We start from the raw sequence: 44915 nt of genomic DNA, 5'->3' as shown, positions 1-44915 counted from the left end.
AAGCTTGTTTTCCTTAATAAATTGTCGTAGCTGTTCCTTGGACCATAATCCCATGTGTTCTCCCAACCCTTCCTAAGTAACTCTATTGTAATAGGTTTGGAGTTTACACAAAGAATTTTACAGCCTCAAGTCTATCAAATTGCCTCAACTAAAAAGCTCTCCACATACGATCAACGATCGTCGGGAGAGCTTTGTTATTGCTTATTTTCTGATTTCCCACTTCTCTTCGGATTCATCTTGTTTGGAATTGCCCTGCCAAATTTCTTGGCATACAGTTCCCGTACCCATACACTGACAGGTTCTTTCCACATTTGAGAGCGTGAAGGGATATTTTTTGTCAGGCTGTGCGGCGTCATGCCAAGCTCTTTGGCCATGCGAATCTCCTCATCGTTTAACCCGCATCGTTTTTTGGCGTCGACCCAGGCCGCTTCTTTTACTGCTTTATTCATATGCTCCCCCTAGTCATAACGCAGTTTTCTAAAAAAATGGAAACAAGTCCCAGACGGAACTTAAAACACCCCCTTAGCCATGCTTCTTTCCTTTGGAAATAATTTGCAAAATCGCCTCGTTAAAGACCTTGACTTGCTCCATGAGTCCGGCCACTTCTTCCCTTCCAAAAGAAACTTCCGCGCTGTAATCAGCTTCCGCTCGATGATCCATCAAACGGTTGTACATTTTGACCAAATCAGTTGAAAGTAAACCCGTGAGCCCAAGATGCTTGTTTACCCAGCCTCTGACGTAGGTATGTTTGTTGCTGATCGTCTCGCCCCTGAGCAGAATAAGCGCTGTAACTGTTTGAAAAGCAGAGTAGTATAATTCACTGACGCAACTATCGTACAACCCTTTCTCGAAGGATAATTCAGCAAGCGCCTGCTTCTGCCGAGCTTTCATCAACATGACTTCGGAAGCTTTATTATATCTCAATCACAATCCCCTCCCGAGAAATATTATCTTTCAGAGGGAGCCAGATGCCTTCATCTTCCGTTTCCCAGTTCCTGCAATTTTCCAGGATACATGTTAACTGGGTGTCGTATTTCATATTTATCTCGAATGTAATATCGGAAAGCTTCTCCTGATTATGCCAGTCCTTCTCTTCTTCAACAAGAACCAATACATCAACGTCAGAGCTATCCTCAAAATCCCCTCTCGCCTTGGAACCAAACAGAATCAGACTTTGAAGATGAAATATTTCCGATACTCTTTCTTTGAGTTTATGGATAGATTTTTGTTCCACATCCGTTAGCGTAGATATTTGCTCCGCAGTTAACTTATTCATTCGCTCGCCCCTTCACGTTTCATTGTTCACTTCTCCAGCTTTGCTTATTATCATTTTATCATATTCCGGCTTTATCAAACGATATTTAAGTGCAGCCAATTCCGTCTCCCCCCCTGCTCCACCCGATCCAAAAAAATAGGGACTTGTCTGCGTCACATATCCCCCCCGTTCGTGAATATATTGGTAACAAGCTATCTTTTTCTTTTGGCTGGCCATCCCATTGTCACCTCATGCTGCAAGGAAGCGTTACGGTTCACGCGGCATTTTTGTGTTTTATCCAATTCACGGGAGGTGTACCGCATGACAGAACCTTTATTTACCGTTTCACGCGAAGACTGGTCGCTTCACCGCAAGGGTTATCAAGATCAAACCCGCCACCAGGAGAAAGTGCGCGACGCGATCAAGCAAAATTTGCCGGACCTCGTATCCGACGAAAGCATCATTTTGTCCGACGGCAAGCAAATTATTAAAGTGCCGATCAAAAGCTTGGATGAATACCGGTTTCGCTACAACTACAACAAAAGCAAGCATGTGGGGCAAGGTGATGGGGACAGCAAGGTAGGCGACGTGTTAGGAGTAGACCCTTCGCCCGCTCAAGGGCCGGGCAAAGGCGAAGGCGCCGGGGATCAGCCGGGAGAAGATTACTACGACGCTGAAGTGAACATGGAGGAGCTCCAGACGATGCTGTTCGAAGAGCTGGAACTGCCCAATCTGCAGCAGAAGGAGAAACACAATCTGACGACAAAGGAGATTCTTTTTAACGATATACGGAAAAAAGGCATCATGTCCAATATCGACAAAAAGCGGACGATTCTCGAAAACCTTCGGCGCAACGCGACCTCGGGAAATCCCGGGATCCACGGCATCAACCCGGAAGACCTGCGCTTCAAAACATGGGACGAAATCATCAAGCCCCACTCCAACGCCTTAATTTTGGCCATGATGGATACGTCGGGATCCATGGGTTCGTTCGAAAAATATATCGCCCGCAGCTTCTTCTTCTGGATGACGCGGTTTCTGCGCACCAAATACGAGCAGGTGGAAATCATTTTCATCGCCCACCATACGGAAGCCAAAATTGTTACGGAAGAGGAATTTTTCACTAAGGGCGAAAGCGGCGGCACCATCTGTTCATCGGCTTACCAGCTCGCCATGGACATCATCGACCGCCAGTACCCTCCGGCTTCCTATAACATTTATCCGTTCCATTTCTCGGACGGAGATAATTTAACAAGCGACAACGAGCGGTGTGTGAAGCTGATAACCGAGCTGACCAAACGCTGCAACATGTTCGGCTATGGCGAAGTGAACCAATACAACCGCAGCAGCACGCTGATGTCCGCGTACCGCAATTTGCACGATCCGAAGTTCGTTTATTACGTGCTGCGCGAAAAAGGCGAAGTCTATAAGGCGCTGAAAACATTCTTTCCGAAGGGCTCCGACGGAGGGAGGGCGGCCGGCGCATGAGGTCTGACGAAATCAAGCAATTGGAATACGCCATTTCCGAGATTACGGAAATTGCCACCGGGTTCGGGCTCGATTTTTACCCGATGCGCTACGAGATATGCCCGGCGGACATCATTTATACATTTGGAGCCTATGGCATGCCCACTCGCTTCAGTCATTGGAGTTTTGGCAAATCATTCCATAAAATGAAAACCCAGTACGATTTTGGACTGAGCAAAATTTATGAGCTGGTCATCAACTCCGATCCATGTTACGCCTTTTTGCTGGACGGCAACTCGCTCATCCAGAACAAGCTGATTGTCGCCCACGTGCTGGCGCACTGCGACTTTTTCAAAAACAACGTCCGTTTCTCCAAAACGAACCGCAATATGGTGGAAAGCATGTCGGCCACGGCCGAGCGCATCCGCCAATACGAGATCGAATACGGTACCGACAGGGTAGAAAAGTTCATTGATGCGGTCCTCGGTATCCAGGAACATGTCGATCCGATAATTACCAAGCCTTACCGCGGCGGACAGCAGCGCCAAGACCGGAAGCCGGCCGTTGAAGAAACCAAGGAACGCAAATTCGGCTATGAGGATTTGTGGGATTTGGACCACAGTAAAGCGGATCAGGCAGAGTCCAAAGACGACCGAAAAAGATTTCCGGCCAAACCTGAAAAAGACCTTCTGTTGTTTATCGAAGAACATGCGCCGTACATGGAGCATTGGCAGCGGGACATTCTGACCATGCTGCGCGATGAGATGCTGTATTTTTGGCCGCAAATCGAAACAAAAATCATGAACGAAGGCTGGGCTTCGTATTGGCATCAACGCATCGTGCGCGAGCTCGACTTGGCCGAAGACGAAACGATCGAATACGCCAAGCTGAACTCTTCGGTCGTCATTCCGTCACGCCACAGCTTGAACCCTTATTATCTCGGGCTTAAAATTTTCGAAGACATCGAGAAGCGCTGGGACAACCCGACTCCGGAGGAGCGGAGCCGCGATCATCGCGAGCCGGGCCACGGCAGAAGCAAAATATTCGAGGTGCGGGAGTTCGACTCCGACATCTCCTTTATCCGCAACTACATGACCAAGCAGCTTGTCGACGAGTTGGATCTGTACGTGTTCGAGAAAAAAGGCCAGGAATGGAAAATCACCGACAAAACATGGGAAAACATCCGCGATCAGCTTGTGTATTCCCGAGTGAACGGCGGCTTTCCGTACATTGTCGTGCAGGACGGCGACTTTTTGCGCAGCGGCGAATTGTATTTAAAGCATATGTACGAGGGCGTCGAGCTGGATTTGAAATACGTGGAGCGGACGATGCCTTACATCCATCAATTATGGGGCAAAAACATACATCTCGAAACGGTCGTGGAGGATAAGCCCGTATTGTTTTCGTATGACGGGAAAAAGCATAACCGGAAGTTTTTATGAATAAGTTTGTAGGAGACTTACGCAGACATCTGAAAAACCTGGCGGCGCCAGGTTTTTTCTTTTGGAACGCCTATCCCCTCGCGTCAATCCTGCTGCAGGGTGAACAACTTTTCCATAGGTATTTGCAAGTCTTCAAAGATGATGGACCGGATCGTGTCCTGCTCCATATATAATTGACGTATCTGGTAGCTGCCATCCTGCAGCGAGTTCTCGCCAAAACATAGCATTAACAATTTAATATGTTTGCTAGGCATAAAAATAGTAAACTCTCAATATGATTTATTATAGGCGAAGTGGCAAGCCCAGCCGGCAAAATCGTAGAATCACTCAAGATATTGTAATATTACCAATCGTAAAATAAACCGCTTCATTTTACAATATAGTTACTAAATGTAAGGGAGAGTGTGGAGCGTGACAGCCGTACAAAAAGTCATCGACACCGATGTGCACAATACGTTTAAAACGCCGTACGACTTGGCCGAATATTTGCCCGAGCCTTGGAAAACGAAGGTTGCCACGAGCGGTATAGGAAACGCGTGGCATGGAATTTGGTCGCCGATCGGCGTTTTCCGCAAAGACTGCCTCCCTCCTGACGGCGGGCCGGCGGCTTCCAATCCCGATTTCATGGTGAAAGACTTAATTGAACCTTATCATATGGAATATGCGATTCTGACCGGCGACGCGATGAACATCTGCACCCACCCCGACCCGGACTACGCTGCAGCCATATGTAAGGCTTACAACGATTATATGATTAAAGAATGGCTGCCGAAGCATGAATCGTTTAAAGGGGCTATTCTTGTAGCCGGCCAGGATCCGCAGCTTGCGGCACGCGAAATTGACCGCCTGGCGGGACATCCCGATATGGTTGAAGTGCTGATGGGCAGCGCTCAACGGGCCGGACTCGGGCAGCGTCAATTCCACCCGATCTATGAAGCGGCGGAACGCAATGGGCTGCCGGTCGCAATCCACCCTGGAGCGGAAGGTTCGGGCGGAACCTACGCCTCAGCGGCGGGCATGCCGACCCGCTATTTGGAGTGGCATACCAATTTGTCGCAGAACTACATGGCGCATACGGTCAGTTTGGTGTGCGAAGGCGTATTCGAGAAATTCCCGAACCTCAAGTTTGTCATGCTGGAAGGCGGGCTGGCTTGGCTGCCGCACCTGATGTGGCGCCTCGATAAAAATTACAAGGCGCTGCGTTCCCAAGTGCCTTGGCTCAAACGGCTGCCTAGTCAATATATACGGGATCATTGCTATTTTTCCACACAACCGATTGAAGAACCGGACAATCCGAAATATTTGGGCGACTTGTTTAATATGATCGATGCCGAAAACATGATTATGTTCTCAAGCGATTATCCGCATTGGGATAATGACAGTCCGATGGAAATTTTAACGAAGCTCGGTCCGGACATGCGCCGGAAAATTTTTTACGACAATGCCAAGAGCTTATATAACCTATGAGAAAAGCGAAGCTGCGTTCTTGCAGATATTATAAAACGGAGGCATCGTATGGCGACTCATTTTGTAGCTGAGGAGAAAGATTTAGCCGACGGGCAGCATATCATCGTAGATGTGGAGGGCCGCTCCATCGGCTTATACCGTCTGGACGGGGAATTTTACGCGCTGCACAATTATTGCCCTCACGAAGGGGCTCCGCTTTGCAAAGGACCCGTTTGTGGAACTACGCTTCCATCCAGCGTATATGAATACCGGTTCGGCCGGGAAGGAGAAATTATCCGCTGTCCTTGGCACGGCTGGGAATTCGAGATCAAGACGGGCAAATCGCTGGTGAATGAGAAGGTAAGGACTCGAAGATATAAAGTCGAAGTCGAGAACGGCAAAGTCGGCATCGTCATCTAACTCCAAAGCATTCCCCGAGATACGCAGGTATCAGGGGGATGCTTGCTTTGCTATTAAAGGAAACCGCGATCTGGATAGGAAAGGGGCCGGTACGATAGGTGAAATGGCTGCTCAAACCCCGTATGTTCAAAACCGCTCTATTCTGGCAGTTTTTCGCCAGCTACTTCATTCTTTTTATCATTCCGGTCATTATGGCAAACATGTTTATTTACGTATACGTCGTCAAAGTGATCGAAAATGAAGTTGAAAATACGAATACCATTTCCATGCGCAATTTTTCCGCCCAAACCGATACGGCATTTTCTTCACTGCAGGTTAATATGATTAATCTTCTTGGCGCCTCCAACCTGAAAAGCGTGATGAAACAATTCGGCGACGCTTCCAAGACTCCCCAATACTTCGAATGGATCCATTCCTTGATGGATCAATTAAACACCCTGGATACGGGGGAAATCGTTTCCAATGCCTATCTGTATTTTGCAGATTATGACCTGGTGATCGGATTTAACTCGGATACGAACAAAGAGACGTTTTTTAAATACTTCTTTCCGGTTGATGAACGTGACAAAGCGGGTTACCTCGCTAATTTTTCCGGCAAAAAAATGATGCAATTTACGAAGACCTACACCTTGCACCAGAAGGTGCCTTTCACCGATGCCATCCTTTCCTCCAGCTCCAATATTTCGGCGGTCATGAGTTACCCGTTTAACAGCAGCCATCCCGATGTATATCTGGTCGTCAGCATGAAGCAAGAGGAGCTTGGCAAACATATCAGCGTTAATCAGAAGTGGACTGCCGGCACGGCCATCGTCGATGAATCCGGCGGCATGATCAGTCAGACCGGCGATATGCGGATTTCCCCGAAGGAATGGCAGGAAATTATGCGGGCCAATACGGAAGGCGCTCTTTTCTCAGACGGCAAAACAAGAGCGTTAACCTACGCAAAATCCCATTTTAACGATGCGTGGTATTATGTCAGTCTGATCGACTTGGAGACGTTGCTTAAACCCGTGCAGCGCATCCGCTCATTCAGCTTTTTGTTTCTCGTGTTTTTCCTCGTGCTCGGCGGGTTCATCTCCTATTATTTGAGCAAAAGACTGTACAGACCGATACTTGAAATCAAAAACGGCTTATCTTCACACAATAACCGCCAAGCAGCATTGCCCGTTCAAGCCGGAGGGAACGATTACGATTTAATCAAGCAGTTCTCCAACCTGCTGATGTCGGAAAACAAACAGCTGAGCCAGCTCGTCAGCGGCATGTTTCCGATTGTGCAGGAGGATTTTATCGCCAAAATTTTATCCGGCGAGTACCGCGACAACTTATCCATTGCGCTGTATGCGAAGGAAATCGACTTTCCATACGACCCGAGTGTCACGCGCACCGTTTTATGCATCGAAATCCAGTATTATTCGCGGGTACAAGGCCACATCTCGGAAACGTCAAAATCGTTTATGATGGCTGAGTTAAAAGAGCAGATTCACAAATCGGCTGCCGGCACCGTCTGGTTGTGCCAATTAAAGCCCGATCTGATGGCATGTGTGGTGCACCATGACCCGTTTTTGCTGTTCGGCCCCAAAGAGGTGTCCGAGTTTGTCGCCTTGATTCTCCAGCAGTTTAACGCTTATTTCAAAGCCACGATCGGTATCGGAAGAAAAGTCCAAGATATCGGCGACCTTCATTTGTCCTATGAATCGGCGATGGAGATGCTGCAGCGCAAAAGCCTCCACTCCCGTGTGGAGGTGTTCGGCCAGGAAGCCGCCGCGGGCGATCAGCCGGATAAACCGCTGCTGGACAGCTTTTTATCGGCCCAAGAGGTCAACCGGATTTTTAATCTGTACAAGTCGCGGAATTATGAGCGGTTGCTGCAATCTGTCTATGATTTGCTCGATATGGCCGTTGAGAACAACGCCAGCGCCTCTCAGGTCAAGGGGCTCTGCTCCGACGTGCTGAACACCTGGATTCGCGCCGTGGAACTGGAACGCAAGGAAATGAACATCCCGTTCTATTCCGGGTTGTTCGTTGAGCTGAACCGCTGTATCACCTGGGAAGAGATCAAGACGTGCTTCGAGCGGATCCACGCCGCGTTATTCAAGCAAGAACAGACAGCCGACCGAAATAAACAAATTGCCGAAATCCTCGATTATATCCACCAGCATTACGGCGAGGAATTGTCCGTGGAACGGTTCGCCCGGCAGTTAAACATGTCGGTCAGCCATTTCAGCCGGACCTTCAAAGATGAGGTCGGCGAAAAATACGTAGAGTATATTACGAAGCATCGCCTCACGATGGCCAAAAAATATTTGCTTGAAACGGATATGAAAATCGATGAAATTTCCGAAAAAGTCGGATACATGGGACGCAATTCGTTTATTCGCATTTTTTGCAAATACGAAGGAATTACCCCCGGGAAATACCGGACGATTCATCATCATACGATGTAAATCGGCTGTCGCGAACCCGTCTCCAGCTACATGCCTGGGGCGGGTTTTGCCGTTCCCCCAGGAAAAATAGGCGACTTCTTCGGAAAGTCGCTTTTTTTGCGCAAGGTGCCGATTTTGCGGACGGATACAGAACGCGGGTTTCATGCAAAAATGGCGACGTAGCGAAAAATGCGCGCTTTACGGTTGGCCAAACAGCCAGTATGTTTAGGCTATCAGATCAAACCTATAAGGAGTGAGAGCGCATTGTCGGTCCAAAGTGGTGCAGGAGCGGAGACGGGTGATCGGTTCAGTCCGCGTATCAAAACTGGAAAGCGCTTTCGTTTCTGGCGTTATGTGAGAAAGCATAAAGCTCTGTATTTATTAATGCTTCCCGGCATCCTCTATTACATTGTGTTTAAATATGTGCCGATGTACGGCATCATCATCGCTTTTCAGAACTATTCGATCGGCAGGGGCATATTGGGCAGCAAATTTGTCGGATTGGATCATTTCGTCGAATTTTTCTACAACACCCCCGATTCGTGGAAGCTGATCCGCAACACTATTTTATTGAACATGTACGACCTGCTGTTTCATTTTCCGGCACCGATTATTTTAGCGGTATTGTTCCATGAAATTAAAAATAAAATGTTCAAAAAAATCGTGCAGAGCATCAGTTATATGCCGCATTTCTTATCTACGGTTGTCATCGCCGGCATTATGGTTATCTTCTTATCCCCAACGACCGGCATCGTCAACATCATACTGCACAAGGTGTTTGGCATAGAACCGATTATGTTTCTCGGCTTGCCCGAGTGGTTCCGGACGATCTATGTCAGTTCGGAAATATGGCAGAAGGTCGGCTGGGGTACCATCTTGTATCTGGCGGCGATCGCCGGCATCGATCCGGCTTTATACGAAGCGGCCAAAATGGATGGGGCGGGGAGGCTGCAGCAAATTCGCCACATTACATTAGTGGGAATGGTTCCCGTCATGATTATCTTGTTTGTGCTGAATTTGGGTCATTTTATGGAAGTCGGTTTTCAGAAAATACTGCTGCTGTACAATCCGATGAACTATGAAACCGCGGACGTCATCAATACGTTTGTGTACCGGCGCGGGGTATTGGACGCCGATTTCAGCTTCGCTTCGGCAGTCGGACTGTTTCAATCGGCGATCGGATTTTTGCTGGTTGTGATCGCCAACCGGATCGTGCGCAAATATTCGCAGACCAGTCTGTGGTAAAGGAGGTCACGCAATGAAAATCAAAAGCGCCAGCTCCTTGCTGTTTGACATTATCAATACGCTGGTTATGATTCTGGTCATCATTGTCATGGTATATCCGATTATATTCGTCTTTTCGGCCTCCATCAGCGATAATGCGATGGTTGCTAGCGGCCAAGTGCTGCTGTGGCCCAAAGGCATTCATTTTGCCGCTTATGAGAAAATCATTGTGGATCAAAATATGTGGATCAGCTATTGGAATACGATCCGTTACACGGTGGTGCAAACCGTGCTGACGTTAATCTTCACTTCTGCCATGGCCTATCCGCTCGCCAAAAGATGGCTGGCCGGGCGAAAATGGATTTTGCTGATGGCCGCTTTTACGCTGGTGTTCAGCGGCGGGCTGATCCCGACGTTCCTGCTCGTCAAGCAGTTGAACATGCTGAATACGATCTGGGCGATCGTGCTGCCTTCGATGATTAACACGTGGTATTTGTTTATTATGCGGACATTTTTCGAAGGGCTTCCGGAAGAAATCGAAGATGCGGCGATCATCGACGGGTGCGGCTCCATGCAGGTGCTGCTGAGAATCGTCATTCCGCTGTCGCTGCCGGTAATGCTGACCATCGGCTTGTTTACAGCCGTGAACCAGTGGAACGCCTTCTTTGAAGCCTTGATTTATTTAAACGACGGCAAGATGCATCCGTTGCAAATTATGCTGCGCACCATCCTGATCGCAGGCAGCAACCCCCAAGGCGAAGGCGATTTAAGTTATATCGAATCGTTGAAATACGCAATGATCGTTATTGCCACACTACCGATTTTGTGCGTGTATCCGTTTATCCAAAAATATTTTGTGCAGGGCAGCATGATTGGCGGCGTCAAAGGTTAGGTAGTCATGGATTCCTTAGGATATCTGCCCTACCATCAAAACTGTGAATATTTATTCGCACAAAACGATTGTCGGGCACATTCCAGGATCCAATCCTATATTTATCCATTGGGAGGGTACAAGGGTGAACAAAAAGACACTCGCAACGACGCTTACAGCCATCATGTGCGGCGGCCTGATCGCAGGCTGCGGCAGCGGAGGACAAAGCGCCGCACCGCAGGCGCCTGCCGCCAAAGACGCAGGAGGTGCTGCAGCGCCTGCGCAAGCACCGGCAGCAGCGGCCCCCGCTCCTGCGGCAAGCCAGCCGCCCAAAGCCGTCACGTTTACGTGGCTGGCCGCTAACCGGGTCGAAGGACCGGTTCGTCAAGACTGGGAAACGTTTAAGGAAATCGAGAAAAAAACGGGAGTGAAAATCGATTTTCAAGTCGTCAGCGAAGAATCGCTGCCGGAAAAAAGAAAAATCATGTACGCCACCAACACAGTCACGGACTTTACACTTGTGCTCAACCAGGACGGAAGGGATTTTGGACCTGAGAAAGTGTTCCTGAATTTAAAAAATTATTTGGACAAAGCGCCCAACATCAAAAAGTTTTTCGACACTTACCCGGAAGCCAGAGCGCAAGCGACCGCCTCAGACGGCGGTTATTACACGATGCCGGTGCTGGAAAGCGATCCAAGCACGAAAGGCTTCAACTATGCGTGGTATGTACGCAAGGATTTGCAGGACAAATACGGACTCAAGCCGCCAACGACAGCCGATGAATTTTACCAATTCCTAAAGGCATTTAAGGAAAAAAATCCCGACTCTTATCCGCTCACGTTCCGGACGCCGGTCAGCGCCCCGAACCTGGCCTCCATCTTCACCGTGTTCCTCAGATCGTTTACAGGAGTGGAGGGTTACATCAACCAGCTTCCCGATAAAGAAGAATATGCCTATGCGGGCTACCAGAAGGGTTTTAAAGATGCGCTGCTGTTTATGAACAAGTTGTACGCAGAGAAGCTGCTTGATCCCGAGTTCGCCCTGCTGACTACAGCCCAATGGGAAGAGCGGATGATTACCGGCAAATCGCTGGTCACCTATTGGTGGAAAGCGGACATGGATCCGCTGGTCGAGAAAGCCCGCAAAGCCAATGCCAACAATAAGGACTACGATTTGAACGTGATCCCGCAATTTGCCGCCGACGGGATTAAAAATTACCAATTCGCGCGGCCAGCGGTCGGCGTAAACGGCCTGGCTATCGCTGCCAACGTAAAAGATAAAGACGCCGCCGTCAAATTTATGGATTTCTTGTTTAGCGAGGAAGGCACGAATTTGATGTCGCTGGGTATTCTGAACAAAACGTACAAATTGGTCGACGGCAAGCCGAGATACATGGAGGAGTTTGGCACAAGCCCGTACGTTCCTCTCCGCCGCGATTGGGGCGTCTGGTTCCCTAACGTTTCGATCAACAACGCCATCGCCCGCGCCGCATGGGAACGTGGTCTGGATAAGAAAAATATGGACATCAACGCGTCGTATGCCCAGTACATTATCGACTCGCCGAAGTCGATCGTCAAAAACCCTGAAGAACAGGAGCTGGAAAAATCGAAGCTGAACAACCTGAACAAATACCTCGACCAGCGGCTGACCGAATTCGTTACAGGGAAAGCGCCGATTAACGACCAGACGGTCAACGAGTTCATGGATCAGTCGAAGAAATTGGGCGTGGACGATTTGCTGAAAATGTACAATGCCGCTTACAAACGTACGTATGGCGCGAAGTAAAAGAAAGATTGTGTATCAATCAGCATAAACATGCATGCTGTGCAATACAGCAGGACTGCTGTTACTCATTTCGCACCGCAAAAAAGGGAAAGGGCTTGCCCTGTTAAAGGGAGCCCTTTTTCTCTTCCACTACTCCCAAGGTGCGTTGTGGCGGTCGGTCGAGCCCCATGAAATGCGGGTTAAGTAGTTACCGATGCTGAAACTTTCTCGCCGCTTTCAAATTCCACCCGATACACACGAAACCCGTCATCGATCTCGGCGCCGGTTTCCTCCTGCACCTTGGCGGCCGCCCGCCGAATACGCTCTTTGCCGATCTCGCATATATTAGCGTAACCCGCCCGGCTGGCCTCCGAGCCTTCGGCCGTTTCCTCCGGCAATTGCACCATAATGTATCTGCGCCGGGCTCCATCCTCCGCATTGAGCTGCATAACGGCATGGGCGGTCGTCGCCGAACCGGAGTAATAATCGAGCACTATATCGTCGGCTTCCATTGTCAGACCAAGCAGGAACAAGATCAGCTCAAGCGGCTTCGAATAATCAAAAACTTTTTCTCCGAACAGCTGCTCCAATTTTTTGCACGCCTGAGTGCTCGAATATTCCTCGATCAAACCCAAAGGGCGGTTCGTGCGTACGATCGGTTGATCTTTATTGTCCACGTGCATATATTGCTTGCTGTATACCTGCCAATCGCCGTAATGATCCTGCTTGATCACGATAAACCCGTTTGCCATACCCCAGGCCAGCTTGGACTCCGACCACCTCCAGCAAGCCAGCTTATTGCCTCTGGAAGGCCATATCTCCGATTCGTCCGGAGCCTGAATCGCATAATCCAGCGACTTGGAATATTGGATGCTGGCCTGATTCAGCTTCTGCAAGTAATATTTGCCGCGCCGGCCGACATATTCATCCTGCATGGTATACCGGCCTTCGTTGGAAATGCCGACACCTTTCACCGTGAGCTGATCGATGGATTTGGCGTAACATAAAATATATTCATGCTTGACCCTGAAAAACTTGCTGTCAGAGCCGCCGCCTCCTTCTTTATTGGCCCAAACCAAATTGGCGACAAAGTTCCCCGAACCAAATATTTCATCGCAGATGAGCCGTAAATGGGCTTGTTCGCGATCGTCGATGCTGATAAAAATGACGCCGTCCCCGCGCAGTAATGGTCTCGCCAGCTGCAGTCTCGGATACATCTCCGTCAACCAATCGCTGTGGAAGCGGCCGCTTGATTCCGTATCGTGAAGCAGCCGTTTGCCTTTACCGTCGATTTGACCGGACATCTTTAAATATTGTTCCGAAGACTGCTTGTAATCGTCCTTGTATATAAAATCTTTCCCCGTATTGTACGGCGGATCGATATAGATGCATTTCACCTTGTCGGCATACGACGCCTGCAGCAACTGGAGCGCAAGTAAATTATCTCCTTCGATGTACAAGTTGCCCGTAGTGTCCCAGCTTACGCTCTCCGCTTCCACAGGGACTAAAGTGTGCCCGGCAGGCAGTTGATTCGCCGCTAGCATCGCTTGTTTTTTACCCGGCCAAGAGAGCTGGAAACGTTCCATTCCGCCCTCCCGCTCCGCTATGTACCCGGAAAACTCCCGCTTCAACAGCTCGAGATCGACCACCTGCCGGAAAGCACCGTCTTCGGCTCTGACTTCTGTGATGATATGAGGAAACAACTCGGCCAATTTTGCGACGTTTAGCTTGGTCTGTTCGCTTGATTGCACGATCCGTTTGTTCATGCATACCTCCATGTAAAAAGCAGGATAAACACGCTGTTCTTCCGCTTCGCCGCATTCATAAAGGTCTGGCTGCAGCTCCCCGCAAGGTCATTTTGCCGCTGATAACCAAAATATAACATATATTTGGATAGGCAAAAAGGAGCTTCATCTCTAAGCCGAGACGAGCCCCTTATGCAGGCCGCACTAACGATATGTTAATGAACTAACTTCCTCTACGGTGCGGCATTTCAGCGCGCGTTCCGCAAGCTCCCGGCATTCGGCGTAAGAGAGGGAGCGGACTAATTCCCGAGCTACCGGCAAAGACGGCGCATTCATGCTGAATTCATCAAGCCCAAGGCCCAGCAGGATCGGGATAGCCTGCGGATCGCCGGCCATTTCTCCGCACATGCCCGCCCATTTGCCGGCCGAATGTGCCGCTTCGATCACACCCGCAATCAAATGGAGCACAGCCGGTTCCAGATGCTGATACAAATAACTGACGGACTTATTGCCCCTGTCGGCGGCCATCGTATATTGAATGAGGTCGTTGCTGCCGATGCTGAAGAAATCAACCTCTTCCGCGAACATACGAGCCAAGACGGCCGCCGAAGGGATTTCCACCATAATCCCGATTTCCGGCAGCCGGGCGATCCCCAATTCGAAGGCCGCTTCCCGCAGCATCTGTTTGGTACGGCGCAGTTCATCCAAGGTCGCCACCATCGGGAACATCATCCGGATGCTGCCGTGTTCGCCTGCTCTTAAGATGGCGCGCAGCTGCGTTCGGAACAACTCCGGGCGATCCAAACAAAGCCGAAGGGCGCGATAACCGAGAAACGGGTTTTCTTCGGCTGCCATTTCCAAGTAAGGCAGCGCCTTATCTCCGCCGATATCCAGCGTCCGGAAAATGACCGGATGAGGGGCCATGCGCTCCACCGCTTCTTTGTATGCGGCGTATTGCGTCTCCTCGGAAGGAAAGCTGTTCTTGTGCATATATAAAAATTCGGTGCGGAAAAGTCCGACGCCGGCCGCGCCCCATTCCAGCGCGGAAACCGCGTCCTGAGGGCTGCCGATATTGGCGGCCAGCTCGACTTCCCGTCCGTCCATTGTGATCGATGGCAGGTGTTTATTGTTTTTGGCGGCCAGCAGTTGTTTGCGCTGTTCTTCCATTTGGGCTGCATAAGAAACACGCACCGGCTCGGGCGGATTGACGATCAGCTCTCCCGAGAAAGCGTCAAGCACGACGGTATCCCCAGCTTCGACCGCATCCAGCAACCCGCGAATGCCAACAATGGCAGGAAACCCGGCGGATCGGGCAATAATGACAGAATGCGAGGTAGGCCCTCCCGTTTCCGTGGCGAAACCAAGCACCATTGACACATCCAGTGCAGCGGTATCCGACGGGGTCAGATCTTTGGCAATCAAGATGGAAGGCTGCTTGAGATCGATCGCCGGGGCGGGCACATTCAGCAAAGCGGCCTGCAGTCTTCTTGCAAAATCTTTGACGTCTTGGGCACGTTCTTTCAAATAATCGCTTGCTAACATTGAGATCGCCGCGACAAATTCGTTGGTGGCTTCCGCTACCGCCCATTCGGCGTTTTTACCGGCTTCCATGCCGGCTTCGATCGCTTCCAGCAGCTCGGGGTCTTGGATAAAAAGCAGTTGGGCCCGGATAATCCCTTGCAGCTCCGGTGACAGCCGGGACTGCAGTTCCGCAAGCTCGCCGCCTGCGCGCGCCAACGCCCGATGCAATCTGGCTTTTTCAGCCGGTAGTTCGTCTGGAGACAATGATCTGCGTTCGATCGGGGGAAGCTCGCGTATAACAACAGCAGGTCCGACAGCCAATCCTTTGGATGCTCCTATCCCATACAAACTCATCCTGATGTTCTCCTCTCTATCTCGTGAGGCCACTGAAAAAGCGAACGATGGCGCTTCTCCAGCATGATTTCGCTCACTTCGCTAGTTTTTCAGTGGCCTTCTATCTCGTTTGGGTCCATATCGTTCGGACCTCTCTATTGTTAATGTGTATTCTCCAATATGCCGCCCAGCGTCTCCAATGCTTGCTCCGCATCGGGGCCTTCAGCCCGCAGCACAACGCTGTTGCCTTGTTCGATCCCCAATTTCAGCAGGCTGAGCATCGATTTGGCGTTTACCGATTTATTTTGAAACACAACTTCAATTTTGCTTTGAAAAGGGATCGCCGCTTCGACAAAATCCGAAGCCGGTCTTGCATGTAAGCCTTCGGGGTGGTTAATGGTCACTTGACGCTCCATATGTTACAGCCTCCTGTTTGCTCTTGTGTCATACAATATATGTCCTTTGCCGATCGTTAACGACACGGAAAGCTCCCGGTTCAAAACAACGATATCGGCGTCTTTCCCCGTTTCCAGCGATCCTTTACGGTCAAAAGCCCCAATCGAGCGGGCCGGGTTTTCGGATGCCATGCGCAAAGCCAGCGACAGCGGCAATCCGGCCTGCCGGACCAAAATGTCCACAACCTGATCCATCCGCACGATGCTGCCGGCAAGCCCTCCCGACAACGTTTGGCACCTTCCGTCCGCCACAACGACATCCATGCCTTTCCAGCGCTTGTACGTGCCGTCAGGCAAACCCGCCACGTCGGCGGAATCGGTTATCGCCACCGGGCGATGAGCCTCCACCTGCCGGGCGACCATGCCGACAATGGCCGGATGCAGATGCTCGCCGTCCACGATCATTTCCAGAAAAACGTCCGGTTGCTCAAACAACGCGGGAATCGTTCCGGGACGGCGGTGATGAATCGGCGCCATAGCGGAAAACAAATGAGTCGCCCGGCACACGCCGGCCGCAAGCGCTTGTTTGGTTTCCTCGTAAGAGGCACCGCTATGACCAAGCGACACCTTGGCGCCGTGTCCGCCGAAAAAGCGGACCGCCTCCATACCTCCCGGCACTTCCGGCGCCAAAGTAACGACCCGCAAAGCCGTACCCGCCGCCTCGCAGATTGCTTCCAGCTCGGACAATTCCGGCTGCCGCACAAATTCCTCCATGTGAGCGCCCCGGTAAGCCGGGTTGACATACGGGCCTTCCAGATGGACGCCCAATATGTCGACTATACCGGGCTCACCATTCCGATGTATGGAAGCCGCATACTGCAGGGCAAATAATGTATCTTCAAGCGAAGCGCTTGTTGTTGTCGCCAAACACGACGTCACTCCACCCCCGGCCATATGGCGTGAAATGACACTGTACGCTTCCTTGCAGCCCTCCATAAAATTGCGACCCATCGCGCCGTGCGCATGCGTGTCGATAAACCCCGGGGCCACGATGCAGCCCGATACATCGATCCGTTCCGCATCCACGGGAAGCTCCGCTGTCGAAATCCCGGTAATGGTACCGCCGTCAAAAAGCACGGAGGCCGTTTCAAAGGTACCGTCAGGCATAAGCACCTGTCCCCCGGTTAAAGCGGCTTGCGCCATGTCCCATCCCTCCGATTATCCCAGCTCGGGAATTCTGTGTTTGTACAGCTCGCCCAACCGGTCGTTGCGTTCATCGCCGCCCGGCATGTTGCGGCTGACCCGCACCGGCGGGTCAAACCCGTTCTCCAGCATCCAATGAACGGCTTCCGCCATCACCGCCTGAATAATCGTGACAAATGCGGCGGTCGACGCCGGCCCGTAGGCGTAAGGAAACGACGCTTCGGCAAGCAGCGCATCGCCGGCCGGTACATGCGTATCGATAAAATAATCGCATGCCTCAAAAAGCCGCTTCCCGTTCGAATGCCTGCCCGGCACCGACAAAGAGTGCGCTTTCGAACCGACCGCAACGGTCACGGCGCCGCGCCGCTTTGCAGCAAGCGCCACGTCGATCGGCATCGGGTTGATGCCCGAATGGGAGAAGACGAACAAATACTCTCCCGGCCGGACATCGCCGAATTTGAGCACGGCATCGCCAAGACCCTCCACCCGCTCCAGCTTGTCCGTCTCCTGCCTCGGCCATATGGCCCGAACCGCCGTGATAGTCCCGGCGCGGACAAACACTTCGTTAGCCGCCATATGCGAGTGGCCGGAGCCAAACAGATGCACAATGCCCCCGGAGGCGATCGACTGCCCGATACTGCCGCCAAGCAGCTGTATCACGGGCAGCTCGGCAGCCTTAATCTCCGCCAGAAGCGACCCAATCTTGTCAAAATATAACGATGCGGACATGGTCTCCTCCTTATTCAGCGCGGCAGCTTCAGCCGGGTTTGCAAAAACCGCTCATCGGTTAAACGCATGGCATCCGGTCGGATTCCGCGGGCGAGCGCCAGCCGATACGTAAACTCGTATAACGGAAGCACGGAAAATAATGGAGCGATCAGCTCCGGAACATCCGGCAGCGAGGTGACATGATGGCCGCTTTCCGCGAACGAATCGGGCGCATCGGTCAACACCCATATGTTGACGCCAACGGGGGCGAGAGCGGAAATCAGCTTCTTGGATTTTTCAAAGCTGGGACCTCGAACGGCGTAAACGATAACAAGATCGTCAGGCTCCATCGTTACCCACGGGCCATGCATGCCTTCCTCCAACTCAAACGCATGGGCTCTCGCCTGCGCCATTTCCTGCAGCTTCAGCGCACCGTCCAGCACACTCGCCGTATTCGGTCCCGCCCCGAACAAATAAACGCTTGAGCTTGGGTTCAAGCCCGCCGCAATTTGCCCGGTCAATCTCTCGCTGCCGTCCAGCACTTGCCTAGCCATATCCGGCGATTGTTCCAGAATCGCCTGCATCTCTTCCAAGCGATCGCCCGACAATCGTCCGACCTCCGCCGCCAGAAGGTACATCTTCAGCAGCGAGACCGCAAAGCTGCGCGTCTTCGGCAGCGGTTTTTCACGCCCGCCGCCGCCTTCAATGACATGCGTAGCCGCCAAGGTGAGCGGAGACCGCTCGACATCGGTCAAGCCGATCACAGCGGCCGCTCCGCGCCGTTTGGCCAGCTCCAGCGAATCCAAAACGACGGCCGTGCCGCCGGTATGGGAGATGCCGATTACAGCGCTCCCTTTCAACCGGGCCGGAGGATACGCCGAGAACTCGAAAGCATTGTAAGCATAAGCCGGAAGGCCGACTGCCCCGTTAAACAAATAAGCGCCGGCGATCCCCGCAAAATAAGAAGAACCGCAGCCAAGCAGATGTACGGCATTGGAGCCGGCAACGGCTTCAGCAGCCTGACGCACGAGCAGCCTGTTCGATTCCGTCAGAACGGAACTGAGGCATTCCGGCGTTTTCATCAACTCTTCCCACACATAAAACGGGTGTTCCTCCCGTTCAAAAACCGGACTCATCCAATCAGGAATTTGACGTTCCACTCCAGAATCCTCCTTAGGTTTTTTGCGCCAGCAAAAACTGGCTTCGTAAGCATCCGCTTTGGGTCGAAAGACGGAACCCCGGGGCCACAGCGGAATCCCCGGGGCTTCCGCTTAACCTAAAATGTTAAATCCGCCGAGCACAAGACCTACGACAATCAGGCCAAGCATAATGGTTGTCGTTTTGACATGTTTGCGGATCAGCCAAAAGACCAATAACGTCAAAGCAAGCGGCAGCAGCTTTGGCATGATGCCGTCGAGCATGGACTGAATCGAAACCGATGCTTTCTGCACGGTGTACTTCAGCGGAGTCGACACGTTGAGCCAGGTGGCGATCAATGCGCCTAACGCCATCAAGCCGGTGATCGTAGCGCCTTCCATGATTTTGCGGATACCGCCGGACGACATGACGCCAAATATCCGTTCGCCGAGCTCAAAGCCTTTTTTCAACGTAACCCAGCGAACGTACATATGAACCGCGTTAACTACGACAAAAAACAGCAGCGGAGCAACCGGGTTACCTTGCAGCGCCAGCGAAGCGGCGATACCGCCCATCAGCGGCCTGAGCGTACCGTGGAACATCGAGTCGCCGACGCCGGCGATCGGGCCCATCAAACCGGATTTCAAGCCTTGAATCGCTTTGGTGTCGATGTCTTCCCCGCGGGATTTCTTAATCTCCAATTCGGCGGTCAACGCCAAGATCGGCCCCGGAATCCAAGGGTGCGTATTAAAAAAGATGATGTGGCGCTGTAAAGCTTCTTTGAATTGTTCGGACTTATCCTTATACAGCTTGCGCAGCATCGGCAAAATCGCCCACGTGAAGCCAAGCGCCTGCATCCGGTCGAAGCTGAACGCCGATTGCAGCGAGAAGGAGCGCCAGTAGAGCTGGCGGATGTCTTTTTTGCTAAGAACGGATGCAGCTACCGAAGACTCGCCCGATACCGCCGCTTCATCCATTTCCTCGTAGCTTTCCTGGCTGCTTTTGCGTGTCATCATAATAATCGCGAACATTGCCGCCAGCAGCGCTACGCCTAACACGCCGACTTTCAAATAAGCGGCAATAATAAATCCGATGAACAAGTACGGAAACAAGCCGGGCGAAACAAGCGAAGAAAGCAGCAGCGCAAAACCGAGCGCGGGCAAGATATTGCCGGCGACGGTCATGCCGTTTTTCAGCCAGCCGGGGATGTCGTTAGAAATCAGTTTAACGGCGTTGGCTCCAAGCTGCAGCGCGATAAACGTCGGTATGGCATCGGCGAGAAAATGCGCGAGATTGCCTAGATGCACCATACGTGATATGCCTTTGTCGTCGCCTCGGCCCGCCATTTTTTCAGCGGCATTGACGAAAAACACGCTGACCGTTTTGGCCAGCACTTCGCAAAATACGCCGAGCAGCGCAGCCGGTACGGCGATCAGCAGCGCGGTTTCGATGCCTTGACCCGAAGATATGGCAAGCGCGGTTCCAATGATGCTGCCGATGTTATAATTCGGCGGCACGCTTCCCCCAATATCGGCGGCGCCCATAAAAATAAGCTCCAGCGTCCCTCCGATAATCAGACCGGTATGAAAATCTCCCATTATGAGACCGGTAATCGGAGCCAGCACAATCGGGCGTTCCAAAAACAGATCGCCCATAAACCGGCGGGAAAAATAGGCAAAGCCGGCCAAACACGCTAACAGTAACGCGATTCCAATGGACATTTTCGCTTTTCCTCCTCATTGAATTGAAATGCTGCTTAAAGCTGGCGTTCATTCCGAGCAGTTCAAAAGTCACCTCCCCGAAGAACTTTCCCAACGTTAACGATACCGCCGTTTCCCGCTTCGACCGCATAATCGGCCAGCTCCGACAGTTCCATGGAGTCGCGCAGCATCAGCACTTCGACGAGCATCGGCAAGTTGACCCCCGAAACGACCTCAAGCGGAACATGTGTCTTTCCTTCGCTGAAAATCGTTCCCACCGCCCGGGCCGGACTGCCGCCCGGCAAATCGACAAGCGCCAGAACGCCGTCGACGGCTCCTAACTGGTCCAGCGCTTCACGGAGCGAAGTTATCAAATCTTCCACACCTTGGCCGGGAACAAAAGAAATCGGCTGTACGGCCGCGGTATTGGTGACAAACATTGAAGAGCTTTCGAGTAAATATTCACTCAGTCTGCCGTGGGTTACAATCACAATACCTTTCAATTCGCACCTCTCCCCGTCTGTTTCTGTAAACCGAATTATTTAGTGTACGACCGGATAATTTGATTAAAATTCGTCGCCGAACCGCCCGGCAGCCAAAGCGCCTCCAATTCCAGACCCGCTGCGTCCAGCTTCCGCCAAGCCTCGATTTCGTCGGGCGTAGCGGCGACTTCTTTGGTCAGCCGTTCCCTTCCTTCCGTCATCCGCACGTTGCCGATATTAATCTTTGGCAGCGCAACGCCACCTTCGATTAATCCAAGCAAAGCTTGCGGTCCGCGCACGATGATGATCAATTTCTCGTTTCTGAATTTTCCCGCCGCAAGTTGGGCTGCAGCATCCGCTATCGACACAACCGAAGATTTCACCCCGACCGGCGTGGACATTTTGAGCAGCATCTTCTGCGTATTGTCTTGAGCGACTTCATCATCGACAACCAATATGCAAGTTCCCCCTACAAAACGCGTCCAGCCGACAGCGACTTGACCATGGATCAGCCGGTCGTCGACGCGAACAAGCACCATTTTCATCATCCCGATACCTCGCTTTATGTAAAATTCATTTTCTTTTTATTTATAAGCAAATTCCGTGCCAAGACACTAACCCCGCTTTTCCTGCAAAAACAAAGTGTCTTGGACTTCCGATCAAACGGAGTTCCAAGACACTGACAAGACAGTATCGGTGTTAGTATCTTATTCCGGCAGGACAATAAGCGCCAAATAGCCGATTTCGCTGCGCGGAAGCGGTTCGGATAAGCAATGACATGTACGGGAAACTGCCGTTTGGATCGTATTTAATAACAGCTGGTGATGCTGCTCCAAATAATCCAACTCGCTGCATTCCATAACGGAGCCGCCCGTCACGATCCGCTCAAGGGCAAAAGAAAGATGAATCACCCAGCGTACGGCCAAACTGGTGCGCAAAGAGGAACCTACCGTTTGCTCCAACTGCTCCAACGCTGCAATCGCCCCGCTCACATACAGTTGTCCGTCCTTGCTGTCGATATAGTCCGTTACGAATTTGCTCGCCAGCAAAATCGCCTCTTCCTTGGATAACCCGTCGGCATCGTCTGCCGCCGGCTGTCCTTCGGCCGTCAATTCCAGCAATGTTTTCATCCCGCTGCCAAACAGGATCTGATCCATCCCGATAAAAGCCACACCCGGCAGATGCGGATTTACAGTGCCTACTGCCGCAATCACGGTTCCCCGCCAGCCCTCCACATACAAACCGGAAATTTCCGAACCATTGTCCAGGTCGACGGCTTGCACCAGAACGGTCGAACGGAGATCGGCAGGCAGCGCCTCATTGATAAACGCCGCCAGCTTGCGGGCGGTCCCTTCCCCGGTCAGGCATGTGGTAATAATGAGCCGTTTGCCTTCGGGCAGGGGAAACGCTATATCAAAATCATAAATTTGCTTGACCGCCTCCACCATCTGCGCCAGCTTCATCTGTCCGTTATCGGCAAGCCGCGCCGCCTCTACGATTGCAGCCGTCGTGACAAGCGGAATCACGGCCACCGGAATACCTGTCATCCGTTCAAGCGCAGCGCCAAATCCCGTCAGCGAGCCCATGTCGACCAGCAGCAAAACGCCTTTGATTTTACCCATTTCCTTAATGCGCTGCGCAGCAATCTGCAGTGTGCTTTCCAAGCTTTGACTTAAAGGCATATCGATCGCCTTGACCTTTTTTTCATACAACAGCTCGTTAGCTACCTCGGCCATGCTAGTCGCCGTATGATCTCCGTGAGCGATAACCAGCACCTTTACCCGTTCCGTTTCCGCCACTCGCTTATGAGCCGCTAAGAACAAGGCGAGAAAACTGGTTTGGCCGTGTGTCAGCCGCGTTTCGAGCCCTTCTTCCAAGCGGCTGGACAGCTGTCTTACCACGCCGAATTCACGCGAACAATGCGCCGTCAGCTCCAGCATCGCTTCGGCGTCAAAGGGTTCGGTTCTCGACAGCGAAGCCAGATGCAGGGCAATCCCTGTCGTTACTTCAGGCTCGAATACGCAGCCAAGCTCCTTGCCGGCTTCCTCTACAAACCCAGCAACGACCTCCAGAAGCCTCTCCGGCAGCGTATGAGCTCCTTTGACATGCCGGAGCAGCCGCCGCAAATAATAATCGGCGTCAATTTGGATCAGCCGCTGGACTTCATCCTGCTCCAGACTGCTGCCCAAATAGTCGCTCATCCGCCGGTTAAAATCCGTATACAGATCATCTTTGCGCTGTTCCGGCGACTGCCCGCCGCTTCCATACCCGTTCGGCATCGGCATATAAAGCCGATCCTCCACCCCGATCAATTGCTCCACTTTAAGCGAATCCTGATGGCCCCGCAAATATTCCAGTTGAATTTGCGGGGACAGGTGCGTCACTACAAGCATCATGTATTCCGGCTTGCCGGCCGATGCCACGTAATTCAGAAACGCTTTGGCGCAGCCGAGCAGAACCGCGCTGTGCAGTTCTCCCACATTTCCCGACGCATGGAATGTCATCAAGGCAACCAAAACAAGCGGGCTTACCGAGATGGGGACGCCGATCCGGGCCGCTTCCTCCGCCAGGAAATATTCGATTAAAGCCAGTCTCTCCTCGAGCGGACGGGCATTGACATCGGGAAGCGTCAGCACGACGGGGAAACGCCGCAGCAGCGTTTTTAGCAGCAGGGACCGCGCATCCTCGGACGTGGCCGCGATCAGTCTGACGGATACCCGGCGTTGTGTCGCCCCGTCACCTAACATCCGGTATACGCCGCGATCCATCAGCAGGAACAACATCTCTTGTCCTTCCGGCGGCAAACGATGGATCTCGTCCAAAAACAAGACGCCGTTATCCGACTGGGCGACAAGTCCGGCGGTCGTTTGGTCGGCCCCGGTAAACGCGCCTTTGACATAACCGAACAGCTGCGCCAGCAGCAGCTGTGGATTGGCCGCATAATCGGCGCAGTTCAGCACATTAAACGGCGCATTGGGGACCAATCGGCCGGATTTTGCCGCATAAAAGTACATTTTTTCGGCTAAATAGCTTTTACCCGACCCGGTCGGTCCAAGCAGCAAAACCGGCAGCCCATGCGGAGGATACAGCACCGCCGCTTTCAACTGCTCGACGGCCGCGCGCAAGCTTCCTTTGGCGCCGATAACTTGATCGAGCAGCCTTTCGGATGAAGCCGGCCGTTCCGCAGCCGGATCTGGCCTGGCAACCGTCCTATACTGCGAATCCGGAAACTTCGTATCGGTATGCCGCACATCGTCCGCGATGCTTTTCAGACCAAATCTCACGGGACGGCCGCCGCTTTTGCGCAGCAGCCCTTCGCGCACCAACTCATTCAGATCCGCACTTGCATTATGCCGCAAAATGCCGGCGGCCTCGGCCACCTCATCGGCCGTTACACCCGGCGAATCAACAGTTGGAGCAATCTGCCGGACCATTTCCAATACTTTGATCTTGCGCAATGCCGCTGCTCCTCTCGCATCAAATTCGATATACTGTCCAAAAAATTCTGTCCAAAAATTACCTTTACACATATTGGAACTATATTTTACATTATTAATCATTTTTGAATTCTTTCAAGAGTAAGTTTATTCGGAACCCAACACAGAAAAGACCTTTTTACCGCAAGCGGGCAAATTTTCGCCTGAGATTATAGTCCACATGGTGAAATCGCTTGCATGAAAAAGCGGCCTTCAGGGGAATAATCGCCAAGCAATCATTAAACACTAAGAGAAAATTCGCTGTTACTTTTTAACAGTAATTCCGTATGTACATAGATCACTTTTTTAAACACTCTATCATGTGGAGGTTATTTTTCATTTATGGGCTCATTTCTCGAAGCGCTTAAGAAAGGCAACACCTCATCCGCGGCAGCGGCGGTAGGCAATACGGGCATCGCGATTTTAAAAGGAGTCGCAGCGGTGCTAAGCGGCAGCGGCGCCATGTTCGCCTCCGCCATGCATTCCATTGCGGATGCCATCAACCAGGCTTTTGTCTTTTTTGGCAGCGTGCTTGCCGAACGTAAACCTTCGAAACGATTTCCGGCCGGGTTTGGCCGGGTCATCAATATTTTCTGCATGGTCGCCGTTATTGTCGTCTCGATCATGGCCTATGAAACGATCAAAGAAGGCTTTCATCTGCTCACGCATCCGGCGCATGCAACGAATTTTTGGCTGAATTTTATTGTTTTGGCGATTGCCATCGGTGTTGACGGGTTCGTATTAATCAAAGCGATGAAGGAAATCGTTCACGAAACGCGGGCTGAAGCAAAAGGACTGAACATTGTGGCGACCGCTTTCCGGAACGTGGGACGGGCCGCTCCGCCGACCCGGCTTGTTTTCTACGAAGATATTGTTGCAACGCTGGGTTCTTTGTTGGCGTTAATCGCCATTGTCGTCTCGGCTTTTACCTCGTTCCAAGCGCTTGACGGCGTCGCCACGATACTGATCGGTTTCCTGATGATCGGCGTCGTATTTAAGGTAGGTTATGACAATATGGTCGGACTGATCGGCGTAGCGGCGCCTAAAATGGTGGAGGACCGGGTTGCGGCGATGATCCTCTCCGATGCGCAAGTAACGGATATCAATAAGCTGCGGATTATCCAGGAAGGCCGTTTTTATCATGTGGAGGGATATATCGAGTTAGTGAAGGGACTGACTTTGGCCGACGCCGACGACATCAAATTCAGAGTCAGAGACAAGCTGCTGGCCGACCCGGATATTTCCGACGTGATTCTCGGCATCATTGAGGATAACGGGATCCGCGACTGGAATTCGCCGACGAAGGTTTCCGATGAACCTTCGGTCATCACTTAAGCCACTGCCAGGCCCACGCCAGCAAACAGCGAGGCCATCAGCTAAGCGAACACTGCAAAAGCCAATCATACTTACGACCGCCGATTGTCCCCGAATATCTTGAATTGTATCTGCTTACGGCAGATGAAATTCGGGGACATAAGCGAACGCTGGCGCTTCAGCATGAGTTCACTTACTACGCTGCTTTTTCAGCGACCCCGCAATCGGTTCGACCCGGCTCCCTTTCAAACAAGACTATCCTAGGCATTTAAAATTAATGCTGGATTTTTTGCTCGAAGGATGGTAATATCACTTTTGCAGCAACTTGTAGGACATGTTATATGTGACGGTGGTGATGGTCCGAATGACGATTAAATCGATCGAGAAGCAAAATATTGTAGACGAGGTCTATGAGCAGATCAAAAACAATATTGTAAAAGGTGTATGGAAGCCGGGCGAGAAAATCCCTTCGGAAAATCAGCTCAGCTCCATGTTTAACGTGAGCCGCGTCAGCGTAAGAAGCGCCATTCAGAAGTTAAGGGCCGTCGGCATTATCAGCACGCGCCATGGACAAGGTTCCTTTGTCTCTCCTTCATTTCACGAAAGCATTGTCAACAATTTGATTCCGATCATGAATCTCAGCGAGAAGGAATTTCTCGATATGATGGAATTCCGCGAGACGATCGAGTTCAAATGCATCGACTTGGCGGTGCTCAGAGCCGACGAAGCGGATCTGGATCAGATCGGCAAAGCGCTCGACAAAATGATGGCCAGTAAGGACGATTACAAAAAGTATTCTTCCGCAGACTTCGAGTTTCATTTGGCGATCGCCAAAGCGTCGAAAAATGAAATCTTGTACCTCGTGATGAAAAACACCAGCGCTTATTCGCATTATTTGGAAGAGCTCAACCGGGTGTTTGGCATTAACGATGACAGCTTGCAAGGGCATATCGAGCAATTTCAGGCGCTTAAAAACAAAGACGCAGCCAAAGTAAAAGAGCTTATCCGCCGCGGGATGGAAGAAAATATCGTCAAGGTTCGCCAAAGAATGAACGGCTCATAAACGATCGATCATTCTTTTTGCAAGTTATCTTGTAGGACAACTTACAAGTTTTCGTCAATTAACTTGTAGGACAACTGTTGTCTGTCTTGTTTGGTTGATGTCCACTTGTTTGTTTAGCTGCCTGCCTCCTTCTTATCCGAATCTCTTTTCCGCGGTATAGCTAACTAACTGTTGGTGAAACTATGCAAGAAACCGACTTGTCAAAATATGCCCTAACCTTACATCTGCAAAATATGTTGTAAGCGCATTGTTCCTGAATTTGTTTGTTACCGCTTGGATTCCAGGCCTTTACAGTTCGCCTCACGCGAAGCTGGAATCGGGCTTTAGCAATATATATGCTATTTTCTATCATTATGGGAGGGTTACACAAATGAAAAAGCAGCAAGCAGCATTGGTATGTTCCGTAATGGCGCTGGCCGTTGGATTAGCGGGATGCGGCCAAAATAACGCACCGTCCGCTCCATCCGCAGGCGACGCCTCCAAATCGGGTAGCGCAGCGGCAGGCGGCCCGGTAAAAATCACGATCATGTCCGCCAGCCAAACGGAAACGCCGGCAGGACCTACGGAAAAGTCGATTGCCGACGAATACATGAAGCAGCACCCGAATGTCAAAATCGAATTTATCGGCGTGCCGATGAACGATATGTACAAAAAAATTACCGCCTTGGCCACAGGCGGCGACTTGCCGGACGCTTTCACCAACACTCCGGAATTTATGAATACAGCTTACGGCATGAACATTACAGCCGACTTGACCAAACTGCTCGGCGCCGATTATTTAAAAGAATTTTATCCTAATATCATCCAAGAAAGCAGCGTAGAGGGCAAGCTGCAATTTATTCCATGGACGGCTGCGCCGCAAGCGCTGATCTACCGCGGAGACTGGTTTGAGAAGGAAGGCCTGAAAGCCCCGGAAACATGGGACGACTTCCTCGATGCCGCGAAAAAGCTGACCAAAGATACAAACGGCGACGGTAAAGCGGATCAATGGGGTTTTGCGATGATCGGTACACGCAACACCTCGGGGGGCACACGTTTCCTGCCGGTGCTTCGTTCCTTCGGAGCCGACGAGCTGAAAAAAGACGCCAGCGGCAAATGGATCACCGAACTGAACACGCCTAACGCCAAAGCGGCGCTCCAATTCTACGCCGATCTGAACAACAAATACGGCGTTGTACCTCCGGGTGTAACCGAAACAGGCTTCCCAGAAGCAGCCAGCTTGATCGCTACCGGCAAAGCGGGCATGATCATCAGCGGACCTAACGCCATCGGCACGATTCTTTCACAGAACCCGGACCTGAAAGGCAAGCTGTACAGCGCGCCGATTCCGAAAAAAGAAAAAAATTCGGCAACCTTCGGCCTGCTTGGCTACTCCGTATCCGAAGCCAGCAAAAACAAAGAAGCTGTCGCCGATTACCTGAAATTTCTCGTAAACAAAGAAAATGCGCTGAAGATGAACGAATCCACAGGTTACCTGCCGACCAAAGCCGACGTAGGACAAAGCCAACAGCTCTCTACACCGGAAAAAGCAGGCTTCGTCAAAGCGCTCACCTTCGCGTATTCGGCGCCAACGCTCTCCACCTACTCGCAGTTTTATGACATCGTAGCCGAAGCTTATCAATCGATGCTTGCTTCCGGCTCCAAAATCACTGCAGACGATGCAGCCAAAAAAGCCGCCGACCGCGCCAACGAATTGATCGGCAAAGAAGGCAAGTAATTGCTATACCAAGGGGGAAGCTCTCCCCCTTTTCTTTCATCTTACGGATTTATCAGGAAAACTTGCCCATAAGGGGGGAAACGGATGAGAAACGCTATAGCCAAAGACCAGCGCACAGGCTACTGGTTTATTACCCCGGCAGCCATCACGCTGATCTTGCTAGTAACGTATCCGCTCGTTTACGGAGCTTACATCAGCTTTTTTACGACCAATCTGGTTAACAAATGGAATTTTGTCGGCTTCTCGCATTATATCGAAATTTTCTCCAAATGGGACTTTGTCGGCAGAATCGGCTTAACGCTGAAATATACCATCTTGACCGTTATCGGTCACGTGATTATCGGCCTTGGACTGGCGCTTATATTAAATATGAACCTGCGGGGCCGCACTTTTTTCAGAGCCATTCTCATTTTGCCGTGGCTGCTTCCGGAGGTCGTGGTCGGCCTGCTGTGGAAATGGCTGTTTAATCCGATGTACGGGTTGTTCAACTACATTATGATGCAGCTGCATATCATTTCCGATCCCGTCTCGTGGCTCGGCGACGCCTTTTATGCGTTTATCGCAATTGTCATCGTGTGTATCTGGAAAGGATACCCGATGGTCATGCTGCTCGTTCTGGCGGGTCTGCAATCGATCTCCCAGGACACATATGAAGCGGCCAAAATCGACGGCTGTACCCGGTTCCAGTCGTTCCGTTATGTGACAATTCCAGGCCTGCTGCCTGTTTTGATGGTTACTTTGATTTTGGATACGGTGTGGTGGTTTAAGCATTTCACGATGATCTGGATTCTGACCGAAGGCGGTCCCGGCGACGCGACCAACGTAGTCAGCATCGACATCTTCAAGCAGGCGTTCCAATTCTTCGATTTCGGCAAAGCGGCGGCGATGGCGGTTATCGTATTTTTCGTCTGCTTTATCATCGGATTCTTGTACAGGAGGCTGTTTGGCAATGACAACGACTAATCGCAACGGGTTTCTGTTTAACGCCTTGATGTACGTCATCCTGATCATCGCTTCGCTTGCCGTGCTTGTGCCGGTGTTATGGATGGTATCGACTGCGCTCAAGCCGACGACGGAGGTTATGGTAACCCCGCCGCGGTGGATTCCCGAACATACCAGCTTTGAAGCGTTTGTCCGCATCTGGAAGGACTACCCGTTCGGCACTTATTTTATCAACAGCGTATATATCGTGCTTGTATCTACCGGCATCTCGCTTATCTTCTCAGCGCTGGCCGGCTACGGGGCTTCGCGTTTCCAATTCCGCGGGAAAGGCGCGTTTCTGACCTTCCTGCTGATTACGCAAATGTTCCCGTCGATCATGCTGCTTATTCCTTTTTACAAGGTGCTGAAGACGTTTGGCCTGATCGACACGCATATGGGATTGATCGTGGTTTACATTTCGTTTTCGATTCCTTTTTGCACCTGGATGATGCTTGGCTTCTTCCAAGGGATTCCGAAAGAACTTGACGAAGCTGCGGTCATCGACGGCTGCGGACGGCTGCGCACGTTCTTGCAGATCATCTTGCCTTTGTCTTTGCCGGGTCTTGCGGCAACGGCGATTTATTCGTTTATTATCGGCTGGAACGAATACATGTTTGCATTTATTTTAACGACCTCGGAGTCGATGAAAACTTTGCCTGTCGGGATCGGACAGCTTAACGGTTTCTATAAAATCGTCTGGAACGACCTGATGGCCGCTTCGATCGTCTCCAGTCTGCCGCTGGTCATCATGTTCCTGTTCCTGCAGAAGTATTTTATCAGCAGCTTAACGGCTGGCGCGGTCAAATCATAATCATACAGACATAGAATAATTCGGATAGGGAAGTGCACTCATGATTACAATAAGAGATGTGAAAACGATACTTACCGCACCGGAGGGCATCAATCTGGTTGTGGTCAAAATCGAAACGTCGGAGCCGGGCTTGTACGGACTCGGCTGCGCCACGTTCACTCAGCGTTATTTGACGGTCGCCTCCGCGATCGACGATTATATGAAGCCGTTTCTGATCGGCAAAGACGTAAACCGCATCGAAGACATTTGGCAAACCGCCATGGTTAGCGGGTATTGGAGAAACGGACCGGAGTTTAACAACGCCTTGTCGGGTGTCGATATGGCGCTATGGGATATTAAAGGCAAATTGGCCAATATGCCGCTTTATGAGCTGCTGGGGGGCAAATGCCGCGAAGGCGCCGCGATCTACAAACACGCCGACGGCGGCAGCAAAGAAGAAGTCGAACAAAACGTGCGCGCCAGCATGGAGCAAGGTTACCGCTATGTGCGCTGCCAAATGGGCCTCTACGGCGGCAAAGGGCAGACAATGGTCAAACCGGATAACGCCTTGGACGGCGTCTATTATGATCCGAAAGCTTACATGAGAGGCGTAGCCGAAATGTTCGAGCATATTCGCGGCGCTGTGGGCTGGGAAGTTGAATTGATCCACGACGTTCACGAGCGGCTTACGCCGATTGATGCCGTGGCTTTCGCCAAGCAGCTTGAGCCTTTCCGCCTGTTCTATCTGGAGGACGCGCTCCCGCCGGAGCAGATCGAATGGTTCAAAATGATCCGCCAGCACAGCGCGATTCCGATTGCGATGGGCGAGCTGTTCAACAACCCGAACGAATGGATGCCGCTGATTTCCAATCGCTTGATCGATTTCATCCGCATCCACGTCAGCCAAATCGGCGGCATTACGCCGGCGAAAAAGCTCGTGTCGCTCAGCGAGGCGTTTGGCGTGCGCACAGCATGGCACGGCCCTGGCGACGTATCTCCGGTCGGCCACGCCGCCAACGTGCATCTGGATGTCAGCAGCATCAACTTTGGCATCCAGGAGTGGAACGGCTTCCAGGATACGATCCACGAAGTGTTCCCGGGCTGCCCGGAATCACGCGACGGATATGTGTATCCGAACGACAAGCCGGGACTCGGCATCGACATCGACGAGAAAGCGGCGGCCAAATTCCCTTGCTCCAACGTGCTGCCTACTTGGACGATGGCGAGATTGCCGGACGGCACTTCCGCTCGCCCTTGATGGCCAACGCACACAGCAAATGCACCCGTTCGAAACGCCGGAACGCCTCAAGGGCCTTCCTTCGGCGATTCGCCGGGTGCATTTTTTTGCGCTATTCATTTGTCCGCCCAGGCATACCGGTCAAGTCGTCCCGGCATATGCGGCCTGGACCCGGCGGTTCAGGCTCTCCATGCTGCCGCTGGCCAGCAGCGGAAACCGGATCGTCACACTCGCTCCGCAGCCGTTGTCGTTATTGGCAATATGAATTGTATAGTCGTCGCCAAAAAAAGCGTCAAACCGTTCGCGCACATTGCGAATCCCGTAACCTCCCGTATTTCGGCTTGGCCCATCGGCCCATCCGTTCTTCAAGCCGGCTCCGTCGTCCTTGATGACGATAAACATGTCTTGACCGTCTTCCATGGCCGTAATTTCGATTCTGCCGCGCATCCGCTCGTTAAATCCGTGAATGATCGCATTTTCGATAAACGGCTGGAGCGTCATTTTCGGAATATAATAATGTTTGATGTTATCCGGCACGTCGATATGTACGGCAAGCCCTTCCTCCCACCTTAGCTGCTGAATCTCCATATAACATCCGGCGTGCGTGAACTCCTCTTCGATCCGGATTAAGCTTTCGCCGTTGGACAAGCCGATCCGGAACATTTTGCCCATCAACTCAAGGATTACGCTTAGTTTATCTTGGCCTGCCGTAATCGCCATCCAATTCAGCTGATCCAGCGTATTGTACAGAAAATGAGGATTGATCATCGCCTGCAGCGCCTTGATTTCCGTCCGCTTCTGCTGCATATATTGCTCCTCCAAAGAAACGTATAGCGACTGAATGCGGTCCATGAGCTTCCGGTATCCAGAGAACAGCACCCCAAATTCGTTGCGGTAATCCTCGGGTAAATTCACTTTATAGACATTGGCTGTATACCGGCCCATTTCATGCAGCAGCATCCGGATTGGCCTGATAAACTGCTTGGACAGCAACAAGGTAAAGAAGATGGACACGACGATGGCCGAAAGCCCGACCAGCGACAAAATCATAGCCGTCCGCACGCTGCCCCCGGTAACTTGATCCCATGGCGTCAGCTCGACCAGACTCCAATTCACGTTAAAATGCTTCGCCCAAACGATCAGATGCCGCGTCGAATGACCGATTCGTTCACCGCTTTCGTCCGGATTGGATTTCATATATCCGGATTCGGCGATCATCTCGGGCATATAAGTCTTCACCATATTTTTGGATTTGGGATCCCCGACCGAAGTGATCACCCTGCCGCCCGAATCGAGCAGCACGCGGTTGGCTCCCGCGGCTTCGCCACGCACCGAATTTTGAATAGAAGACGCTTTGACGTTCAGCACTAGAATGCCCAAATAATCCCCGTTGACCGAATACACCTTGCGCGCGAAGCTGATTACGTTCTGTTCCCCTTGATACGACTTGATCATATGTTCGCTGATCCATGTAAAATCGCTATTGTCGACCAGCGGATACCAATCTTCCTGCTTCGCCTTCTCTTCATCCATAAAAACGACGGGACTTTGCGGCTTGGATTGCGGCGCGGTTTTCGTATACATCTCGATCGATTGAATAATTGGCGTAGCGTACGTGATGCTGGCTAGAAAACTTTCCATTTCCTCGTTTTTGCGGTAGCCGATGTACACATCATCGGGGGCATCCTTATATTCGGAAAGCACCGGGTTGCGGGACGCAGCCAAAGAAACCTGCTCAATGGAACGCATCTGTATCTCGATTTTATTGTACAGTTCGTCCAGAATCCGCTGCTGGTAGAAAGACGTCATTCTGACCATTTCCTGCGAAGACAACGTATAACTAAGCGAGATCACAACAATCAGCAGCAAAATGATAAAAATCGAGAAACCGCCGTACAACAGCGAGTCGATCGGGTATTTTTTAAACACATTTTTCATAGGCGTATCCTCCGGGGACGGGAGATTTTTCGGTAACTATTGAATCAGCTCGGCAGGGGTAACGCCAAAATGCTTTTTGAACGTGGTGCTGAAGTAAGGAATATTCTTATAACCGACACTGGCGGCGATTTCGTAAATTTTGTACTTTCTTTCAAAAAGCATACCTTTGGCTTTCTCCATCTTGACCCTGATGATGAAATTGTTGATCGTTTCGCCCGTCGCATCTTTGAAAATTTGGCTTAAATAGTTTTTGGAAATAAACACCTTTTCGGCCAAATCGGAAATCGTGATTTCCTTGGAATAATTTTCATAAATATACTGCTTGATAAAGTCGATGGCGATCTTATGCTTAAAGTTGTCGTGCCATTGCTGGTTCAAACAGATTTGCGCAATTTTCCCGTTCAGCCAGCTTTCGTATTGATCGACGGTATGCACTTGACTGAGCTCCCGCTCAATGGACGGCTCCATTGACACCGCCTCCAGCGAAATTTCCTCATCGTTCAGCGCGTAGCTGAGAATCGCCCAAAATTGGGCTCCCAGCAGTTGAAGCCGGCCGTATTGCGGGTGCTGACTTTGCTTTAGCGCGGATATGTAATGCCGGATGATTTTCGGCGCGTTTTTTCCTTGCGTTTGTTTAATGTCCTCCACCAGCTCTTGATAAAACTTCATCGTTTTCAGCTTCACTGCCGCGTGAGCCGAAGGAACCGGAGACAACTTCGTGTACTCATATAGGCTTGACGCCTGAACCGAAGCCGCTTCCTGCGTTAAAAATTGAAACGCCTCCTCCATCGAGTCGGATATGTCCGCCCAGCTTTGTTTTAAGCCGCCAACGCCCATACGCACGTCGATTTGCAGATACTGATGGATACAATCGATCAGCTTGCAGGCCGATTGTTTCACTTGATGGATGATGTCCGAATAAAGCGAAGACTTGTCAAAATGCAGAATCAGCGCCGCATGATAGCCATGCAGCTCGACATAATCAAAGACATAATGCTCCTCTTCCAATATTTCCTGGATGATGTTCTGAATCGCGAATCGAAACAGCAGCCGATCCGATGCCTTGACGCCGGCTATGCGCGACGTCCGCATAATTTCCAGACCAATGACCATATGGCTGCTGTCGCCGTAACCTAAAATTTGCACCGCTTCTTTTTCCGTCTCGCCCATCATGCCCGTCACCGCGGTTTTCAGCAGCTCTTTGCGCACGAAGGGCTCGTACAACATCAGTTGATCGCGGAGCTTCTCCTGCTCCAATATGACGTTTTTCTCGCTTTCAATGGAAGCGATTGCACGCAACAGCGCGTCACGAATCGTATTTCTCGATACCGGCTTGGACAAATAATCTTCGACGCTGAGCCGCAGCGCTTTCCGCGCAACCTCAAAGTCCGAGTATCCGCTGTGGATGAGAAACTTGCCTTTATATTGCTCTTCCCGTAAAATTTCGATCATTTTCAGTCCATTTATAATCGGCATGTAAATATCCGTGATCACGATATCCGGCTGCTTGGCCCGAATCAGCTCCAATCCCCGGGCCCCGTTCAGACTTTCGCCCACCCACTCGGCATTCAGCTCCTCCCATGGAATCACCTGCTTCATGCCTTTCAGAACTTGTCTGTCATCGTCAATAATCGCAATTTTCCACATGCGATACCCTCCCGGCCGGCAAGCCTTATTGTACTGAAGTTCGTGTTGAGATACGGCAGCGTAAACAAGTCCGTGTCGTTAATTATATAGGAAAAAGACAAGCGGAGCTAAAACAAAATCGCCCGTTACAGAGCGCGGTTTCCCGTTCTGTAATGAGCGATATGACGGCGATGCCGAAAATTTACGTAAATGATTTGGACATGTCGGCTTCGACGTCGGCACGGCTTGTTTTGACAAATTTCGAAGATTTGATTTTTTCGTTCAAAATCAGCTCATATTCGTCCCCGTCAATCGGCACGTCAACCATCCTTTTCGTAAAGGAAGAAAGCATGATCCCGTTGCCGATCGTCAGACCTTTAATCCCTTCGGTGCCGTGAGCGATCAGCTCGTTTTCTTTTTCACTGTGCAATACGGCTTGAATGAACTTTTCCGCAACGACATGATGTCCGTTTGGCACATCCGTTTTGACCGGAATTTCCGTATACCAGCTTTCAACGTTGCCAAACCCTTCTTTTGTTTCCTGAAGATGCTTCAGAGTAGAGACCCGGTTTTTATACAACACCAGCTTCTCATTTTCATAAACAAGATTGCCGTTTTCACCGACGATTTCAAAGCGGTTTGTTCCCGGCGATTCGGCTGTAGTCACGATAAAATGACCGATCATGCCGTTTTCGTGCTCGAAATATGCGGTGACCTCGTCCTCCACCTCGATGTTGTGGTATTTGCCGATATGCGCATGTCCGCTGATCCGGACCGGCACGCCAAACAGCCATTGGTACAAATCAAGATTGTGCGGACATTGGTTGGTCAGAATACCTCCGCCTTCGCCCGCCCAGGTCGCACGCCAGTCCCCGCTGTCATAATAAGCCTGAGACCGGAACCAAGCCGTATTGATCCAGGTTGCGCGGGTCAGCCTTCCCAACTCGCCGCTGGAGACAATCTCTTTTAGCTTTTTATAAAACGGCAGCGTACGCTCCTGAAACATCATGCCAAAAATAAGATTCGGGTGCTTCGCTTTCGCTTTCTCGTACGCGTCGATCGATTTCTGCGCATCGTTCACATGAACGGCAAGCGGTTTTTCGCACAACACGTGCAGCCCGCGGGCAAAAGCCTCCACCGAAATCGGTGTATGATCGTAATGCGGTACCGCGATAATGACGGCGTCCAGCCCCGATTGTTCGAACAAATCCAGATAGTTGTAATAAGCGGTGGTATTGTATGCGGCCGCAAATGCATCCGCCTTCTCCTTGATAACGTCGCATACACCAACAAGCTCCACGTTGCTCATCGTTTGCAAATATTTGACGTGGCGGTTCGCACCGATGTTGCCTAATCCGATCAACCCGATTTTCACTTTATTCACAAGCTTTCACTCCATTCCGGGAATTCGCGTTAATTCCAAGCTATTTCATAAGCATCAAGCAGCTTCTTTAATGCCTTGACGGCATGAACGAATTGACCGGGACCGCCCGCTTCCGGCAAATACTTCTGCAGGTGCGGCTCGATCGACATAAAACCGGCAAATTGCCGTTCTTTCAAGGCGGCGATAAACGGTTCAAATTCCCCGTCGCCTTCGCCCGCAGGCACGAAGATATGCCGCTCCAGCGAGGCGTCTTTCACGTGTACGTATTCCAGAAACGACTGCAGCTTAGGCAGCGCCTCCGAAACCGGCTTTACGCCGTTCATCACAAAATTGCCCGGGTCAAACGCCAAACGCAATCGTGGGCTGTCACAAGCGGAAAGCAGGTCCAGGCACCGGTCGTCGGTATCGCCGTATACCCGGCTTTCGTTCTCAAGCAGCAGCGTGACTTGGTAGTGCTCCGCAAGCCCGATTAACTGCTTCATCCGCGAAACGACTTCATCCCGGTACAAAGCTGCATCTTCCCCTTCAGGAACGAAGTAAGAGAACACCCGAATGTACGGAGCTTTAAAGAAATTCGCAATCTCGCAAGCCCGCTTGGCGTTGCCCAGCTCTATGCTGAAATCGTCGCCGATCTCGAATTTTCCCAGCGGGGAACCGATGGACGATATGTGGAAGCCGCGGGCGTCCAACAGCCCCTTTACCTTTTGCAGTTCGTCGTCCGTCAATTTCAGCACATTTTTCCCGTATACACCGCGAAATTCGATATGACGGATGCCCTCGGATTCGAGCACATCCATCTGTTCTTCCAAATCGGCCGATATTTCATCGGCAAAACCGGTGATTGTTACCATTTTGACAAATACCCCTTTCCACCGTAGGATACGGAATTATTTTTCATAATCCGCCGACTTTTTCTTCAAATCGTTGTAAGCTTGCTCCGGCGTCGTTTTGCCGAACATGACGGCTTCAGCAATCGCCTTGTAATCCTTGGTCGTAAATATATCCCAACCCTTAGGTGTTGGCAGGTGCTTTTGTGTGTTCGCAGCCGTCTTATCAATCATTTCAGCGGTCAGCTTGTCGGCCACGGTAAACTTCGGCTGCAGCTGCGCCAAAATTTTGCTGGACACCGGCACGCCACGTGTCGTCCCGGAAATTTCTCCCGCTTCCGGATCGTTAATAAACCAATCGACAAACTTCAAAGCTTCTTCTTTATTTTTGGAATCCTGGCTCACGGCAAAATAAAACGTAGCTTTCAGCCAGCCCCCGGCTTGAGTCCCTTTCGGCATCGCCATAACGCCAATGCTTCCCGGCTTCATGCTGTCCCACGACGACGCTTGCGCCGCATGCGCCGCTCTAAAGATCAGCTTGCCGGCCAACATCAGATCAAGCTTCGGATCCAGCTCTTTATCGCCGGTAGCGATATCCGCAGGCGGAATAACTCCGTCTTTCCGCAAATTGCTTAAGATCGTCTGCCATTCGATAAACGTGTCTTTATCGTAATTGAACTTGCCTTCGGGTGTGATGGCATAACCTTTGCCTTTACTGAGCTGATAAGACCAATACGCCTCCCAGTTGCTGGACAAATCTTGAATTACATATTGGTCTTTGCCCAGCTTTTGCTTGATTTCTTTGGCCATTTTGAAAAAGTCGTCCCATGTGATGCCGTCCTTTGGAATTTGGAAGCCGAGCTTATCCAGCGAACCTTTGTCGTACACCATACCCCAGGCGTTTTTACCGATCGGGACAGCGGTTTGCTTATCTTTGTATTTCCCTGTACTTACCAGAGCCTCATCAATATCCTTCAGATTGAGGCTTGCCAAATCGGCGAAGAGCCCTCTGCCATTCCAGTCGGCCAGCCACGCGGAGTCCATCTGCATAATATCCGGAGCGCTTTTGGCGGCGGCTTGTGTGTTCAGCTTGTCGATGTAGCCGTCAAAACCCGAATATTCCGGCTCAAAGGTGACATTCGGATGTTTTTTCGTGTAAAGCTCCAAAATTTTCAGCGTCGCATCATGCCGGGGTTGGGAACCCCACCAATTAATCCGCAGCTTGACCGGTTTCGCCGCATTGTCCGCCCCCGGAGCCGCGCTTTTATTGTCCGCAGGCTTTGCTCCCGACCCGGCAGTTCCGGCAGCCCCTCCGCTGCATCCCGCGAGTGACAAACCAATCATTGCCGATAATACCGTCAAAGTTACTTTTTTGCTCGCTCCATGCATGTTAAGTTCCTCCATTATTGTTTTAATATATTCTTAAAGTTAAGAATAATCGTCACCTTGTTACCTTAAATCTTAGAGTCATAATAAAGCACATGCATCAGCCCTTAATCCCCGTTGTCGCGATCCCCTCGACAAAATGCTTCTGGGCCATAAAAAAGATGATTGCGCAAGGGATGATCGAAACAAGTCCCATGGCCAGCAGTTGGCCCCACGCTTGGGCGGATTGCGAGTCGTTGACCATTCTTAATGCAAGCCCCACCGTGTATTTATCAACAGAATTGAGATAAAGCAGATGGCCGAAGAAATCGTCCCAATTCCATAGGAAGCAATAAATCAATACGGTGACCAGCGCCGGCTTGGTTAGCGGAAGCACAATTCTCCAGTAAATGCCGAACCAGCTGCAGCCGTCCATTTTGGCCGATTCATCCAATTCCCTGGGAATGCCCCGGATAAATTGAATGAGCAGGAAGACAAAGAAGGTGCCCCCGGCGCCTCCGGCCAAAGAGTGAGGTACGATAAAAGGCAAATATGTATTTACCCAGCCGAAATGATGAAACAGCGCATACTGCGGAATAATCGTCACTTGGCCCGGCAGCATCAGCGTGAGCATCAGAATCGAGAACCAAAAGTTTCTCAGCGGAAAATCGAGCCGGGCAAACCCAAATGCAACCAAGCTGCAGGAAAATACCGTGGTCACCAATATGCCCGCTTCCAGCTGAAAATTGTTGATGTAGAAATCGGTAAATGTGTGCCCCGGAACGGCTTTCCAGCCATCCGTAAAATTGTTCCACATCAGCTTGCTTGGGAACAAGCCGGGCATGCTCAGCTCCTCATTGGACTTCAGCGAGGCGCCTACCCACCAAATCACGGGGTAAATCATAAGAATACTTGTTATCGTCAGGAATAGGTGGCGGTACAAAAGTTTGGCGGCTCCGCTTGACTTCATCGCTTTTTCCCTCCTTCCGTTTCGTAGAATACCCAGTATTTAGAGGTGAAGAAAATAATCGAAGTCGAAGCGGCGATCAGCAGCAGCATGATCCAGGCCAGGCCCGAGGCGTAACCCATCTGCAGTTGTCCAAAACCTCTCTCGTATAAATACAAGGCATATGCATACGTCGAATTGACCGGCCCCCCGTGAGTGATGATCATCGCCGGAGTAAACATTTGAAAGGAAGAAATGATGCCCATGATCAGATTAAAATAGATGGTCGGCGTCAGCATCGGGAGTGTGATGTTAAAAAACTGCCTTAGCTTGCCTGCTCCGTCCACGGAGGAAGCTTCGTACAAATCGTGCGGAATTTGCTTGAGCCCCGCCAGAAAGATGACCATGGCCGAACCGAACTGCCAGACAACGAGCAGGACCAAGGTCCCCAGCGCCGTATCCGGGTCGGTTACCCAGCCGGGGCCGTCAATGCCGACATAACTTAACAGGTGGTTGATGTACCCGTCTTTGCCGAAAATATTTCGCCATAATATCGATACGGCGATGCTGCTGCCGATCAGCGAAGGAAAATAGATGGCGGTGCGGTAGACGGACATGCCTCTTACGCTTTTGACCAGCAGCATGGCAATCAGCAAAGCCGCAACCAACCGCAGAGGTACCGAGGTCAACACATAAGTGAAGGTCACTTTGACGGATTGAACGAATTTATCGTCTGTCGTCAATATCCTCTGGTAATTTCGGATGCCAACCCAATTCGGCTCTTCTAGCAAGGAGAAATCAGTGAACGAATAATATAAAGATTGAATCATGGGATAAATCGTCAGTGTGAAAAATCCGATCAGCCAAGGCGATATGAATAAATATCCGGCAATCGGCGATTCCCAGCGTTTTTGTCTGGATTTTTCGCGAGTTTTGGCTAGCGGGGATGTAGCTGCGTCCAATCGTTGTCACCTCGGTTAGTTGTTTTTTTTAATTATAGGAACAAACCGGGACAACCGCCATAATAGTAAAAACCGATTTCTTTTAAAATCCTCTTAACATGCGGGCGGTATAAATGGAATGAAAGACTCTCCGGGAAAAGCGGAGTGAAATGGAGGAAGGGGATGGAACGGGCCAAGCATTTTGTAAACTAAAAAAAGCATGGAACCGGTCAAAAAATCATCCTTGACCGGCACTATGCTTTGGGTTAACTGTGGCTATGTCCTGGTTCCGCCTGCTTCATGACAACTTGCGACCAATCGGTGCGATAGAAGCGGATCATGATTGTGACAGCAAACAAAGCTAGGAAGGTATACAGCGAAATCCATGACCCGATGCTGTGAAGCTCGAGCAGAAACGTCAGTACGTAGGTCAGCGGAATGAACACCAGCCAGCTCAGCAAAAACGAGGAACGCAGCAAAAACGTCGTGTCGCCGATCCCTCTTAAGCCTCCGGCGTAAAAGTTCAGCAGGCCGTCGAACAGCTGCATAAATGCGGAAATGCGTATCAACTGCGCCGTCAGTTCATATACCGCAGGATCGTGCGTATAGATGCGAGCTACCTGCTCGGCAAACACGAATTCGCCAAGCCCCAGCACAAGCAGGAACAAACTGCCAAGCACTGCGACATCGGTGCCTACACGCCGCGCTTCCCGCGGATTGCCTTTGCCTATTTCCTGCCCCACCAGAATCGTCGCCGTCGCGCCAAATGCAAACGCCGGCATAAAACCAAGGCTCATCACATTCAGCGCCACCTCGTTGGCGGCCAACGCTTCGGTGCCAAGCCGGGTCACAAACATCGTAAATACAAACATCGACAGGCTCATCGCCACTTCCTGCATGCCCAGCTTGCCGCTCTCCGAGGCAATCAGCTTCGCTTCCGCCCTGTCGATAGCCATGCGGGTCCGGGTCTGATAACGGTCGTGCAGCTTAAAAAAATACACATATACACAACCCGCCACATTAACCAGTTCCCCGATGAGTACGGCGATCCCCGCTCCGACAAGCCCCCATTCCGGAAAACCGAGTTTTCCGTAAGTCAATACATATGTAAAAAAGATCATCACTCCGTTAGCCGCAAGCGACAGCACCATCGGCGTCCGCGTATCGCCGATACCGCGGAAAAATCCGTGGAACACGAACCCTACTGTTGTCGCCGCGATCGCAAACAACCGGTACCGCAAATATTCGGTTCCCGCCGCCACGAATTCCTCCGATCCGCCCATCAGCCGTAAAATAAGCCCCGGCGCCAATAGACCGGCCAGCACAATCAGCAGAACAACCGCGAGGCATAAGCAAAGCGCGGCATATGTGCGTTCGATTCCTTTTTTCATATCGCCGGCCCCGTAATTTTGCGCTACCAAATAATTGATCGAATTCCCTACGCCGGAGCAAAGCGCCCACCCGTTGTAGCAAATAATGTTGGATACACCGACAATCGCGATCACCAGCGCTCCCATCTGTCCAACCATGATGAGATTAATTGTCCCCGTCACCGTAGCCGACGCAAATGAAACTACCGAAGGGATGGCTAGACTCAGGATCAGCTTCCAGTTTGTAAACATACCGTCTCCTTTCGATCCTTTTAGGCCTGTTTTCAGCCACTTTAATAATCGTCTTGAAAGTGCAGCCTTTTTATTCTGACGTATTCTTCGCCGGTCCGCAAGAGAACACATAACTAAATAAAAGCAATCCCTCTTGCCGCGGGCAGCGGCTCCAAGGAATTGCTTTTTCTAACGCATAATGAATGAATAATAGCGGTTTATATCGACTCAAATGAAAGCGCAATGTCCAGATACGGATCTTGGCTGCCGAAAATACCAATGTCCATCTTCCCATTGCCGTCAAAATCGGCGATAAGCAATCTTTGCCCGGATTTTCCCCATGGGCCAAATGTCGAAAGCAGCCGATATTCTCCGTTCTCATTCCGCAAATACACAGTATACCGCATGTTTGCAGCATCCCAACGCAAAATATCTTCCAACCCGTCGCCGTTAAAATCACCGAAGCGGATCTCTCCGTTCTCCTCAGGCACGTTAAACTCCAGCTTTTGCATCTTCCACGCCAATGCCGCCGTATCCACTGTAAGCTGCAAACCGCCAACGGTGTCTTTTTTTGAAATAAATACACCGGCTGCGCCATCGGCCAACGGATGAACGACCGGCAGTGTTTTTATCGCCGTTCTGAACAGGTATGGCTTTAGCGGCTGTGCTGCGCCTTTGCTCAGCCAGACGCCACCAAGCTGCGTTCTGTCTTGAGATAACGCGGCCACAAGCACATCGCCGTTAGGTTGTTTTTGTACGGAAATCTGATTCCATTCACCGGGCGGAACCGCCCAGCTTCGTCCTGAAACAAATTTTGCCCCGTTTGCTGTGTATACCTCCAGCTTGCCGCTTGGCTGGAACACATACAAATCGCTGATTCCGCTTCCGTTGGTATCGTATAAAGTCATCGCCGCGCCATTGGCATATGGGATACGTGCCCATTTTTGCGGCTGAGGCTGCTGCTCGTTTCGAGCTCGCTTGTAATCACAAGGCACAACCGTGATATCTCCGGATGCCGTATCCCAACGTACAAGATCAGCTTGTTTGTCTCCGGTTACATCGCCGACCGCAAGCTTTGCTTCTTTGGAGGAACCAACAACGACGCTTTGAGCCGGGGTGAACGGCACATAATCGTGAATCGTGTACATACGGTAATCTTTGGCTTTAAGTCCGGCCAGCAGTTTCTGCAAATTCGTCTTCTCTTGAACCGGATAGGCATATTCCGGCAAACCGTCGCGAATGACCGGCCGCCCCTCATCGTCCGTCACCGGGATCAACTGCTTGAACTCCAGAAACGGATGGTAAAAAAACGAGTTGATGTTATTGGTTTTGCCCAACCGGTCCAAAATGACCCGTTCGTCTTTGTTATAAGCGATATAATCAAAAGGCGTCGGCACATAAACCGATCCCAATGTAGGAACCCCATACCCCGTATTGCGCTGGTTCATGTAAAATACAGCCGGCGCGCTGCGGTGATTTTGCACCTCCGCCTGATAATTCAAACCGAAGTAATTGCGAAACATCGCATCTTGTTCCGAAGTTGAGCGGTAATGCGGCGCTTCCCAGAAGGTTGGATGAAACCCTGCGCTCTCCATGATACGGAGGCCTTCCAGCATTCGCGGCTTCGCGAAAGCCGCAGACATCGTTTCGTTATCCCCCGGCGAGTTAAACTCATTGCCGATCCCGCTCTCCTGATGGCCGTCCGCGCGACGTGCATTGCCGACCTGGTGCGTGTAACCGTGCATGCCGACCACCGCCCCGTTCTGCTGCGCCTGATGCAGCAGACGGTTAAAAGCCCGAACATATGCGTTGTCCTTCTGATCTAACGAAACATCATATTTTCCGCCTTCTGCGGGATAATCGATCCACCTCGGAATAACAGCCAGATGAAATGCGGCATGATTATTTTGCAAAAATTCCAAAACGGCACGCAATTTGCCCAGATCGTCCATTGTGGCATATTGGCCACCGGGACCGATATCTTCAAGCCGCATCAGAACAAACTTCGGCATAATCGGCTCACCTTCAACGGTAATAATGCGATAAGCCGTAAATAATAAAACGATAATACATCCGGATAACAAATAGCGGATCCAACGGATCCTGGATATGCCGATTTTGAACATGGCGGACTCCCCTCTTGCTGCGCGGTAAAACGCTTACAATCCTTGC

General features: G+C 51.1%; 38 protein-coding genes. 14 read left to right on the top strand and 24 right to left on the bottom strand.

Annotated elements, in window-relative coordinates:
- Positions 1-194 precede the first annotated feature (194 nt).
- The 4 genes from EYB31_RS34535 to EYB31_RS34520 form a co-directional block, all read right to left on the bottom strand.
- Positions 195-449 carry a hypothetical protein gene (locus EYB31_RS34535; protein ID WP_131018137.1) on the bottom strand — a complete coding sequence of 85 codons (255 nt, stop codon included), beginning with the start codon at positions 447-449 and terminating at the stop codon, positions 195-197.
- A 73-nt stretch (positions 450-522) separates the two neighbouring features.
- On the bottom strand, positions 523-924 hold the full coding sequence (locus EYB31_RS34530; protein ID WP_131018136.1) for a HEPN domain-containing protein: 402 nt from the start codon (positions 922-924) through the stop codon (positions 523-525).
- Complete coding sequence (locus EYB31_RS34525; protein WP_131018135.1) at positions 914-1276, bottom strand: nucleotidyltransferase family protein; 363 nt, start codon at positions 1274-1276, stop codon at positions 914-916. The genes EYB31_RS34530 and EYB31_RS34525 overlap by 11 nt, the downstream gene beginning before the upstream one ends.
- Before the next feature lie 12 nt (positions 1277-1288).
- Entirely contained in the window at positions 1289-1492 is a 204-nt protein-coding gene (locus tag EYB31_RS34520; protein ID WP_131018134.1) for a hypothetical protein, read from the bottom strand.
- 84 nt (positions 1493-1576) lie between these two features.
- Here EYB31_RS34520 and yhbH point away from each other — a divergent pair, with 84 nt between their 5' ends.
- Together yhbH and EYB31_RS34510 are read left to right on the top strand one after the other, a co-directional pair.
- Positions 1577-2743: a sporulation protein YhbH gene (yhbH, locus tag EYB31_RS34515; RefSeq protein WP_131018133.1), complete on the top strand. Its 1167-nt coding sequence runs from the start codon at positions 1577-1579 to the stop codon at positions 2741-2743.
- On the top strand, positions 2740-4164 hold the full coding sequence (locus EYB31_RS34510) for a SpoVR family protein (protein ID WP_131018132.1): 1425 nt from the start codon (positions 2740-2742) through the stop codon (positions 4162-4164). The genes yhbH and EYB31_RS34510 overlap by 4 nt, the downstream gene beginning before the upstream one ends.
- A gap of 83 nt (positions 4165-4247) precedes the next feature.
- Here the strand turns inward: EYB31_RS34510 and EYB31_RS40485 are convergent, their stop codons facing one another.
- Entirely contained in the window at positions 4248-4418 is a 171-nt protein-coding gene (locus tag EYB31_RS40485) for a hypothetical protein (protein WP_165452770.1), read from the bottom strand.
- Positions 4419-4575: 157 nt separating this feature from the next.
- Here EYB31_RS40485 and EYB31_RS34505 point away from each other — a divergent pair, with 157 nt between their 5' ends.
- From EYB31_RS34505 to EYB31_RS34480, 6 genes are all read left to right on the top strand, one after another.
- Positions 4576-5631: an amidohydrolase family protein gene (locus EYB31_RS34505; RefSeq protein ID WP_131018131.1), complete on the top strand. Its 1056-nt coding sequence runs from the start codon at positions 4576-4578 to the stop codon at positions 5629-5631.
- A 48-nt stretch (positions 5632-5679) separates the two neighbouring features.
- Entirely contained in the window at positions 5680-6030 is a 351-nt protein-coding gene (locus EYB31_RS34500) for a Rieske (2Fe-2S) protein (RefSeq protein WP_131018130.1), read from the top strand.
- Between the two features lie 122 nt (positions 6031-6152).
- On the top strand, positions 6153-8474 hold the full coding sequence (locus EYB31_RS34495) for a helix-turn-helix domain-containing protein (RefSeq protein ID WP_240763160.1): 2322 nt from the start codon (positions 6153-6155) through the stop codon (positions 8472-8474).
- A gap of 363 nt (positions 8475-8837) precedes the next feature.
- Positions 8838-9698 carry an ABC transporter permease gene (locus EYB31_RS34490; protein ID WP_131018149.1) on the top strand — a complete coding sequence of 287 codons (861 nt, stop codon included), beginning with the start codon at positions 8838-8840 and terminating at the stop codon, positions 9696-9698.
- A gap of 13 nt (positions 9699-9711) precedes the next feature.
- Entirely contained in the window at positions 9712-10569 is an 858-nt protein-coding gene (locus EYB31_RS34485) for a carbohydrate ABC transporter permease (RefSeq protein ID WP_131018128.1), read from the top strand.
- Positions 10570-10693: 124 nt separating this feature from the next.
- Entirely contained in the window at positions 10694-12334 is a 1641-nt protein-coding gene (locus EYB31_RS34480) for an extracellular solute-binding protein (protein WP_240763159.1), read from the top strand.
- A gap of 179 nt (positions 12335-12513) precedes the next feature.
- Here the strand turns inward: EYB31_RS34480 and EYB31_RS34475 are convergent, their stop codons facing one another.
- The 10 genes from EYB31_RS34475 to EYB31_RS34430 all read right to left on the bottom strand — a co-directional run bounded on the left by EYB31_RS34475 (position 12514) and on the right by EYB31_RS34430 (position 24995).
- Positions 12514-14079, bottom strand: a complete 1566-nt coding sequence (locus EYB31_RS34475) for a site-specific DNA-methyltransferase (RefSeq protein ID WP_206105519.1) — start codon at positions 14077-14079, stop codon at positions 12514-12516.
- A gap of 183 nt (positions 14080-14262) precedes the next feature.
- Positions 14263-15933 (bottom strand): phosphoenolpyruvate--protein phosphotransferase, encoded by a 1671-nt coding sequence (gene ptsP, locus EYB31_RS34470; RefSeq protein WP_131018127.1) that lies wholly within the window; start codon positions 15931-15933, stop codon positions 14263-14265.
- Positions 15934-16073: 140 nt separating this feature from the next.
- Positions 16074-16328 carry an HPr family phosphocarrier protein gene (locus tag EYB31_RS34465; protein WP_131018126.1) on the bottom strand — a complete coding sequence of 85 codons (255 nt, stop codon included), beginning with the start codon at positions 16326-16328 and terminating at the stop codon, positions 16074-16076.
- Positions 16329-16331: 3 nt separating this feature from the next.
- Complete coding sequence (nagA, locus tag EYB31_RS34460; protein ID WP_131018125.1) at positions 16332-17510, bottom strand: N-acetylglucosamine-6-phosphate deacetylase; 1179 nt, start codon at positions 17508-17510, stop codon at positions 16332-16334.
- 15 nt (positions 17511-17525) lie between these two features.
- Entirely contained in the window at positions 17526-18239 is a 714-nt protein-coding gene (locus EYB31_RS34455; protein ID WP_131018124.1) for an SIS domain-containing protein, read from the bottom strand.
- A 14-nt stretch (positions 18240-18253) separates the two neighbouring features.
- A complete protein-coding gene (locus tag EYB31_RS34450; RefSeq protein ID WP_131018123.1) occupies positions 18254-19378 on the bottom strand; it encodes an SIS domain-containing protein in 1125 nt (374 codons plus the stop codon).
- A 111-nt stretch (positions 19379-19489) separates the two neighbouring features.
- Positions 19490-21076, bottom strand: coding sequence for a PTS system mannose/fructose/sorbose family transporter subunit IID (locus tag EYB31_RS34445; protein ID WP_131018122.1), 1587 nt, complete (start codon positions 21074-21076; stop codon positions 19490-19492).
- Between the two features lie 62 nt (positions 21077-21138).
- Positions 21139-21558: a PTS sugar transporter subunit IIA gene (locus EYB31_RS34440; RefSeq protein ID WP_165452769.1), complete on the bottom strand. Its 420-nt coding sequence runs from the start codon at positions 21556-21558 to the stop codon at positions 21139-21141.
- A 35-nt stretch (positions 21559-21593) separates the two neighbouring features.
- Positions 21594-22085: a PTS sugar transporter subunit IIB gene (locus tag EYB31_RS34435; protein WP_131018120.1), complete on the bottom strand. Its 492-nt coding sequence runs from the start codon at positions 22083-22085 to the stop codon at positions 21594-21596.
- A gap of 159 nt (positions 22086-22244) precedes the next feature.
- On the bottom strand, positions 22245-24995 hold the full coding sequence (locus tag EYB31_RS34430) for a sigma-54-dependent transcriptional regulator (protein ID WP_165452768.1): 2751 nt from the start codon (positions 24993-24995) through the stop codon (positions 22245-22247).
- A 360-nt stretch (positions 24996-25355) separates the two neighbouring features.
- On the opposite strand from EYB31_RS34430, the gene EYB31_RS34425 reads away from it, so the two are divergent.
- The 6 genes from EYB31_RS34425 (at position 25356) to EYB31_RS34400 (ending at position 32136) form a co-directional block, all read left to right on the top strand.
- Positions 25356-26348: a cation diffusion facilitator family transporter gene (locus EYB31_RS34425; protein WP_131018118.1), complete on the top strand. Its 993-nt coding sequence runs from the start codon at positions 25356-25358 to the stop codon at positions 26346-26348.
- 313 nt (positions 26349-26661) lie between these two features.
- Positions 26662-27390 carry a FadR/GntR family transcriptional regulator gene (locus EYB31_RS34420; RefSeq protein WP_240763158.1) on the top strand — a complete coding sequence of 243 codons (729 nt, stop codon included), beginning with the start codon at positions 26662-26664 and terminating at the stop codon, positions 27388-27390.
- A gap of 370 nt (positions 27391-27760) precedes the next feature.
- Entirely contained in the window at positions 27761-29107 is a 1347-nt protein-coding gene (locus tag EYB31_RS34415; protein ID WP_131018117.1) for an ABC transporter substrate-binding protein, read from the top strand.
- An 84-nt stretch (positions 29108-29191) separates the two neighbouring features.
- Positions 29192-30070 (top strand): carbohydrate ABC transporter permease, encoded by an 879-nt coding sequence (locus tag EYB31_RS34410; RefSeq protein ID WP_131018116.1) that lies wholly within the window; start codon positions 29192-29194, stop codon positions 30068-30070.
- Positions 30057-30899 (top strand): carbohydrate ABC transporter permease, encoded by an 843-nt coding sequence (locus EYB31_RS34405; RefSeq protein ID WP_131018115.1) that lies wholly within the window; start codon positions 30057-30059, stop codon positions 30897-30899. The genes EYB31_RS34410 and EYB31_RS34405 overlap by 14 nt, the downstream gene beginning before the upstream one ends.
- Before the next feature lie 40 nt (positions 30900-30939).
- Complete coding sequence (locus EYB31_RS34400) at positions 30940-32136, top strand: enolase C-terminal domain-like protein (RefSeq protein WP_131018114.1); 1197 nt, start codon at positions 30940-30942, stop codon at positions 32134-32136.
- A gap of 120 nt (positions 32137-32256) precedes the next feature.
- On the opposite strand, the gene EYB31_RS34395 is transcribed toward EYB31_RS34400, so the two are convergent.
- From EYB31_RS34395 to EYB31_RS34355, 9 genes are all read right to left on the bottom strand, one after another.
- Complete coding sequence (locus tag EYB31_RS34395) at positions 32257-34053, bottom strand: cache domain-containing sensor histidine kinase (RefSeq protein ID WP_131018113.1); 1797 nt, start codon at positions 34051-34053, stop codon at positions 32257-32259.
- Positions 34054-34089: 36 nt separating this feature from the next.
- Positions 34090-35700: a response regulator transcription factor gene (locus tag EYB31_RS34390; RefSeq protein ID WP_131018112.1), complete on the bottom strand. Its 1611-nt coding sequence runs from the start codon at positions 35698-35700 to the stop codon at positions 34090-34092.
- A gap of 181 nt (positions 35701-35881) precedes the next feature.
- On the bottom strand, positions 35882-37063 hold the full coding sequence (locus EYB31_RS34385; RefSeq protein ID WP_131018111.1) for a Gfo/Idh/MocA family protein: 1182 nt from the start codon (positions 37061-37063) through the stop codon (positions 35882-35884).
- A gap of 29 nt (positions 37064-37092) precedes the next feature.
- The gene (locus EYB31_RS34380) at positions 37093-37914 is read right to left on the bottom strand and encodes a sugar phosphate isomerase/epimerase family protein (RefSeq protein WP_131018110.1); all 822 of its coding nucleotides are present in this window, start codon (positions 37912-37914) and stop codon (positions 37093-37095) included.
- A 36-nt stretch (positions 37915-37950) separates the two neighbouring features.
- Positions 37951-39279, bottom strand: coding sequence for an ABC transporter substrate-binding protein (locus EYB31_RS34375; RefSeq protein WP_165452767.1), 1329 nt, complete (start codon positions 39277-39279; stop codon positions 37951-37953).
- Positions 39280-39376: 97 nt separating this feature from the next.
- Positions 39377-40225 (bottom strand): carbohydrate ABC transporter permease, encoded by an 849-nt coding sequence (locus tag EYB31_RS34370; protein WP_131018108.1) that lies wholly within the window; start codon positions 40223-40225, stop codon positions 39377-39379.
- Positions 40222-41163 carry a carbohydrate ABC transporter permease gene (locus EYB31_RS34365; RefSeq protein ID WP_131018107.1) on the bottom strand — a complete coding sequence of 314 codons (942 nt, stop codon included), beginning with the start codon at positions 41161-41163 and terminating at the stop codon, positions 40222-40224. The genes EYB31_RS34370 and EYB31_RS34365 overlap by 4 nt, the downstream gene beginning before the upstream one ends.
- Before the next feature lie 245 nt (positions 41164-41408).
- Positions 41409-42764 (bottom strand): MATE family efflux transporter, encoded by a 1356-nt coding sequence (locus EYB31_RS34360; RefSeq protein ID WP_131018106.1) that lies wholly within the window; start codon positions 42762-42764, stop codon positions 41409-41411.
- Between the two features lie 197 nt (positions 42765-42961).
- Positions 42962-44869, bottom strand: coding sequence for a DUF2334 domain-containing protein (locus EYB31_RS34355; protein WP_131018105.1), 1908 nt, complete (start codon positions 44867-44869; stop codon positions 42962-42964).
- Positions 44870-44915 lie beyond the last annotated feature (46 nt).

Origin of the sequence: Paenibacillus thalictri (assembly GCF_004307995.1) — a bacterium.
GTDB lineage: Bacteria > Bacillota > Bacilli > Paenibacillales > NBRC-103111 > Paenibacillus_AF > Paenibacillus_AF thalictri.
The sequence above is the reverse complement of the archived record's forward strand: the minus strand, read 5'-3'. Positions and strand labels throughout refer to the sequence as shown.

Bases quoted from the DNA above. Each gene is read 5' to 3' on its own strand.
- EYB31_RS34485 (WP_131018128.1), top strand. From the start codon at position 9,712: ATGAAAATCAAAAGCGCCAGCTCCTTGCTGTTTGACATTATCAATACG.
- EYB31_RS40485 (WP_165452770.1), bottom strand. From the start codon at position 4,418: ATGCCTAGCAAACATATTAAATTGTTAATGCTATGTTTTGGCGAGAAC.
- EYB31_RS34360 (WP_131018106.1), bottom strand. From the start codon at position 42,764: ATGTTTACAAACTGGAAGCTGATCCTGAGTCTAGCCATCCCTTCGGTA.
- EYB31_RS34375 (WP_165452767.1), bottom strand. From the start codon at position 39,279: ATGCATGGAGCGAGCAAAAAAGTAACTTTGACGGTATTATCGGCAATG.
- EYB31_RS34390 (WP_131018112.1), bottom strand. From the start codon at position 35,700: ATGTGGAAAATTGCGATTATTGACGATGACAGACAAGTTCTGAAAGGC.
- EYB31_RS34380 (WP_131018110.1), bottom strand. From the start codon at position 37,914: ATGGTAACAATCACCGGTTTTGCCGATGAAATATCGGCCGATTTGGAA.
- EYB31_RS34435 (WP_131018120.1), bottom strand. From the start codon at position 22,085: ATGATGAAAATGGTGCTTGTTCGCGTCGACGACCGGCTGATCCATGGT.
- EYB31_RS34465 (WP_131018126.1), bottom strand. From the start codon at position 16,328: ATGGAGCGTCAAGTGACCATTAACCACCCCGAAGGCTTACATGCAAGA.
- EYB31_RS34500 (WP_131018130.1), top strand. From the start codon at position 5,680: ATGGCGACTCATTTTGTAGCTGAGGAGAAAGATTTAGCCGACGGGCAG.
- EYB31_RS34475 (WP_206105519.1), bottom strand. From the start codon at position 14,079: ATGAACAAACGGATCGTGCAATCAAGCGAACAGACCAAGCTAAACGTC.
- EYB31_RS34405 (WP_131018115.1), top strand. From the start codon at position 30,057: ATGACAACGACTAATCGCAACGGGTTTCTGTTTAACGCCTTGATGTAC.
- EYB31_RS34415 (WP_131018117.1), top strand. From the start codon at position 27,761: ATGAAAAAGCAGCAAGCAGCATTGGTATGTTCCGTAATGGCGCTGGCC.
- EYB31_RS34355 (WP_131018105.1), bottom strand. From the start codon at position 44,869: ATGTTCAAAATCGGCATATCCAGGATCCGTTGGATCCGCTATTTGTTA.
- EYB31_RS34420 (WP_240763158.1), top strand. From the start codon at position 26,662: ATGTTATATGTGACGGTGGTGATGGTCCGAATGACGATTAAATCGATC.
- EYB31_RS34525 (WP_131018135.1), bottom strand. From the start codon at position 1,276: ATGAATAAGTTAACTGCGGAGCAAATATCTACGCTAACGGATGTGGAA.
- EYB31_RS34455 (WP_131018124.1), bottom strand. From the start codon at position 18,239: ATGTCCGCATCGTTATATTTTGACAAGATTGGGTCGCTTCTGGCGGAG.
- EYB31_RS34445 (WP_131018122.1), bottom strand. From the start codon at position 21,076: ATGTCCATTGGAATCGCGTTACTGTTAGCGTGTTTGGCCGGCTTTGCC.
- ptsP (WP_131018127.1), bottom strand. From the start codon at position 15,933: ATGAGTTTGTATGGGATAGGAGCATCCAAAGGATTGGCTGTCGGACCT.
- yhbH (WP_131018133.1), top strand. From the start codon at position 1,577: ATGACAGAACCTTTATTTACCGTTTCACGCGAAGACTGGTCGCTTCAC.
- EYB31_RS34400 (WP_131018114.1), top strand. From the start codon at position 30,940: ATGATTACAATAAGAGATGTGAAAACGATACTTACCGCACCGGAGGGC.
- EYB31_RS34410 (WP_131018116.1), top strand. From the start codon at position 29,192: ATGAGAAACGCTATAGCCAAAGACCAGCGCACAGGCTACTGGTTTATT.
- EYB31_RS34370 (WP_131018108.1), bottom strand. From the start codon at position 40,225: ATGAAGTCAAGCGGAGCCGCCAAACTTTTGTACCGCCACCTATTCCTG.
- nagA (WP_131018125.1), bottom strand. From the start codon at position 17,510: ATGGCGCAAGCCGCTTTAACCGGGGGACAGGTGCTTATGCCTGACGGT.
- EYB31_RS34535 (WP_131018137.1), bottom strand. From the start codon at position 449: ATGAATAAAGCAGTAAAAGAAGCGGCCTGGGTCGACGCCAAAAAACGA.
- EYB31_RS34510 (WP_131018132.1), top strand. From the start codon at position 2,740: ATGAGGTCTGACGAAATCAAGCAATTGGAATACGCCATTTCCGAGATT.
- EYB31_RS34520 (WP_131018134.1), bottom strand. From the start codon at position 1,492: ATGGCCAGCCAAAAGAAAAAGATAGCTTGTTACCAATATATTCACGAA.
- EYB31_RS34425 (WP_131018118.1), top strand. From the start codon at position 25,356: ATGGGCTCATTTCTCGAAGCGCTTAAGAAAGGCAACACCTCATCCGCG.
- EYB31_RS34490 (WP_131018149.1), top strand. From the start codon at position 8,838: ATGCTTCCCGGCATCCTCTATTACATTGTGTTTAAATATGTGCCGATG.
- EYB31_RS34495 (WP_240763160.1), top strand. From the start codon at position 6,153: ATGTTCAAAACCGCTCTATTCTGGCAGTTTTTCGCCAGCTACTTCATT.
- EYB31_RS34395 (WP_131018113.1), bottom strand. From the start codon at position 34,053: ATGAAAAATGTGTTTAAAAAATACCCGATCGACTCGCTGTTGTACGGC.